Annotated in this window: 52 protein-coding genes and 2 pseudogenes; 29 read left to right on the forward strand and 25 right to left on the reverse strand. The window is 61.0% G+C overall.

Annotation, left to right across the window (positions count from 1 at the left end):
* From AC1D2N_RS29030 to AC1D2N_RS29045, 4 genes and pseudogenes are all read left to right on the forward strand, one after another.
* Window positions 1–324 (forward strand): annotated as a pseudogene (locus AC1D2N_RS29030) (hypothetical protein); the annotation flags it as partial.
* Window positions 325–543: 219 nt separating this feature from the next.
* Window positions 544–1155: a L,D-transpeptidase gene (locus AC1D2N_RS29035; RefSeq protein ID WP_026231054.1), complete on the forward strand. Its 612-nt coding sequence runs from the start codon at window positions 544–546 to the stop codon at window positions 1153–1155.
* Window positions 1156–1589: 434 nt separating this feature from the next.
* Entirely contained in the window at window positions 1590–2078 is a 489-nt protein-coding gene (locus tag AC1D2N_RS29040; RefSeq protein WP_080763959.1) for a cupin, read from the forward strand.
* Window positions 2079–2216: 138 nt separating this feature from the next.
* On the forward strand, window positions 2217–2558 hold the full coding sequence (locus AC1D2N_RS29045; protein WP_047618347.1) for an NIPSNAP family protein: 342 nt from the start codon (window positions 2217–2219) through the stop codon (window positions 2556–2558).
* 781 nt (window positions 2559–3339) lie between these two features.
* Here AC1D2N_RS29045 and melA (AC1D2N_RS29050) read toward each other — a convergent pair.
* The 6 genes from melA (AC1D2N_RS29050) to melA (AC1D2N_RS29075) form a co-directional block, all read right to left on the reverse strand.
* On the reverse strand, window positions 3340–4710 hold the full coding sequence (gene melA, locus AC1D2N_RS29050) for an alpha-glucosidase/alpha-galactosidase (protein WP_018246376.1): 1371 nt from the start codon (window positions 4708–4710) through the stop codon (window positions 3340–3342).
* A gap of 22 nt (window positions 4711–4732) precedes the next feature.
* Window positions 4733–6400, reverse strand: a complete 1668-nt coding sequence (locus AC1D2N_RS29055; RefSeq protein WP_130653690.1) for an ABC transporter ATP-binding protein — start codon at window positions 6398–6400, stop codon at window positions 4733–4735.
* A 10-nt stretch (window positions 6401–6410) separates the two neighbouring features.
* Window positions 6411–7547 carry an ABC transporter permease gene (locus AC1D2N_RS29060; protein WP_018246374.1) on the reverse strand — a complete coding sequence of 379 codons (1137 nt, stop codon included), beginning with the start codon at window positions 7545–7547 and terminating at the stop codon, window positions 6411–6413.
* Between the two features lies 1 nt (window position 7548).
* Window positions 7549–8556: an ABC transporter permease gene (locus AC1D2N_RS29065; protein WP_026188757.1), complete on the reverse strand. Its 1008-nt coding sequence runs from the start codon at window positions 8554–8556 to the stop codon at window positions 7549–7551.
* Between the two features lie 173 nt (window positions 8557–8729).
* A complete protein-coding gene (locus tag AC1D2N_RS29070) occupies window positions 8730–10817 on the reverse strand; it encodes an ABC transporter substrate-binding protein (protein WP_130653691.1) in 2088 nt (695 codons plus the stop codon).
* Between the two features lie 122 nt (window positions 10818–10939).
* Window positions 10940–12406: an alpha-glucosidase/alpha-galactosidase gene (gene melA / locus AC1D2N_RS29075; protein WP_130653692.1), complete on the reverse strand. Its 1467-nt coding sequence runs from the start codon at window positions 12404–12406 to the stop codon at window positions 10940–10942.
* Between the two features lie 60 nt (window positions 12407–12466).
* Here melA (AC1D2N_RS29075) and AC1D2N_RS29080 point away from each other — a divergent pair, with 60 nt between their 5' ends.
* Window positions 12467–13492, forward strand: a complete 1026-nt coding sequence (locus AC1D2N_RS29080; RefSeq protein ID WP_193443702.1) for an AraC family transcriptional regulator — start codon at window positions 12467–12469, stop codon at window positions 13490–13492.
* 25 nt (window positions 13493–13517) lie between these two features.
* On the opposite strand, the gene AC1D2N_RS29085 is transcribed toward AC1D2N_RS29080, so the two are convergent.
* Window positions 13518–14579, reverse strand: a complete 1062-nt coding sequence (locus AC1D2N_RS29085) for a class I SAM-dependent methyltransferase (protein WP_130653693.1) — start codon at window positions 14577–14579, stop codon at window positions 13518–13520.
* 281 nt (window positions 14580–14860) lie between these two features.
* Between AC1D2N_RS29085 and AC1D2N_RS29090 the strand changes: the two genes are divergently transcribed.
* The 8 genes from AC1D2N_RS29090 to AC1D2N_RS29125 all read left to right on the forward strand — a co-directional run bounded on the left by AC1D2N_RS29090 (window position 14861) and on the right by AC1D2N_RS29125 (window position 22468).
* Entirely contained in the window at window positions 14861–15181 is a 321-nt protein-coding gene (locus tag AC1D2N_RS29090) for a helix-turn-helix domain-containing protein (protein WP_018246368.1), read from the forward strand.
* A 3-nt stretch (window positions 15182–15184) separates the two neighbouring features.
* Window positions 15185–15445 carry a hypothetical protein gene (locus tag AC1D2N_RS29095; protein ID WP_025397793.1) on the forward strand — a complete coding sequence of 87 codons (261 nt, stop codon included), beginning with the start codon at window positions 15185–15187 and terminating at the stop codon, window positions 15443–15445.
* Window positions 15446–15454: 9 nt separating this feature from the next.
* The gene (locus tag AC1D2N_RS29100) at window positions 15455–15694 is read left to right on the forward strand and encodes a hypothetical protein (RefSeq protein ID WP_018246367.1); all 240 of its coding nucleotides are present in this window, start codon (window positions 15455–15457) and stop codon (window positions 15692–15694) included.
* A gap of 100 nt (window positions 15695–15794) precedes the next feature.
* Window positions 15795–15962, forward strand: coding sequence for a hypothetical protein (locus AC1D2N_RS29105; protein WP_342636715.1), 168 nt, complete (start codon window positions 15795–15797; stop codon window positions 15960–15962).
* Between the two features lie 103 nt (window positions 15963–16065).
* Window positions 16066–18627, forward strand: a complete 2562-nt coding sequence (locus AC1D2N_RS29110) for a GcvT family protein (RefSeq protein ID WP_130653694.1) — start codon at window positions 16066–16068, stop codon at window positions 18625–18627.
* Window positions 18628–19009: 382 nt separating this feature from the next.
* Window positions 19010–20530 carry a mechanosensitive ion channel family protein gene (locus AC1D2N_RS29115; protein WP_130653695.1) on the forward strand — a complete coding sequence of 507 codons (1521 nt, stop codon included), beginning with the start codon at window positions 19010–19012 and terminating at the stop codon, window positions 20528–20530.
* A 328-nt stretch (window positions 20531–20858) separates the two neighbouring features.
* Window positions 20859–21236 carry a helix-turn-helix domain-containing protein gene (locus AC1D2N_RS29120; RefSeq protein ID WP_130653696.1) on the forward strand — a complete coding sequence of 126 codons (378 nt, stop codon included), beginning with the start codon at window positions 20859–20861 and terminating at the stop codon, window positions 21234–21236.
* Window positions 21236–22468, forward strand: coding sequence for a type II toxin-antitoxin system HipA family toxin (locus tag AC1D2N_RS29125; RefSeq protein WP_130653697.1), 1233 nt, complete (start codon window positions 21236–21238; stop codon window positions 22466–22468). Before AC1D2N_RS29120 ends, AC1D2N_RS29125 begins: the two co-directional genes overlap by 1 nt.
* A 230-nt stretch (window positions 22469–22698) precedes the next feature.
* On the opposite strand, the gene AC1D2N_RS29130 is transcribed toward AC1D2N_RS29125, so the two are convergent.
* The 6 genes from AC1D2N_RS29130 to AC1D2N_RS29155 form a co-directional block, all read right to left on the reverse strand.
* Complete coding sequence (locus tag AC1D2N_RS29130; protein ID WP_130653698.1) at window positions 22699–22923, reverse strand: hypothetical protein; 225 nt, start codon at window positions 22921–22923, stop codon at window positions 22699–22701.
* Window positions 22920–23672 carry a COG4280 domain-containing protein gene (locus AC1D2N_RS29135; protein ID WP_018246363.1) on the reverse strand — a complete coding sequence of 251 codons (753 nt, stop codon included), beginning with the start codon at window positions 23670–23672 and terminating at the stop codon, window positions 22920–22922. The genes AC1D2N_RS29130 and AC1D2N_RS29135 overlap by 4 nt, the downstream gene beginning before the upstream one ends.
* A gap of 56 nt (window positions 23673–23728) precedes the next feature.
* A complete protein-coding gene (locus AC1D2N_RS29140) occupies window positions 23729–24457 on the reverse strand; it encodes a phosphatase PAP2 family protein (RefSeq protein ID WP_130653699.1) in 729 nt (242 codons plus the stop codon).
* A 278-nt stretch (window positions 24458–24735) separates the two neighbouring features.
* A complete protein-coding gene (locus AC1D2N_RS29145; protein WP_026188755.1) occupies window positions 24736–25107 on the reverse strand; it encodes a response regulator transcription factor in 372 nt (123 codons plus the stop codon).
* A 79-nt stretch (window positions 25108–25186) separates the two neighbouring features.
* A complete protein-coding gene (locus AC1D2N_RS29150) occupies window positions 25187–25819 on the reverse strand; it encodes a response regulator transcription factor (protein ID WP_477982494.1) in 633 nt (210 codons plus the stop codon).
* Window positions 25816–27711 carry a sensor histidine kinase gene (locus AC1D2N_RS29155; protein WP_130653701.1) on the reverse strand — a complete coding sequence of 632 codons (1896 nt, stop codon included), beginning with the start codon at window positions 27709–27711 and terminating at the stop codon, window positions 25816–25818. The genes AC1D2N_RS29150 and AC1D2N_RS29155 overlap by 4 nt, the downstream gene beginning before the upstream one ends.
* 295 nt (window positions 27712–28006) lie before the next feature.
* Between AC1D2N_RS29155 and AC1D2N_RS29160 the strand changes: the two genes are divergently transcribed.
* The 6 genes from AC1D2N_RS29160 (at window position 28007) to AC1D2N_RS29185 (ending at window position 35676) form a co-directional block, all read left to right on the forward strand.
* A complete protein-coding gene (locus tag AC1D2N_RS29160; RefSeq protein ID WP_130653702.1) occupies window positions 28007–29677 on the forward strand; it encodes an arylsulfatase in 1671 nt (556 codons plus the stop codon).
* 85 nt (window positions 29678–29762) lie between these two features.
* Window positions 29763–30773: an HAD family hydrolase gene (locus AC1D2N_RS29165; RefSeq protein ID WP_130653703.1), complete on the forward strand. Its 1011-nt coding sequence runs from the start codon at window positions 29763–29765 to the stop codon at window positions 30771–30773.
* Between the two features lie 73 nt (window positions 30774–30846).
* Window positions 30847–33123: a tetratricopeptide repeat protein gene (locus tag AC1D2N_RS29170; RefSeq protein ID WP_130653704.1), complete on the forward strand. Its 2277-nt coding sequence runs from the start codon at window positions 30847–30849 to the stop codon at window positions 33121–33123.
* An 88-nt stretch (window positions 33124–33211) separates the two neighbouring features.
* Window positions 33212–34000 carry a hypothetical protein gene (locus tag AC1D2N_RS29175; protein WP_028732654.1) on the forward strand — a complete coding sequence of 263 codons (789 nt, stop codon included), beginning with the start codon at window positions 33212–33214 and terminating at the stop codon, window positions 33998–34000.
* Between the two features lie 230 nt (window positions 34001–34230).
* Window positions 34231–35034, forward strand: coding sequence for a transporter (locus tag AC1D2N_RS29180; RefSeq protein ID WP_370091298.1), 804 nt, complete (start codon window positions 34231–34233; stop codon window positions 35032–35034).
* Window positions 35035–35130: 96 nt separating this feature from the next.
* The gene (locus AC1D2N_RS29185; protein WP_130653705.1) at window positions 35131–35676 is read left to right on the forward strand and encodes a hypothetical protein; all 546 of its coding nucleotides are present in this window, start codon (window positions 35131–35133) and stop codon (window positions 35674–35676) included.
* A gap of 7 nt (window positions 35677–35683) precedes the next feature.
* Here the strand turns inward: AC1D2N_RS29185 and AC1D2N_RS29190 are convergent, their stop codons facing one another.
* The 5 genes from AC1D2N_RS29190 to AC1D2N_RS29210 all read right to left on the reverse strand — a co-directional run bounded on the left by AC1D2N_RS29190 (window position 35684) and on the right by AC1D2N_RS29210 (window position 40468).
* Window positions 35684–37171, reverse strand: a complete 1488-nt coding sequence (locus AC1D2N_RS29190; RefSeq protein WP_130653706.1) for an HAL/PAL/TAL family ammonia-lyase — start codon at window positions 37169–37171, stop codon at window positions 35684–35686.
* Window positions 37168–37944: an ABC transporter ATP-binding protein gene (locus AC1D2N_RS29195; protein WP_018246352.1), complete on the reverse strand. Its 777-nt coding sequence runs from the start codon at window positions 37942–37944 to the stop codon at window positions 37168–37170. The genes AC1D2N_RS29190 and AC1D2N_RS29195 overlap by 4 nt, the downstream gene beginning before the upstream one ends.
* A gap of 138 nt (window positions 37945–38082) precedes the next feature.
* Window positions 38083–38787 carry an ABC transporter permease gene (locus tag AC1D2N_RS29200; RefSeq protein ID WP_112908542.1) on the reverse strand — a complete coding sequence of 235 codons (705 nt, stop codon included), beginning with the start codon at window positions 38785–38787 and terminating at the stop codon, window positions 38083–38085.
* A gap of 10 nt (window positions 38788–38797) precedes the next feature.
* Entirely contained in the window at window positions 38798–39523 is a 726-nt protein-coding gene (locus tag AC1D2N_RS29205; protein ID WP_018069855.1) for an ABC transporter permease, read from the reverse strand.
* Window positions 39524–39628: 105 nt separating this feature from the next.
* Window positions 39629–40468 (reverse strand): transporter substrate-binding domain-containing protein, encoded by an 840-nt coding sequence (locus tag AC1D2N_RS29210; protein WP_113544610.1) that lies wholly within the window; start codon window positions 40466–40468, stop codon window positions 39629–39631.
* A gap of 196 nt (window positions 40469–40664) precedes the next feature.
* Between AC1D2N_RS29210 and hutC (AC1D2N_RS29215) the strand changes: the two genes are divergently transcribed.
* From hutC (AC1D2N_RS29215) to AC1D2N_RS29225, 3 genes are all read left to right on the forward strand, one after another.
* Window positions 40665–41420: a histidine utilization repressor gene (gene hutC / locus AC1D2N_RS29215; protein WP_130653708.1), complete on the forward strand. Its 756-nt coding sequence runs from the start codon at window positions 40665–40667 to the stop codon at window positions 41418–41420.
* A gap of 450 nt (window positions 41421–41870) precedes the next feature.
* Window positions 41871–42938 (forward strand): cyclic nucleotide-binding domain-containing protein, encoded by a 1068-nt coding sequence (locus tag AC1D2N_RS29220; RefSeq protein WP_018246347.1) that lies wholly within the window; start codon window positions 41871–41873, stop codon window positions 42936–42938.
* A gap of 485 nt (window positions 42939–43423) precedes the next feature.
* Window positions 43424–43579: a hypothetical protein gene (locus AC1D2N_RS29225; protein WP_197728226.1), complete on the forward strand. Its 156-nt coding sequence runs from the start codon at window positions 43424–43426 to the stop codon at window positions 43577–43579.
* A gap of 91 nt (window positions 43580–43670) precedes the next feature.
* Here the strand turns inward: AC1D2N_RS29225 and AC1D2N_RS29230 are convergent, their stop codons facing one another.
* Both AC1D2N_RS29230 and AC1D2N_RS29235 read right to left on the reverse strand, forming a co-directional pair.
* A complete protein-coding gene (locus AC1D2N_RS29230) occupies window positions 43671–45368 on the reverse strand; it encodes an FAD-dependent oxidoreductase (RefSeq protein ID WP_130653709.1) in 1698 nt (565 codons plus the stop codon).
* Between the two features lie 10 nt (window positions 45369–45378).
* On the reverse strand, window positions 45379–45681 hold the full coding sequence (locus AC1D2N_RS29235) for a UBP-type zinc finger domain-containing protein (protein ID WP_130653710.1): 303 nt from the start codon (window positions 45679–45681) through the stop codon (window positions 45379–45381).
* Between the two features lie 137 nt (window positions 45682–45818).
* Here AC1D2N_RS29235 and AC1D2N_RS29240 point away from each other — a divergent pair.
* Window positions 45819–46183, forward strand: a pseudogene (locus tag AC1D2N_RS29240) (Tn3 family transposase); the annotation flags it as partial.
* A 135-nt stretch (window positions 46184–46318) separates the two neighbouring features.
* On the opposite strand, the gene hutC (AC1D2N_RS29245) reads toward AC1D2N_RS29240, so the two are convergent.
* Together hutC (AC1D2N_RS29245) and AC1D2N_RS29250 are read right to left on the reverse strand one after the other, a co-directional pair.
* Window positions 46319–47038 (reverse strand): histidine utilization repressor, encoded by a 720-nt coding sequence (gene hutC, locus AC1D2N_RS29245; protein ID WP_130653711.1) that lies wholly within the window; start codon window positions 47036–47038, stop codon window positions 46319–46321.
* 121 nt (window positions 47039–47159) lie between these two features.
* A complete protein-coding gene (locus AC1D2N_RS29250) occupies window positions 47160–48506 on the reverse strand; it encodes a formimidoylglutamate deiminase (RefSeq protein ID WP_112908537.1) in 1347 nt (448 codons plus the stop codon).
* 122 nt (window positions 48507–48628) lie between these two features.
* On the opposite strand from AC1D2N_RS29250, the gene hutI reads away from it, so the two are divergent.
* The 6 genes from hutI (at window position 48629) to AC1D2N_RS29280 (ending at window position 55330) form a co-directional block, all read left to right on the forward strand.
* The gene (hutI, locus tag AC1D2N_RS29255; RefSeq protein ID WP_130653712.1) at window positions 48629–49891 is read left to right on the forward strand and encodes an imidazolonepropionase; all 1263 of its coding nucleotides are present in this window, start codon (window positions 48629–48631) and stop codon (window positions 49889–49891) included.
* Window positions 49888–51423, forward strand: coding sequence for a histidine ammonia-lyase (hutH, locus tag AC1D2N_RS29260; RefSeq protein WP_130653713.1), 1536 nt, complete (start codon window positions 49888–49890; stop codon window positions 51421–51423). Before hutI ends, hutH begins: the two co-directional genes overlap by 4 nt.
* A 1-nt stretch (window position 51424) precedes the next feature.
* A complete protein-coding gene (gene hutG / locus AC1D2N_RS29265) occupies window positions 51425–52246 on the forward strand; it encodes an N-formylglutamate deformylase (RefSeq protein ID WP_130653714.1) in 822 nt (273 codons plus the stop codon).
* A gap of 24 nt (window positions 52247–52270) precedes the next feature.
* Window positions 52271–53944, forward strand: a complete 1674-nt coding sequence (gene hutU, locus AC1D2N_RS29270) for a urocanate hydratase (protein ID WP_018246339.1) — start codon at window positions 52271–52273, stop codon at window positions 53942–53944.
* A gap of 5 nt (window positions 53945–53949) precedes the next feature.
* A complete protein-coding gene (locus AC1D2N_RS29275; protein WP_130653715.1) occupies window positions 53950–54525 on the forward strand; it encodes a HutD/Ves family protein in 576 nt (191 codons plus the stop codon).
* Between the two features lie 175 nt (window positions 54526–54700).
* Complete coding sequence (locus AC1D2N_RS29280) at window positions 54701–55330, forward strand: J domain-containing protein (RefSeq protein WP_130653716.1); 630 nt, start codon at window positions 54701–54703, stop codon at window positions 55328–55330.
* A gap of 19 nt (window positions 55331–55349) precedes the next feature.
* Here the strand turns inward: AC1D2N_RS29280 and AC1D2N_RS29285 are convergent, their stop codons facing one another.
* The 3 genes from AC1D2N_RS29285 to AC1D2N_RS29295 form a co-directional block, all read right to left on the reverse strand.
* Window positions 55350–56051, reverse strand: a complete 702-nt coding sequence (locus AC1D2N_RS29285; protein WP_115156662.1) for a DUF899 family protein — start codon at window positions 56049–56051, stop codon at window positions 55350–55352.
* A 332-nt stretch (window positions 56052–56383) separates the two neighbouring features.
* The gene (locus tag AC1D2N_RS29290) at window positions 56384–56839 is read right to left on the reverse strand and encodes a hypothetical protein (protein WP_018483799.1); all 456 of its coding nucleotides are present in this window, start codon (window positions 56837–56839) and stop codon (window positions 56384–56386) included.
* Window positions 56840–56894: 55 nt separating this feature from the next.
* Window positions 56895–57251 carry a YidB family protein gene (locus AC1D2N_RS29295; RefSeq protein WP_130653717.1) on the reverse strand — a complete coding sequence of 119 codons (357 nt, stop codon included), beginning with the start codon at window positions 57249–57251 and terminating at the stop codon, window positions 56895–56897.
* Between the last annotated feature and the right edge of the window lie 420 nt (window positions 57252–57671).

Genomic DNA, 57671 nt, shown 5'->3' on the forward strand with positions numbered 1-57671 from the left:
CAGTGCCTGGAGACCGCCAGACGCCGCCTCGATGAGACTTCGCATGCGTCCGAAACCGAGAAAATCGAGACGCTTGTGGCTTCCGCCATCGAGGCGGGTTGGGAAGACGATGAAGTGCGCGACGCACTTAGCCCCGGTGACGAGCAAGAAACAAAATGCGGCAACAGGAACCACCTGTCCCGACTATCGGTGTGGTTCCCTCGTCATCTTTCTAATGACAGTCGTTGGTATGGAAGTCCGGTTTTGATCAGAGGACGAATGATAGCGCGCCATCGGGAGGAGGCTGACGACGTGCTGCATGTGACCATTGGGTTCCACCGGTGAACTTAGGCCGCGATGCATTTTGAAATTTGATAAAGGTCTACCTCCCCGCGAATCGCCTCCCCTAGATCGCTTCGTCACCATTCCGCTTTCTTGAAGCAGAGAGGAACTCAGCGGTTGATGGGAGCGACGAGAGATCACCGTGGAATCCAGACTGAACCCGCCATAGTACCGCCACACAATTCCGCCCAATCAGGCTGTATAACAGACGGATTGCGTAAAATGAGATTGATGGCTCTCCTTGTTGCGGCCCTTTTGCTGACGCCCATTCATGCCCAGGCCCAAGTTTATGACCCGCATGATGGATACGACGATTATGGGGGCTACGACTATGATGATCCCTACAGCCCGTATCCCCCTCCTCCCTACTACGAGCCAGAACCTGGCTATCGGGAACCTTTGCAAGAACGTGGGGAGCCATCGACGCGAATTAGAAGGGGAACCGTCGTCATCGCCACGCGTGAGCACACTCTGATTTACACGACCGCACAGGGCGAGCAGTTCGCCTACCCCATCGCAGTCGGCCGCGAAGGCAAGCAATGGTTCGGAACAACGCGGGTGGTGTCGAAGCGATTGCATCCCGAATGGCGACCCACAGCCAGTATGCGGCAGAAGAACCCACGGCTTCCGGCCGTCGTGAAACCCGGCCCGGCAAACCCGCTCGGAACTCGCGCGATCTACCTTGCCGACGGACTGCTGCGCATCCACGGCACCAACGACCCCTCCTCCATCGGCACCAATGCATCGAGCGGATGCTTTCGGATGTACCGCGAGGACGTCGAGGAGCTTTACGATATGGTTCAGCCGGGGACCCGGGTGATCGTCCAGCAGTGATCGAATATCGCTTGACCGAACTGTCTCGTCATTTCCACTTCGCTGACCACTGACGAAGTCCGCCTTCGCCTTTTCAGGCCATGTCTTCACGGGCGGGTTGACCTTGATTTTCTGGCCGGACGGTTTCCAGGCAAGATAGACCATCCTCGAAGAAAGGTCCGTAGCGACAACGGCTTCTTGATTGTGACTTATCAGATTGACAATCAGAGACCAATGAGGGCTCGGCATAGGGGGCCCTTGCGCATCAGTCGGAATGCGCCCTCTTCGAACCTGCGGCATGCCAAGGAACCGCTGGTGATTGCCAAAGTTTAGCTTTTGAGAACATCATCGCAGATGAGTTCAATGGAAAACGCTGCGTAAGAGTTGGGGGACAACGTCGACGGCCCGATGGTCGTCGGCTCGCGGCAATTGACAACTCGCTTGGGAATTTCAACATGAACATCGAGACGATATTTTTCAAGCCGAGCGACTGGGTCCCGAACAATCCGCATCTTCCTGTATTGCTTTACAGAGGGCTCTTTGCTGACGCTGAACCTACTGATTTCGACCGTCGTTTCGCTGCAAACGGTTGGACAGGCATCTGGATAAACGGTGTCTTCGATTATCAGCACTACCATTCCGGTGCCCATGAAGTCCTGGGAATTGCACGTGGCAGCGCCAAGCTGTTGATCGGCGGTCCCGACGGTCAAGAGCTTGATGTGGTTGCGGGAGACTGCCTGGTACTTCCAGCCGGAACAGGGCACCGAAATCTCGGCTGCACGTCGGACTTCCAGGTGGTAGGCGCTTATCCTAAGGGACAGCATGCCGACATTCAGACGTCCGCTCCCTCAAGCGAAATGCTGGCGAAAATCTCGTCAGTCCCCCTGCCCCATACCGACCCCGTCCAAGGATCGTCAGGATTTCTCACGGAGAAATGGCGGTAGTCATCGGGCACAGTGACCGATTTCGCAGTCTGCCGCAGGATTAAGGACAAGCGTCCGACAAGCGGAGAAGCGGCCCCTCGCTTTTTCCAGCGCTGAACGATATCCACGATCTAGCCTGACCAACATGAGGAGCATCCGATGATCCACGAATTGCGCATCTATACATGTCTGCCGGGGAGGCTGCCGGCACTGCAGCAGCGTTTCGAGACCGCGACGCTGGCGATCTGGGAGCGACTCGGCATCCGCTCACTCGGCTTCTGGACGACGATGATCGGTTCTTCCAGCAACGATCTGACCTACCTGCTCGAATGGCGGTCGCTGGCGGAGCGCGAGCAGAAGTGGGCCGAGTTCGTGGCCGATCGCGAGTGGCAGGAAGCGAGGGCAAAGAGCGAGGCGGATGGGCCGATCATCGCCAACATTGCCAGTTCGCTGCTGCAGCCGACGAGCTTTTACCGCGGCTTCTCCGAGCCGTCGGAATAACGGGCGGAAACGCAGCACGCAATTGATTGGGAAGTCTTTTCGGCGTGTTTCAGCGCCGAATATTGGTGGTTTTGATGCAGTTGTAACGATGCTGCTTTGCTGGTTTCCACCAAGGAGTCAGCCTGATGAGCACTAAGTTTCGCCTTTCTGATTTGGTACCGGCTGGATTCATCGCCGAACGCATTCCCCACATTGACGACGAGACCTGCATCTTGCTTTCCTCCGGCGCTACCGCGTCATGTTCGGCATGCGGACAAATGTCGCGAACGGTTCGAAGCTGCTATTGCCGCCAGGTCGCGGACCTCCCCCTATCGGGACGGCGCGGTCAGGCTTCTCGTGCGCACGCGGAGGTTCACCTGTGACGCGGTGCTCTGCGGCAGGCAGAGATTCGCCGAGCGGTTCGGCGATGTGCTACCTACGCCAGACGAACCGGACGTCTCGAGCATCTCGTCCACCATCTGGCCCTCGCGCTTAGAGGACGCCCGGCGGCGCGTTTTTGCTCAGCGGCTCATCCTTCTCGTCAGCAACGACACCTTGCTCCGCGTCATACGCAGGCAAGGATTGCCGCCGTCGATTCCGCCCTCGGTGATTGGCATCGACGACTGGGCCTCGCGGCGCAATCATCGCTATGGCAGTTGCGTTTAATGAAATGGCGATAGGCTGTCGACGCGACCGTCCGGGTCACTATGCCGATTGCAAGAGCCGTCGTTCCTGTCGCAAAAAAGCCCCGCGGTTGTTGCGACCGCGGGGCTTCTTGACGCCTCACCCGGGAGAGGGGGTGTCAGGCGGCCTGTACTTTGCGGGTCGTGCGTGCCCATTCGGGCAGCCAGTCGCCGTGGGTGGCGAGCAGATCGTCGACCAGCGACCAGATCTGGTCGAGATCGAGTTCGGCTGCCGTATGCGGGTCCATCATCGCGGCGTGATAGATGTGCTCGCGATTTTCCGTCATCAGTGCCTGCACCGTCAGTTCCTGCACGTTGATATTGGTGCGGATCAGAGCGGTCAGCTGCGGCGGCAGGTCGCCGATGAAGGTCGGCTGGATGCCGGAAGCGTCGACGAGGCAGGGCACTTCGGCGGCGCAATTGGTCGGCAGCGAGGTGATGCAGCCATTGTTGCGGACATTGCCGTAGATCACCGAGGGCTCGCCCGTCCAGACCGAGTTGATGATCGAGGAGGCATATTCCTTCGACGGCGCGACCTCGATTTTGTCGGCTGAACGATAGGCCTCCGCCTGCCCTTTCCAGCGCTCGATCTGCTCGATGCAGCGTTTCGGATATTCATCGAGCGGAATGCCGAATTTCTCGATCAAGTCGTCGCGGCCCTCCTTGATGAAATAGGGCGTGTATTCGGCGAAATGCTCCGAGCTTTCGGTGACGAAATAGCCGAGCCGCGTCAGCATCTCGTAGCGCACCTTGTTCGGGCAGCGCGGGTTCCAGCCGGGCTTCGGCGCCCTGCCCTCGCGATAGGCGCGCAGCAGGTCGGGATAGAGGTTGCGGTAGGAACCGTCCGGCTGGCGATGCTCGAATTTGAGATAGAAGGCCATGTGGTTGATGCCGGCCGCACGGTAGCGGATTTCCTCGTAGGGAATGTCGAGGTCATGGGCCAGTTCCATCGCCGTGCCCTGTACCGAGTGGCAGAGGCCGACCTGGCGAATGGTCGGATATTTCTCTGATATCGCCCAGGTGTTGATCGCCATCGGGTTGACATATTGCAGCATGATCGCCTCGGGGCAGACGGCGAGCATGTCCTCGCAGACCTTCCAGAGATGCGGCACGGTGCGCAAGCCGCGCATGATGCCGCCGACCCCGAGCGTATCGGCGATCGTCTGGCGCAGCCCGTATTTCTTCGGCACTTCGAAATCGGTGACCGTGCAGGGTTCGTAGCCGCCGATCTGGAAGGCGACGACGACGAAATCGGCGCCCGCAAGCGCCTTGCGCTGGTCGGAATAGGTTTCCGCCTTCGCCTTCACGCCGAGCGTCGAGATCAGCTTGTTGACGACGACGGCGCTTTCTTCCAGCCGCTGCGGATTAAGATCCATCAAGGCGATCGTCGCGCCCGACAGCGCGGGACGCTGCAGCACATCGCCAACGATGTTCTTCATGAAGACGGTGGAGCCAGCTCCGATGAAAGTGATTTTGGGATTTCTTGCCATTATAACCTCCGGCATTCGGCAATCATGCTACCTCGAAAGCGGCCTTGACGAGCCGTTCGGTGTAGGCGGTCTTGGGATGGGATAGAACTTCGTTGACGGGGCCCTCTTCGACAATCTTGCCATGCTGCATGACGATGACGCGATGGCAAAGCGCCCTGACGACCTTGAGATCGTGGGAGATGAACAGGTAACTCAGGCCGCGCTCGTCTTGCAGCTTGCGCAGGAGTTCGATGATCTGCGCCTGGACGGAAAGGTCGAGCGCCGATGTCGGCTCGTCGAGCAGGATGAATTCCGGCTCCACCGCGATGGCGCGGGCGATTGCGATGCGCTGGCGCTGGCCGCCGGAAAATTCGTGCGGGAAACGCGACAGGATATTGCCCGGCATGCCAGCGGCAATCAGCGCCTCTCGCACCCGGTCCTGCCGTTCGGCCTTGGTCGCGCCCAGCCTGTTGACGACGAGCCCTTCCTCGATGATCTGGCCGATCGTCATGCGCGGGTTGAGCGATGAGAACGGGTCCTGGAACACCACCTGCATGCGGGCGCGCAGTGGCCGCATCTCGGCCCGGGAAAGGCCATGGATCGGCTGATGGTCGAAATGGATCTCGCCGCTATCGGGCGTATTCAACCGCAGGATCGCCTGGCCGAATGTCGTCTTGCCGGAGCCGGATTCGCCAACGAGACCGAGCGTCTCGTGACGGCGCAGCGTCAGGTCGAGGCTGTCGACGGCGACAAGCTCACGCATCGCCGGCTTGAGAAAGGTACCGTGACGCAGCATGAAGGAGACACGCACGCCCTTGGCATCGAGGATGACATCCGATCCCTCCGGCAGCGGATTGGCCTGGCCACGCGGCTCGGAGGCAAGCAGATGCTTGGTATAGGTGTCCTGCGGATTGGCAAACAGCGCTTCGGTGATGTTGTGCTCGCGCACTTCACCGTACTGCATCACATAGACGTAATCCGAGAACTGCCGCACCACGGTCAGGTCGTGGGTGATGAGGATGACGGCCATCCCCAGTTCCTTCTGCAGGTTGCGGATCAGGTTCAGGATCTGCGCCTGCACGGTCACGTCGAGCGCCGTCGTCGGCTCGTCGGCAATCAGCACGTCAGGATCGTTGGCGAGCGCCATGGCGATCATCACGCGCTGGCGCTGGCCGCCGGAAAGTTGATGCGGATATTGCATGAGCCGCGCGGCGGGATCGGGGATCTGCACATGTTCGAGCAGTTCGAGCGCGCGTTTTTGCGCATCCCTCTTGCTGATCCGGCGATGCACGCGGATCGCTTCGACGATCTGGCTGCCGATCGTATAGATCGGGTTCAGCGAGCTCATCGGCTCCTGGAAGATCATCGAGATGCGGTCGCCGCGCAGCTTGCGGCGCGCCCGCTCGGAGAACTTCAGAATATTGCTGCCGTCATAGGCGACCGTCGATTTCTCGGAGACGACGGCGCGCTTCGACAACAATCCCATCACCGTTCGCGCCGTTACCGATTTGCCGGAACCGGATTCGCCGACGATCGCGATGGTCTCGCCGCGATAAAGCTGGAAGGAGACGTCCTTGACGGCTTCGACCATGCCGTCTTCGACCTTGAAATTCACCGCCACATTGCGGGCGTCGATAATGGGCGTGTCCGAACGGCCATCATGGTCGTGGCGGACGGGCGGGGCGAAGGAATTGACCAGTGCAAGAGCCATATCAATCACCTCAATAAGGATCGACCGCATCGCGCAATCCGTCGCCGAGCGCATTGAATGCGAAGACGGTGACGAGCACGAAGCCGACGGGGGAGAGAATCCAGGGATAAGAGCCGATCACCGAATAGGTCGCCGTATCCTGCAGCATCAGGCCCCAGGAAATCAGCGGCGGCTTGACGGCAAAGCCGAGGAAACCGAGGAAGGATTCCAGCAGCACGACGCTCGGTATATGCAGCGTCACCGCGACGATGACGTGGCTCATCACGTTCGGGAAGATGTGCTGCATGATGATGCGCGTGTCGGTGGCGCCGACGGCCATTGCCGCCCGGACATAATCGATGCGGGCAAGCGCTAAGGTCTTGCCGCGCACCTCGCGCGACATCTGCGCCCAGCCGAGCGCTGACATCACGGCGATGACGAAGGCAAGGAAGACATTGGTCGGCGCCGTCACCGGGATCAGCGAGGTCAGCGCCAGATAGAGCGGCAGTTGCGGGAAGGCGAGCACCAGTTCGACGAAGCGCTGCAACCAGATATCGAATGTGCCGCCGAAATAACCGGACACCATTCCGACGGTCGTGCCGATGATGGTGACGATGAAGACCACCGTCAGGGCAATCGTCAGCGAAATGCGCGAGCCGATGATGGCGCGTGACAGCACGTCGCGGCCGAACTTGTCGGTGCCGAGGAAATGCACCGGCTGGCCATCGGTCGAGCCGAAGAAGTGCCGGCTGGCCGGGATCAGGCCGAAAAGCCGGTATTCAGCGCCCTTGACGAAGAAGCCGAGCAGCCGCGGATTGTCGTAGTCGATGCCAACGATCGGCTGGAAGGTGACGGGGTCGAGCTCTTCGGAATCGGAGAGCGCATAGACACGCGGCTGGAAGACGAAATTGCCGTCCTTGTCGTGGAAGCTCATTACCTGCGGCGGCGCGAAGCCGACATCGGTCGCCTTCGGGTCCATCGGCGCAAAGAAATCGGCAAAGATCGCCATGACGATCAGGAGCACAACGAGCACGAGCCCTGCCATGCCGGTCCAGGAGCGCCTCAGCCGGCGCCAGACAAGGGCGATATAGCTTTCATGGCCACGCGATGGCTTGTTGATGGAAAGTTCTGTCGTCGGCGGAGGCGGCGCGGAGTCGAAAGCCAGCATCTCAGGCTCCTCCATATTGGCGGACACGGGGATCGAGCAGGGCGAGCAGCATGTCGGCGATGATGTTGCCGACGATCAGCGTCGCCGACAGCACCATCATGAAGGTGGCGGTGACATAGACGTCGCCGACCGCCATCGAGCCGACGATCGCCGGGCCGACGGTCGGTAATGCGAAGATGATCGCGGTTTCGATCTCGCCGGTCAGCATGTAGGGCAACACGACGCCCTGGTACATCACCAACGGGTGCAGCGCGTTCGGCACCGCATGGCGCATCACCACGGCTGCGCCGGAAAGCCCCTTGGCCTTGGCCGTCTCGACATATTGGGCATTCAGCGTATCGAGCAGATTGCCGCGCATGACGCGCATATTGTAGGCGAGCCCACCGAAGGTGGCGATCGCCACGACCGGCCAGACATGGTGAACCAGATCGACAAATTTCGCCCACGACCAGGGCGCCCCGCCATATTGCGGCGAGAAAAAGCTGCCGATTTCGGAGACGTTAAGCTGGAAAACCAGGAGATAGACGATGATCAGCGCCATCAGGAAGCGCGGCACCGTCATGCCGAGGAAGGAAATCCCCGAAAGCAGGCTGTCGATCCAGCTGTATTGGCGCGTCGCCGCCCAGATGCCGAAGCCGATGCCGAGAACCGAGGCGAAGAGGTGGCAGACGAGCGCCAGAAGCAATGTCCGCGGCAGGCGTTCACCGACGACATCGGCAACCGGCTTGTTGTAAAACATGCTGTAACCGAAATCACCGCGCGTCACGATCCCGCCGATCCAGTTGACGTATTGGACGACCAGCGGCTTATCGAGGCCGTGTTCGACCCGGTAGAGCTGCGCCTGCGCTTCGGCCTGGGCATAGGATGCGCCGCCCTGGTTGATCAGCTGGGATCTTATATAATCGGCGTAGTCGCCGGGTGGTGCCTGGATGATCGCGAAGGTCACCACACTCAGGATGAAGAGAATGGGGATCGCAGAGGCTATGCGCACGAGCAGGAATCGCAACATCGAACGGTTCGCTTCTCCTTGCCGCCAGTCGCTCCTTGTCAGCGCGGCCGGCTTGTTGGTCATATCAGGCCGCGCGCCACGCGCGGCCTGTATCTCACTTCAGCTGGGAGGGAACTCTCCAGCGTCGCATCACATGCGACGCGCTTTAGCTCTTTGTGTCCTGATGACAGGCATCAGTTAATCGGGCCCTTTTCGCCGGGCTTGCCGGGCAGCTGTTCGGGGAACAGCTCGTATTTGCCCTGCTTGTCCGCAGCCACCCACAGGCGTTCGCGGATCACCGAATCTTCAGCCCAGTTGAACATCATGATCGGCGTACCCTGTGGCACGTTTGAGAACCGCTTGTTGACGATCAGCGCGCCGGGATATTCCGTCAGGCCAACGGTGTTGACATGTTCCGTCGAGATCTTCTGATACTGCTTCATCAGATCGACGCGCTCGTCGTTGTTCTGGCTCGTCCTGAACTTGTTGACGACGTCGACAAGCTCCTTTTCGAAGGGCATCAGATCGAGCTGGTCATCCTTGCCGGCGCGATGGTGCCAGCTAGTGCGCGGGCCGACGGGGGCAAGCTGTTCGGTGTTCTGCACCACCGACGACAGTTCCGTCGTGTTGCGCTGAATCAGCCAGTCGAAGCGGCCGGCATAGTGGGCGTCGTCACGCTTGGCCCCATCGAGCGCGTTGATGACGATCTTCAGCCCGAGTTTCTCCATCTGGCCGACGACACCTTCGGCAAGGCTCTTGTCGGTCGTGTACTGATTGTTGATCAGCATGACGATTTCGACATCCTTGCCACCGAGCGTCCCGGCCGGAAAGTTCACGATGCCGTTGCCATCGGTGTCCTTGAGACCGGCTTTGGCGAGTTCCGCCTTGGCACCCTCAAGATCATAGGGGTAGTAAACCGTCGAGTTGCGGTCGTAGAAGCTGGTGCCGGAGGAGAGCCCACCGGGATAGATCGCGGTGAACGGTCCCTTGACCAGCGAGTCGCCGATTGCCTTGCGGTCGAGCGCCATGGTGACGGCCTTGCGGAAGTCCTCGTTGCGGTTCAGCTCGCGGATCGCCTCACCGCGCTCGTCCGGGTTGCCCCAGCCGTTGGCGGAGAAGTTCAGGCGCAGATTGTAGCCGATGAGACGCGGGCCGAAGGCAAGGCGGGCGGGCGCCGTTTTTTCCGCGGCACGCTTCAGCGACGCGACGAAGTTTTCCGGCTGCTCGAGGTTCGAGAAGTCGGCGGATCCTGCCACGGCCTGGACGTCACGGTCGGCCCAGGTCGAGAGCTTGTAGTGCAGCTCATTCAGATAAGGCAGCTGATCACCCTTCTCGTCGACCTTCCAGTAATAGGGGTTGCGGCGCATGACGATGATGTCGTCCGGGCGATATTCAACCGGTACCCAGGCGCCCATGACCGGCATGTTCATGAACTCGGGCGGGAAGGCGTTCTTGAACTGGTCGTAGGTGTTCTTCGAATATTTCGGATGCTTCGACTTCAGGATGTGCGAGGGACCCGGGCAGAAATTCGGGTAGGACATCGTGTAGAGATATTGCTTCGGGAAGGCCTCCTTGAAGGTCCATTCGACGGTGTAATCGTCGACCTTCTTCAGCGTCGTCCCGGCGCCGAAGGCTTCCGGCGATGCGCCGCCGCCGAGCGGCGAGACGTTCGGGTCGATGACTTCGTCGTCCCAGTAGAACATGATGTCGTCGGCATTGAACGGCGCGCCGTCTGACCATTTGGCGCCTTCGATCAGGTGCATGGTCAGCTTATGGCCGTCTTCGGACCAGTCCCAGCTCTTGGCGAGGTTCGGCAGCGGCTCGGTGTCTGAGGCCTGCACCTGGAACAGCGGTGCGGTGCGTGTCAGGCATTCGGAAAGGCCGATATCGATGCCGCCCCAGCCCTGCGTCTGGCCGGCGCCGTAGTTCCAGCCTTCCGGCCGGCCGCCGATGACGTGGCGCATCGTATCGCCGTAGACGCCGATGCCGTCGGGCATATTGCCTGTCTTGAAGACCAGCGGCTCCTTCGGCAGCCGATCCTTGACCGGCGGCAGCTTGCCGGTGGCGACGAAATTCTTCGTGACCCAGTCGGGCTCATGATATTCGGGCAGCGCCTTGAACTCCAGGATGGAGTCGCGCGCGACATAGTTGATCTTGCCTTCGGCCGGAAAGTCCGCCGGCGCCGGTGGAACGGTTGGCTCGGAGGCATATGCATTCAGCGCCGCGGCTGAGACGCTGAGCGCCAGTCCGGCCAGAATGCTTGCGTTACGAAAATTCATCATCGTTTCTCCCTCTTGTTCCGGAGCGCGATCACGCGGCTCCCTTCTCCTCGAACACGTGAAACCGGGCCGGACGCCGCGGATTTCCCTCCCGGAAACCCCCGGCAACCCAAGCTTCACGAAAATCAGACGGCCTTTTTCAGCGCCGCCTTTTCCGCGCGCAGCTCCTCGATCGAGCGAACGTTGCGGCGTGCGGCCCCCGCCCAGTCGCGGGTCTGCACCTTCGATTTCGACAGCCGCTCCTTGGCGGCCGGCACGGCATGGGCATATTGCGGCAGCCAGGAGGCCTGGGCAACGACCATCTCGTCAACCATCTGCCAGACCTCTTCCGGCGTCGAGACGGCGCCGACCAGCGGATCGTGCAACACGGCAAGCTTCAGAAGGTCGATATCGCCCGATATGGCCGCATGTACCGACATGCGCTGGACGTTGATCGAGGAAATGCAGGTGGCGGCGCAGGCTTCCGGCAGGGTGACGCCCGAGACCATGTTGATGCCGAAGCGGTCGACGAAGCCTGGCGATTCGATGATCGCGTCGGACGGCAGATTGGTAATGACGCCGTTATTCTTGACGTTGAAATGGCCGCGATAGACCCGGTTTGTCTCCAGCGCCTCCAGGATATGGCTGGCATGCTCGTTCGAGCGCTTGGCAGGATCGATCGGTTGCGAGGCGGATTCGAGGAACTGCGGATATTCCGTCTCGAACCAGTTGCGCGTTTCCGTCGAATGACGAAGGTAGCCGCCGGTCTCGCCGTGGATCCAGTCGGACATGTCGATCCAGCGGGTGATCTCATCCGGCCGCTTGCGGTACCAGGGCAGGTATTCCGAGAGATGGCCGTTGCTTTCGGTGGAATAGACGCCGAAACGCTTCAGCACGTCGATGCGCAGTTTCTCCTGCTGCGAAAAAACGGGATGCGCCTCGAAGGCGGCGATCAGCTCGTCCTTGCCAATCTTCCGGCCGTTAAGGCGAAGATCGATGAACCAGGTCTGGTGGTTGATGCCGGAGCAGATGTAGTCGAGCTCGCTCACCGACTTCGCGCCGAGCACCTCGGCGATCTGTTCGGCGCCATGCTGGACGCCGTGGCAGAGACCGACGGTATCGACTTTGCCGTATTCGATCGCCGCCCAGGTGTTCATCGCCATCGGGTTGGCATAGTTCAGGAATTTCGCACCGGGCTCGGCGACCTCACGGATATCCTTGCAGAAGTCGAGAATGACCGGGATGTTGCGCTGGCCGTAGAGGATGCCGCCTGCGCAGATCGTATCGCCGACGCACTGGTCGATGCCGTATTTTAGCGGGATACGGATATCATCGGCATAGGCCTCGAGGCCGCCGACCCGGACGCAGCTGATGATGTAGCGCGCGCCTTCCAGCGCCTTGCGCCGGTCGGTCGTCGCCGTCACTTTCGTTGGCAGCCCGTTCGCCTCGACGACGCGGTCGAGGATCGCCTTGATCATCTCGAGATTATGTTCGCTGAGATCCGTCAGCGCGAATTCGATGTCACGAAACTCCGGAACGCACAATATATCGGTGAACAGCTTCTTGGTGAACCCGACGCTGCCCGCACCGATGATAGCGATTTTGAAACTCATGATCTTCACCTCGACCCAATCGAATGCTAAGGAAAAGAAGGCTATGGAGGATCGGGCCGCATGCTGACGCATGTGGCTGAAAACGCCGTAAAATCTGCCTTTTTCCTCCCGGCCGCTCTGTCGGCCGTGGTCTCTTCCTCTTGTCGAGCGGGATTATGCCCGAAATCCGCAGGGCGACCAGAGAAGGATTATGCTTTCAGGGGTAATTTTGTGCTGCAGGATTTGATCGCCAACGGACAGTCGATGAGGACGGTTTCGCTGCCCCGGGGCCGCCAGCGGCTGCACGCCATGCCGACCAGCGCCGGATACGAAGTGCGCGAGAACGAGACCTATGACTGGGATGGCCGCCGGCGCGGCCAGACCCCCTTCACCGTGCTGCAGCACACGATCAGCGGCAGCGGCAAGCTGCGCTATCAAAACCGCAACTATCGCCTTCAGGGCGGCGATACACTTCTTGTGCTCGTCCCGCACAATCATCGCTACTGGTTGGAGAAAGGCGACCGCTGGGAATATTTCTGGATCTCGATGAATGGCGAGGAAACGCTGCGCATCCACCAGATGGTGCTGTCCACTGCCGGCCCGGTGCTGAAACTGCAGCCCTCGACCATCGATCATCTCGCCGATTGCAGCCTGCGCCTCGTCAAGGGCGCAACGTCGCCGGGTGCTGCCTCGGCGATTGCCTATGAAGCGGCGATGGCGCTCTACGACGACGTCTTCGGCTCGCCGGCCTTTGCCGCCGAGCTCAGTGTCATGCAGCCGGTGATCGACCATATCAATGCCAATCTCGAAAAACCGCTACCGGTGAGCGAGCTTGCCGGCATTGTCGGCCTCAGCCGCGCGCATTTCTCGCGCAGCTTTGCCGAGAGCGAGGGCATGCCGCCGGCCGAATTCGTGCTGCAGCAACGCCTGCAGCGCGCCGTCAAGCTTCTGACCAAGGCAGACTTCCTGCCGGTCAAGGAAGTCGCCATCATGTGCGGCTTCGAGGACCCCAACTATTTCTCCAAGGTCTTCCGCCGCGTCTATGGCACCAATCCCACCGAATTCCGCACGACGGGCATGTATGCCAGCATCGGCAAGCTGAGATAGCTTGCCACCTGCCAACCCAGTTGCGTCAGGCCCGCACCTCGAACACCATGTTGAACGGGGTTTCCGTGGCGCGACGGAAATGCGTGAAACCGGCGTCGAGCGCGACCTTTCGAAGCTTCATTTCTCCCGCCTGTGCGCCGAGCCCGAGCCCGACCTCCTGGGAGAGCGATGCCGGCGTGCAGATCATCGTCGACGCTCCATAATAGACGCGGCCGACGGGGTTCAGATTGTCCTTGAGATGGTCATTGGCAAAGGGCTCGACGATCAGCCACGTCCCATTCGGCCCAAGCGTTTCCTTGACATGCCGGCCGGCGCCGACTGGATCGCCCATGTCGTGAAGGCAGTCGAACATGGCAACCATATCATAGCCGCGCCCTGGAAATTCCGCAGCCGACCCCTGTTGGAAGGTCACGCGGTCGGCGACGCCGGCATCCTGAGCGGCAGCCTTTGCCCTTTCGATCGACGGGCCGTGATAGTCGAAGCCGGTAAAACGGGAAGCGGGATAGGCCTGCGCCATCAGGATGGTCGATGCACCGTGACCGCAGCCGACGTCGGCGACACTGGCGCCGGCTTTGAGCTTTGCCTCGACCCCGGCAAGAGCCGGAATCCATTCGTTGACGAGATGGCTGTTGTAGCCGGGGCGAAAGAACCGTTCAGTGCCTCGGAAGAGGCAGGTGCTGTGCTCATGCCAGCCGAGACCCTTGCCGGTGCGGAAGGCATCGGCGATCTTGGGCTCGTCCATCCACATGGATTGAACGACCTCGAAGGCGCCGACGAAAAAGGCGGGGCTGTTTTCCTCGGCAAACACCATCGCCTGCTCCGGTGTCAGGCTGAAACGATCGGTCTTTTCATCGTAAGCCACATAGTCCGCAGCCGCCTGGGCGCTCAGCCATTCCCTGAGATAGCGCTCCTTTATTCCGGTTTTCGTGGCTAGATCCTGGACGCTCATCGGCGTTCCGTCGGCCATCGCCTTGAAGATTCCGACCTGGTCGCCAAGCACGACCAAGGCACCTGACATGGCGGCGCCGACGTCACCAACAAGACGACCGACGAGTGCATCGAGTTTTTGCATATCTGGCTCACGCATTGTGACCTCCCGGGTGCGTGATAAGGAAGATCTAAATTAGACTGTAATAATATTCAGTCAATCAATCTTCCCCTTCGCCAGATGAGCGTCGAGTATTAGTGGTCTAAGAATGGAATAGGCAGACTAATCCAGGGAGATCGGAATTCTCGGAAAGGCGAATGTAAAATGGTTCAAAACGCCCTATTCCGTCATGCGCTTTCTCGTCATCTCTTGTCTCGAGATTACATTTTTTATATAATCTATCCGAGGCAGAATCACACTTTTGATGCAAGGTTATTGTTTTGTGCCTATCTTCCGCTCAATGCCGCGCTGCTCGCGCCCTTTTGGCATGGTCTCAGGACGATCTCTCATCAGCGTCGAAAGTCGCCAAAGCGACGATTGCCAATTTCGAGGCTGGAAAGCGCTCTCCCTACGAACGAACCCTTCAGGATGTGAAGCACGCCCTGGAAGGCGGCGGGGTTGTGTTCATCCCTGAAAATGGTGGGGGTGCAGGCGTTCGCCTGGCAAAACGCGCGGATGCCTCGATCGACACGAATGAAACCGAGACGGTTCAATATGAAGAATATCTCAAAAACGACGCACCGCCCGGTGCAGGTGGCTGAATGATGGCAAAGAAAGAGAAGCTCGAACACTCCGAACTGGCGGGAGAATTCACCGACGACGGGATCACCGTGCTCGTCGATATCTTCCGCACATCCGGCAGCAATGAAGACTGGACGATGGAGGTGGTCACGCAGGCGGAGGATCTGATCCGCTGGGACGAGCCATTTGCGACGGACCGCGATGCCTTCGACGAATTCCTGGCCGTCGTTGCCCGCGACGGCATTCGATCGTTTCTCGAAGATGAAGAGCCATCCGTGCATTGAGGGTATCCCGTGAAAAGCATCAATGATCTAGTCGCGTCTGCGAAAACCGTCTGCGATCGATACCGGGCCGGGCGGATGGAGCGCGAAACCGTGCGGGAATGGGTCCTCGGGCTCGGCGCCTATCCGCCGCCCCATGGTGACCGCGTGCGGGAAGCGGCAGAATGGTTCCGCTTGCACAATCGCGAGCCTGTTTCCGAAGACATCGTGCTGGTGGACATCGATCGGCTTGCGGCGATTTCAGCGCCGTGATCCCCGGGCGTGCGAGCGGACAGGCCGGCTGCAAGGGCTCGCCCATATCCGATCTTAGCCACGCATTGCCTGACCGTTCGATGCGGGATGGATCGCAGCAGTGCCGGCGCTGTTTTGCGGTTGCCTCGCCGCCTCGATCCGGACTGGCGCAATTACGCCGGTACTAGGCGGCGTAGGACCAATGACGATCATGAGCCTTATGCATAATACCCCCATCGCAGCTTCCATGCGGAGCGGTCTGGGGGTTCCGCAGCTTCGGCAAATGTGACACTCCTTACGCTGTTGACATGGCTCCTGCATCGCGCGCGCGAAGCGTACGTCAAGCGCGGCTAGGTAATTTTTATTCGTGCGATAAGTAGAAGGAACAGCACGTGGCAGCATTTCCGGAAAAGGCAAAGGTCGTCATCATCGGGCTCGGCGGCATCGTCGGCGCCTCCATCGCGCATCATCTCGTCGAGCGGGGATGGGACGATATCGTCGGCATCGATAAGTCGGGCATACCGACCGATATCGGTTCGACAGCCCATGCCTCGGACTTCTGTTACACCACGAGCCATGACTATCTGTCGGTCTGGACCACGCAATATTCGATCGATTTCTACGAGAAGATGGGCCATTACGCCCGCATCGGCGGCCTCGAAGTGGCGCGCACCGGCGACGATACCTGGATGGAGGAAATCAAGCGCAAGCTTTCCTCGGCACGCGCTTTCGGCACGCGCGCTCATTATGTCAGCCCTTCCGAGATCAAGGAGAAGTTCCCGCTGATCGAGGAAGATCAGGTGATGGGCGGCCTTTACGATCCGGATGCCGGCCTGGTCATTCCGCGCTCGCAGACCGTTGCCGGCAAGCTGGTCGATGCCGCCGAAAAGGCTGGCAAGCTACAGGTGTTCGGCAATACCCCGGCGAAGTCGCTGATCGTCGAAGGCGGCCGCATCAAGGGCGTCGTCACCCATCGCGGCACCATCATGGCCGACCACGTCATCGTCTGTGCCGGCCTCTGGGGGCGCCTGATCGCGGAGATGGTCGGCGAAGACCTGCCGGTGATGCCGGTTGACCACCCGCTCACCTTCTTCGGTCCTTATAACGAGTTTGAAGGCACCGGCAAGGAAATTGGCTTCCCGCTGCTGCGCGACCAGGGCAACTCCGCCTATATGCGCGATACCGGCGACCCGGCGACGACGGAGGGCGGCCAGATCGAGTGGGGCTATTACGAAGCCACCAATCCACGCATGTGCCATCCGCGCGATCTTCTCGAAAAACACGAAGCGCGCCTGTCGCCCTCGCAGCGCGACCTCGAGATGGAACAGATCATCGAGCCGCTCGAGCGCGCCATGGAATTGACGCCGATCCTCGGCGAACTCGGCTACAACGAAGGTCACTCCTTCAATGGCCTTCTGCAGGTTTCCGCCGCCGGCGGCGCTTCCTGCGGCGAGAGCCAGAAGGTGCGCGGTCTGTGGTATTGCGTCGCCATCTGGGTCAAGGACGGCCCAGGCTATGGCAAGCTGATCGCCGACTGGATGACCGACGGCCGTACTGAAATCGATCACAACAGCATCGACTACGCCCGCTTCTATCCACATCAGTTGACGGAAGAGTTCATCGAGGGCCGCTGCTACGAAGCCGCCCAGAAGATTTATTTCCCGGCTGTTCACACCCGCGAACCCTATGCATCCGGCCGCAACGCCAAGCGCTCGCCCTTCTACGAGCGCGAAAAGGAGCTTGGTGGCTACTTCATGGAACTTGGCGGCTGGGAGCGTGCGCACGGCTACGCCGCCAACGAGCACCTTCTGGAGAAATACGCCGACCGCGTCCCGGTTCGCGAGAACGAATGGGACAACCGCCATTTCTGGCGCGTGTCGAATGCCGAGCATCTGGCGATGAGCGAGGATTGCGGCATCGTCAATCTCAGCCACTTCCACATGGTCGACATCGAGGGTCCCGACCATGTCGAACTGATGGAATGGCTGTGCGCTGCCAAGGTCGGCGGCGATGCCAACATCGGCAAGGGCATTTATACCCACTTCCTCGACGACGAAGGCATGGTGCGCGCTGACTTCACTGTCTTTCGCATGGCCGACCGCTGCCGTCTGGTCAACGGCGCCGATGCCGGCCCGCGTGATCTGCATTATATGAAGCGGGTAGCCCAAGACCGTGGCCTCGACGTGATCATCACCGACGTCTCGGAGAAATTCGTCACGATCGGCATCTGGGGTCCAAACGCGCGCGACACGCTGAAGAAGGTTGTCGCCGATCCGGCCGGGCTGGATCAGGAAAACTTCGCTTTTGCGGCGATCAAGCCGATCGAGGTCGCCGGCAAGCCTGTCACCGCCTTCCGCATCTCCTATGTCGGCGAGCAGGGCTGGGAACTGCACATGAAGTACGAAGACGGCCTCGCCGTCTGGGATGCGCTACGCTCGACCGGTGTGATGGCCTTCGGCGTCGAAACCTACGCGAACTCGCGCCGCATGGAAAAGAGCCTCCGCCTGCAGAACGCCGACCTCCTGACCCAGTACAACCTGATCGAAGCCGATCTCGCCCGTCCGAAGGTCAAGGAGGCCGATTTCCGCGGCAAGGCGAAACATCTGGAGTACAAGGCACGCGAGCACCAGCCGGCCATGCTTTGCACGCTGGTGATGACCGACAACACCGACAAGTCGGGCGTCAAGCGTTATCCCGTTGGAAACCTGCCTGTTGTCGATCCCGCCACGGGAGAGGTTCTGGTCGATGAGCTTGGCCGTCGGTCATACACGACCTCGGTGGCCTACGGACCGACGGTCGGAAAGAACATTGCCCTGGCCTACCTTCCCTGGTCGTATTGCCAGGTTGGACGCAGGTTGAATGTCGAGTATTTCGCCGAGAGTTATCCGGTCGAGGTTGTCGGCGTCGGGTACAAGCCGATCTACGACCCCGAAAATCTGAAGCCGCGCACCTAAGCGCAGCGGCGTCCCGCAAATCGGAATCGATTTTCGGAAAGCACGTGCGAGGATTGAAAGTGTTGCAGCGCCGCGTGTCTTAGAAGACGCGCGGCGCTGTAAGCGCTCCAGAACTTGTGACGCCGCAAGGATGGCGCGCCACAAACATGAGATTGATCGTCAGCGCCACGCGGAACGGCGGCTCGGATGGTCGCTGGTGACCCGGATCCGTCACCTGTCCGCTTCTGACGCTCTGGATGCTGGCGCTATTTTGCGGTTGCCTCGCAGTCGGATTGGAAGTCAGGATGCGGCGAAACGATCATTAGAATTCGAGAGTGAGGCATGATGTCGTCCGAAAACCGCTCACACTTTTCAGCATCATGCTCTGGCGAGTGGACAGTCGATGCTTGATAATCCCACATGGTCCGGAGTGCTCGCCGATCCTGTCGTCCAGGCCGGGACGTTGGCCGTGGTCGGTGCGATCATCACGCGCATAGCGCTTCGACCCTTCCCGAGCTGGAAGCTTGCGGGCCAGGTGTTTTTCTTCGCGGCGCTCACCGTCCTGCTGCTCTATCATGACATCGTGCCCTACGAAGTCGGGCCGGCGACTACTTCGACCTTCGAACGCGTCTTCATCGCCCTTGCCAAAGTAGTCTGGTGGATCAATGCCGCCTGGGCGCTGATCGCCTTCGTCCGCGTCTTCCTGATCTTCGAGCGCCAACCGCGTGAAGGTCGCCTCGTTCAGGATCTGGTCATCGGCCTGATCTATCTCGGCGCGATCCTCTCGGTGGTCGCCTATGTCTTCAGCTTTCCCGTCGGCACGCTGATCGCCACATCAGGCGTCTTTGCCATCATCCTCGGCCTTGCGATGCAAAGCACCTTGAGCGACGTCTTTTCGGGCATCGCGCTCAACCTCGGCCGTCCCTATGCGATCGGCGACTGGATCGTGCTGAATGACGGCGTCGAGGGTCGTGTCGTCGAAACCAACTGGCGCTCCACCCATCTGCTGAACGGCTCGAACGATCTCGTCGTCCTGCCCAACAGCTTTCTTGCCAAGGTCGGGCTGACCAATCTCAGCAGCCCCGACCGCAGTCACGGCGCCTCACTGACGGTCCGCGTCGTCCCGACGATCGGGCCGTCGGCGATCATCGAGGTCATGCGCGCCGTGCTTTTGAGCAGTGGCTCGATCCTGACCGAGCCGAAACCCGGGGTGCAGATCAAATCACTGACATCGGATGCAGTGGAGCTGGAACTCTCCTTCCGCGTCAGGGATATCGGCCAGACGGGGCCGGCGAAGAACGAGATCTTCGATCTCATCTACCGCCATATCAAGGCCGCAGGCCTCACCTTGGCGCGGCCGATCGACGCCGCAGGCCCACCGCCCGACCAGTTGCAGTCGGAAGAGGTGATGAAACCGCATCGGCCGACGCCGCTCAAGCTTCTCGACGCCATCCCATTGTTTTCTTCGCTAACCGAGGACGAGAAGGAAACGCTCGCAGCCTCGATGACCCGGAGGACCTACAAGAAGGATTCCATCCTCATCGAGCAGGGCGATACGGTTGCATCGCTGATGATCGTGCGCAGCGGCGCCCTTGTCGCCACGCGGCGGGAAGGCCATCAGGAAATCGAACTCGGCCGGCTGGCGCCGGGCGATTATTTCGGCGAAAGCGGGCTGCTGATCGGGGTCGGCGAGGCCGCCAGCCTGCGGGCGCTGACCTTCGTCGTCGTCTACGAGATTGCCCAGGCAAGCCTAACGCCGCTGCTGCACGACCGGCCCGGCATCGCCGAAGAGCTTGCCGCCACCTTGTCGCGCCGCATCGAGACCGGCCAGCATTCCTTCGCGCCCGAAGGCGCCACGCTGAACGGCGGCTCTATGATCTCACTGGTGACACGCATCCGCCACCTGTTCAAGGTGCCGCAGTAAAGCTCCAGGGCAATGGGCGCCGATGCCTGCACCGCTGCGGCCCTATCCCGCTTCAATGCCAACCCCGAGAATGAGGTAGGTCTCTCCGACGACAAACACGGCTGACGCCGGCGCAAATGGCTACTTTTCCGAGTTTCTCGCTGTTGCGCATCCTCCAGCGACCGCCAGTCGTCGCGATGCGCCTCTGCTGCTCCCTAGCCAGCCAGGGGTTCATTTATTGACAGGTAGTCGACACGACCTTTGTCGCACGACGCACTTGTCGAAGCTACCAATTCGTCATATATGATGTTATAAATAACCTTATCCACCGTATCTGGATAATTGCTATATGGGATCGCCGAAATCAAAACCTGCCCTCGAAAGGCTTGGACATGACATCCGTGGCGCTCGCTTGCGGCGCGGTATCGCCGTTGCCGATCTGGCGGTGCGCGCCGGCACGTCGCCGAGCACCGTCGCGCGCTTGGAAAAGGGAGATCCTGGTGTTGGGATCGGCACGCTCGCCGATGTTCTCGTTGTGCTTGGTCTTATCGACCGGTTGGCCGACCTGATCGACATCCGCAAAGACGATCTGGGTCTGGCGTTGGCCGCCGAACGCCAGCCACGTCGCGGACGGTCTTTTGCGACCGCCCTGCGCAGGCAGAAGGCCAAGGGGAAGACGGCACAGGAGGATACGGATGTCGTTGATCTGGACGGCGCGTCATTCTGATGCCCGATTTCAACGCCCATGTCGTTCTCGGCGAGAACCTGACACCCGTTGGCCAGTTGCGTTTCACGCAGGCGGGGCCTCGACAGTTCTCGACTTTTGCTTACGATCCGGCCTGGATCGAAAATCCTCGTGCCTTTGCCGTGCAGCCGACCTTTCCCCTTGAAGCTGGGCCATTTCACACATCTGGCCAGCCCGGAAACATGCGCGACGCATTGGCGGGCGTCTTCGCTGACGCTGCACCGGACAGTTGGGGCCGCAGGCTTCTCGAACGCACCTACGGCAATGGCCTTTCGGAGTTCGAGTATTTGACGCTATCCGATGATGCCTGCCGGCAGGGCGCGCTGCGATTTGTGGACGATAGGAGAGAAATCATCCGGGGCGGCGCCGCCGACGCCGTACCGCGTCTGGTCGATCTGGAGACCATCACCGCCATCGCACGGGCCTATGAGCAGGGCAAGGAGATATCCGCGGAGGACATGCAGGTGCTCGCGGGTGCGGGCGGTTCCGGCGGTGCGCGGCCTAAGGCCAATGTTCGGGACGGCGACACGCTCTGGCTCGCCAAGTTCACCTCGGTTCATGATCAGCAGCCGATCGAACGCCTAGAGGTCGCCACGCTCCGCCTCGCTCGGGCCTGCGGAATCCGTACGCCCGAGGTCAGGCTGGAACTGGCTGACACGCCATTCCCGGTCGCTCTGATCAAGCGGTTCGATAGGCGCGAGGCCGGCCGTGTACCCTATATTTCGGCCCGCACTGCCCTCGGCAAGACCGGGGCCGAACTCGGCTCCTATACGGAGATCGTCGACTTCATGCGGGCCAATGCCGCTGATCCGCAGGCCGATTTCCGTGAACTCTTTCTACGCCTGATCTTCACCATCCTCGTGTCGAACAAGGATGACCATCTAAAGAATCACGGTTTCCTTTATGTGGGGGCCGGTCGCTGGCGACTGTCTCCGGTGTTCGATGTTAACCCCGCACCTGACCGCAATCCGCATCTTGAAACGTCAATTCTTGAGGGCGGTGCGCATGACCGATCAATCCGTCTGGCCTTCGAAGCCTGCGAGTTCTTCGAAATCGCCGAAACGGATGCTCGCCAGATGATCCGCGAGACGGCGCAGCACATTTCCCTGCAATGGCGAGATATACTTCGACAAGTGGGCGTCTCCGGTACGTTGGCGCGCGAGTATGAAGCCGCCTTCGTAAATGATCAGACTGAGATAGCGCTCGCTCTATAAACCAGATATGCACGATATACTCGTATAACTCATCATATATGACGTAGTTCGTGCCTGCTCAACACTATGCTGTGGGATGGTTCTGATGATCGGGCATCACACATGCGCAAAAATTCTCCAGTCCGCCTGATTTTCTCAACGAGCGAAGGCGCCGCACTGAATGGCAGCTCGGTTGGCCCGCCGGTGACGCGTATCCGCCACCTGTTCTAGGTGCCGCAGTGTCGCCCGAGCTATTTCCGCTGAAACTTCTGCCGCGCCGCGCGCGCCACGCTCTCGGCGAGAATCAGCAGACAGCCGAGGAGAAGCAGAGTAGCGGCGAGCAGCGCGTCGACATGGGCGAATTTCACCAGAATGCCGACGATGGCAATCAGCAGCAGTGCCGCCAGCGCCAGCGCGCCGTCGTCGATGAACATGCCGAAGAATTCCTTCAAGGCGACCTTAAGAATATTCATCACGCGGCCACCTCGGCATGGGTGTTGAAATACTGACGCAGCATCCGGACTGCTGCGAAGGAAAAGACGGCGAGCACGGCAAGGATCGCCAGAAGCGAAAGATCGGCGCCCGGCCAGTCGGCGCCGACGCCCTCGCCAACCCAGAATATGCCGAAGGCGCTGAGCAGCAGCCCGACGACGAATTTGAGGCTATTCTCCGGAACCGCCGAGAGCGGTTTGTGCACGAAGATGCCGATGATCAGCACCAGCAGGCAGGCCGCGGCCGCTCCAAGGCTGGCATAGCCGATCATGCCGTGTCCGGCGCCGGTAGCGATGACGATGAACACCACTTCGATCCCCTCGAGCAGCACCGCCTTGAAGGCGGCGGTGCCCGCCAGGAAATTGGCACGGCGCTCGGCGGATTGACGCCGCAGGCTGTCGGTCTCGGCTGCGAAGGCCTTCTCCTCGTCGTGCAGCGCGATGAAGCCCGAGGCCCGCAGGATCGCCTTGCGCAGCCAGCGCAGGCCGAAGAGAACGAGCAGCGTCCCGATCACGAACTGCATCAGCTCGATCGGAATGAGCCCGAGCAGCGGACCAAGCGCCAGCACGAGAAGAGCGAGAAGGCCGAGCGCAAGACCGGTGCCGATGAAGGCCGGACGCCAGCTCTGCGTAACGCCGACGGCGAGAATGATGGTGAAGGCTTCAACGACCTCGACGAAGGAGCCGAGAAATGCGGCCGTGACCGTCGAAGTGATCGTTGTCAGAGTTGTCATGGTTCTTGTCCGTTATGCCGGCGGAGATCATGTACTGGGCTGAATTGTTATTTTTCTTACCGTTTTGCGGCTTCCGCAACATCATCTGGCGCGCGGCTCGGAATAAACCGCTTCGAGATCAGCCAGCAGCCAAGCGCCCAGAGCGCACCGGCGCACCATCCGGCGAAGACGTCCGTGGGATAATGGACGCCGAGATAGATTCGGCTCAAGCCGATGAGGACGGCGAGGAAGACGCCGATGCCCATGACGAAGATCCGCGTTGACCGGTAACGCTGTGTCCGGGCCAGCAGCGCCCCAAGCGTCAGATAGGTCACCGCCGAGACCATCGCGTGTCCGGAGGGAAAGCTGAGATCGCTCACTTCGACCAGATGCGGCACGATGTCGGGGCGCGGCCGCGCGACGAGGATCTTCAAGAGAGTGCTCGCCAGCCAGCCGCTCAGCACAGAGGAAAAGACGAAGATTGCGATCGGCCAGCGCCGGTCGAGCAGAAGATGGACGGTGACGAGAACCGTCATCAGCGAGAGAACGGTGATGCCGCCGAGGGCAGTGATATCGTCGACGGCATGCGTCAGCCAGCCGGGACCGATCGGCACGGCAAGTTCTCCCGGCCGTCGCAACGCCAGCAGGATTGCCTGGTCAAAGCGGAATGTCTCACCCTCCAGGACTTCGCTCGTCAGTCGCTGGAGCAGGAACAGTCCACCGGCGATCGATGCCACCATGATCAATGTCAGCGGCTCATATGCATTGAGCCTCGCCAAGAGTCCCCGTCGTTGAACCTCGCTCATGCCTGCCGTCGAACTCCCTTCACATCATGTCGGTCCCCGCCAGATTGGCAATCCAGATCCAGGATTCAAGACCTTGCGGCATTCAAGGGCGTTCCCGACAGAGGTTTTATGGCCGCTGAGGTCGCCTTCTAGGCGTTCATCAACGGCACCAGTGAGTGAACCGCTTTGATCTGGTCGCAGTACCACGATGGAATGTGATGACGACGAATCCATGCTCCCCGGGCGGTCTCGAATGCGCGTCGCGCGCTTCGAGAGCACATGCCTCCGCCCTTATCGGTTCACAATCCCAACGCCTTGTTGATGGCCGCAATCAATGTAGCTCCGGAAAATTGCTTCTGCAGATAAGCAACACACCCCGCCTTTTCCGCCTGCGCTTTTGCGGAGCCGGTTTCCAGTGCCGTGATGAAAATCACGGGAAGGGTTGTTCCCTCGGCTTTCAGCCTGCGTTGCAAATCGATGCCGGACATGCCACCGAGGTCAATATCAAGGACGAGGCAGTCGATCGTCGTTTTGGGATCGCGACTGAGAAAGGCCTCGGCCGATGCATACTCGTTGGCCTGAAAACCGTAAGCGTTAAGCAGCCGCCCGAGACTGCGCCTTAGGCTTGCGTCATCATCGACGACGGCGACCGTGCGGCGAGGGTTCTCCACCTCATACACCTCTTTTGACGATATGAGAGATAATGGTTCCCGATCAAATTAGGCCGGCGGGACGTCGATTGATATTGTCCTAAGGGGAAGGCGCCGCTGTATCCTGGTCGATGAGACCAATATATGCAGCGATCGACACCACCTCGGCCAGCGAGCGTACGTCGAGCTTTTCCATGACCTGATGGCGATGCACCTTCACCGTCCGCTCCGAGATGCCGAGCGCATAAGCGATCTGCTTGTTGAGATGGCCACGTATAACGAGCCGGAACACTTCCGCTTCGCGCGGGCTGAGACTCGCGACTAATGCCCGCTGGGCTTGAAGACGATCGTGACGGGCCTGCTGTCGTTCGCATTGGATGAGGGCGCGATTGATCGCCTCCATCAATGCCGCCGCGGTCGAATTCTTCTCCAGAAAATCCTTGGCACCCGCCTTCATCGCCTCGACGCTTGCCTTTATGTCTCCCTCCCCCGTGAGGAACACGACCGGCAATAGCAGTGCCTGCTCGCACAATCGGCGTTGGATTTGCAGCCCGGACTGGCCGGGCATCTGGAGGTCGAGGAGAACGCATCCCGGTTCGCAAGTGGAAAGGCGGGCAAGAAATTGGTCCCCGGATTCATAGGTTTCGACCCTGAGACCATGTGCGGAAAGCAGCCTTGCGGTCGCCGTCCGGTAGGATTTGTCGTCATCGACGATATGGACAACCGGTTTCATCTCGATTGCTCTTCCCTGTGGGCGAGAGGCAGGGCCACGCGAAAGACCGCGCCTCCTTCGGGGCGGTTGTCGGCGCAGATTGTGCCGCCATAGGTCTCGAGAATGGCGCGGGCTATGGACAGACCCAGCCCCGTGCCCGCCTGCTTGGTGGTATAGAACGGTTCGAAGATGCGGATCAGCCTCTCCTCGGGAATGCCGTCTCCGGTGTCGGAGACCAGCAGCTCCGCCTTCTCGTTCGCCAGTCCCGTTGTAAACGTAAGCGTTCTCCCGGCCGGGACGGCGTCCAGCATGGCGTCCATAGCATTGGTTGCCAGATTGAGGATAACCTGCTGCACATGAACTTTGTCGGCACGTACCGGCAACTCGCCGGGCGGCTGTGTTGAGGTCAGCGTAATTCCGCGCCGCTCTGCCTCGCCGTGAATGATATGGATTGCGCTCGACGTGACATCGTTCAGATCGAACTCCTGCCAATCGATCTCGCTTCTCTTCTTGAGCAGCCCTCTCATCCGGCTGATGATATCGCCTGCGCGCTGATCGTCCTCCTGGATGTCGAGGAGAATCTGCTGAATCAGTTGGTGATCCGGGTTTACACTTCGGAGCAGCACCGCGGCTGCCTCGGCATTGTTTCGGATGGCCGAAAGGGGCTGGTTCAGTTCGTGAGCAATGGACGAGGACAATGCTCCGGCTGTCGCCGACTGATTAAGGTGGACGGCTTCGAGCAAGTGAAGGCGCGACCGGCTCTCGGCATCGCGGCGGCGCCTCCGCTCAAACAAGAGCACCGAGATGATGCTGGCCTGCGCCAGCACGAGGCCGCTCCCCGCCACCAGAATTGCCCAGTGTTCCTCCCAGAGGCTCCTCTTCTTGTGCATCTGGATTGTGCCCGGCGGCAGATCCTTTTCGGCGAGCCCCCAGCGCTGGAGTTGCCGGGCATCGGCGATATATGTCTGGGGCGCTTCGAGATCCGACACAGGCTTGCCAGCGATCGCATCGATGACAAGGTTGCCGACGGTCCGGCCCAGTGCTTCGAATGTGACGGTATTGCCGCCGACGACGCCATGATCGATGTAGGTCTGATAGGGCCCATAGACCGGCGCGCTGGCGGTCGCCGCAATCTGTCTGATCGCGTCGCGCGGAATGAAGTTGCGCCCTGCCCGATCCTTGAAGATCGTCAATGCCAGGATGATGCTGTCGGGCGGCACGCGGGATACGCGCTCGACAAATTCATCGATCGTCAGATCTTCCAGATAGGTGGTCGTATCATAGGATTTCGAGAACTGTTTCAAATCCGTGCGGGCCGTCGCCAGCCATCCGCGGTCGAAGTCGGACGAGCCTCCGACGATGTAGAGGTGGCGGGCATCGGGCTGAAGGCTGCGGGCCATCTCGGCTGTCTTCAGAATGTCGAATGTCGTGAAGGCTCCGATCACGTCATCCGGCAAATCGATCTTCTCGGCGGTGGCGGTGCCGAAACCAGCGGCGACGATCTTTGCGCCGGGCGCGATCGTGCCGTGGTTCGCGACTATGAAGCTGGCCGATTCGCTGCCGACGGCCACGACCACGTCGGGGCGGCGCACTGCGTATTTTTCGCCCAGATATCGGGCCATGCGCGCGACATGGTCGCCTTCCGGAAACCGCGAGAGATCCAGGAACTCGGAAAACAGATCGATCTTGCCGTTGGTCGCCTCCAGCAAACGGCTCCGCAACGCCTCTCCGGCAGCGGTCGTTGCCGCGATCCTCTCGTCATAGGGGTAGAGAACGAGGACGCGGGGAACCCGGTCGATGACGGCAATCGAGGTGTCGGAGGCTGCGGCCTGACGACTGGACATACTCGGGGCGAACACCGCCAACAAAAAGGCAGTGCAGCATAATCGACCTGACCATTCGCCCAAGCCCATCAGCTTCCCCCCAAACCGGCCAAGAATAACAGCTTCCCGCTTCGGCGTCATCTGCGCATCACTACTATCGATTGCCGCTGCATGAAGAGATTCCCCAAAGTACAATATCGAGCGAAGGCAGCATTCGCTAAAGTTCAGCGGGCCGGAGCAGAGATGCGGCCGGCCCTCGCATCCCTGCCGGAGGCAGCTCCGGCAGGATCTTCATTTTAAGCAGTCCAGTTGAATCGACGCATGCAATCGCAGCCTTGTCCGCGAGTGGCTCCGTCATTCAAGAACGTCAACGGAGGGATTTGAAATGAACAGCAGAATCCTTATCCGCTGTATCGGAGCACTGGCTACATCCACCGTTCTCTGGTGCGCAGCCTCGCCCGTGCAAGCGCAAGACTCCCAACGAAAACCCAACATCCTGTTCATCGTTTCGGATGATACCGGCTACGGCGATCTCGGGCCTTACGGCGGAGGTGAGGGCCGCGGGATGCCGACCCCGAGCATCGACAAGCTGGCCGACGAAGGCATGACCTTCTTTTCCTTCTACGCCCAACCGAGCTGCACGCCCGGCCGCGCCGCCATGCAGACGGGACGCATTCCGAACCGCAGCGGCATGACGACGGTGGCATTTCAAGGCCAAGGCGGCGGATTGCCCGCAGCGGAATGGACGCTCGCCTCCGTTCTGAAGCGCGGTGGCTATCACACCTATTTCACCGGCAAATGGCACCTCGGGGAGGCGGACTATGCGCTTCCGATCGCGCAGGGTTACGACGAAATGAAGTATGTCGGCCTCTACCACCTCAATGCCTACACCTATGCCGACCCGACCTGGTTCCCTGATATGGATGCGGAAACCCGCGCTCTGTTCCAGAAAGTGACAACGGGCTCGCTGTCCGGCAAGGCCGGAGGTGAGGTAAAGGAAGACTTCAAGATCAACGGTCAATATGTCGATACGCCCGTGATCGACGGCAAGGAAGGCGTTGTCGGCATTCCGTTCTTCGACGGCTACGTAGAGAAAGCGGCACTGGGCTTTCTTGATGAAGCTGCAAAGACGCCGGATCAGCCTTTCTTCATCAACGTCAATTTCATGAAAGTGCACCAGCCGAACATGCCGGCCCCGGACTTCCAGGGCAAATCGATCTCGAAGAGCAAGTATGCGGACTCCGTTGTGGAGCTGGATACACGCATCGGAAGGATTATGGACAAGCTGCGTGAAACTGGCATGGACAGAAATACGCTGGTTTTTTACACGACCGATAACGGCGCTTGGCAAGACGTCTATCCGGACGCGGGCTACACACCATTCCGCGGTACAAAAGGCACCGTGCGCGAAGGCGGCAACCGTGTTCCCGCGATCGCTGTCTGGCCCGGCAAGATCAAGCAGGACGTAAAAAATCACGACATCGTCGGTGGTCTCGATCTGATGGCGACCTTTGCCGCAGCCGGCGGCGTGCCGCTGCCCACCAAAGACCGCGAAGATAAACCGATTATCTTCGATAGCTACGATATGACCCCGATTCTGCTGGGTACGGGAAAATCTGCCCGCAAAAACTGGTTCTACTTTACTGAAAACGAATTGACGCCGGGTGCTGCCCGTGTCGGCAATTACAAGGCCGTGTTCAACCTGCGCGGCGACAATGGGCAGGCCACGGGCGGTCTGGCGGTTGATACCAACCTGGGCTGGAAGGGTGCTCAGTCCTACGTCGCCATCGTGCCACAGGTGTTCGATCTGCTGCAGGATCCGCAAGAACGCTACGACATCTTCATGAACAACTACACCGAACATACCTGGACATTGGTCTCCATCTCGGGAGCGATCAAGGACCTCATGAAAACCTACGTCGAGTACCCCCCGCGCAAGCTGCAGAGCATGGGTTACGACGGCCCGATCGAACTCTCCAAGTATCAGATGTTAGAGTCGGTGCGTGAACAACTCGGCAAGGAGGGGGTCAATATCACGGCTCCGACCGGGAACTAGGTCCTTGGCGGCCCCGGAGCGATCCGGGGCTGCCGCGTATCTCCAAGTTCAAGATTGCCGCAAGTTAATCGATGGAGGCATTGCGATGAATTCGGCACGTAGTTTCCTGTATTTTTCCCGCGGCGTCGCGCTCGCCGCTGCAGCATGCCTTTTTACTGCAGGGTCGGCAGTCGCTCAAACGGACGCACTGCCTTCGTGGAACGACACGGCACCGAAACAAGCGATCATCTCCTTCGTTGAGAAGGTGACAAAACCGAGTTCAGCCGACTTCGTTCCGGAAGCGGAGCGTATCGCCGTATTCGACAATGATGGAACCCTGTGGGTCGAACATCCGATATATACGCAGCTCGCGTTCGCCCTGGACCGGGTGAAGGCGCTTGCCCCGCAGCATCCGGAATGGAAGGAAACGCAGCCGTTCAAGGCGGTGCTCGAAGGCGACATGAAGGCACTCGCGGCGTCCGGCGAAAAGGGCCTCGTCGAACTCGTCATGACCACGCATGCGGGAATGACCAGCAGCGATTTCCAGAAGGTCGTGACCGATTGGCTTGCTTCGGCACGTGACCCGAAATTCAAGCGGCCATACACTGAACTCGTCTACCAGCCGATGGTCGAGCTTCTCGCCTATCTCCGCGCCAACGGCTTCAAAACCTTCATCGTCTCAGGCGGAGGCATCGAGTTCATGCGGCCATGGGCGGAAAAAGTCTATGGCGTCCCGCCCGAGCAGGTTATCGGCTCGTCGATCAAGACCGAATTCAGGATGCAGGACGACACACCGACCCTGTTTCGGCTCCCTGAAGTCAACTTCATCGACGACAAGGCCGGCAAACCCGTCGGGATCAACCAGCAGATCGGCCGGCGGCCGATTGCAGCCTTCGGCAATTCCGACGGAGATCTCCAAATGCTGCAATGGACGACCATGGCGGGCGCACCTGCCAGGCTCGGCGTGCTGATCCATCACACCGATTCGGACCGTGAATACGCCTACGACCGCGATACCGAATTCGGTCGCCTCGACAAGGCGCTCGATGCCGCCTCCATCGTTGGCTGGACCGTCGTTGACATGAAGGCCGACTGGAAGCAGGTGTTCAAGGACTAGGGGAATGTGCCGAGCGCCGGAGCCTTGGACGATGGCGCCGTGACCTTTTAAAACGTCGACAGGGAGCGATTGAGTGGCAGCGTGTGTTCGGTCAGCAGCGGTGAGAGGAGTGACCCTCCTGCTTTTCCTGTTGCTCGCCTTTGCCGGGCACAGCCTTGCGCGTGACCCCCTCTCGACGCCCGCCGCCGACCCCCGAATAGCGATCCACGAGGGTTTCGTGGACGAAAGGACGTGCTCGTCCTGCCACGCCGATCAGGCTGCGGCTTTTTCGAAATCCCACCATGCAAAGGCCATGGCCCTGGCCGACGAGGAAACGGTGCGCGGCGATTTCGACAATAGCAGGTTTGAGCATGACGGCGTCGTCACCACCTTCACCCGCCGCGATGACCGCTTCTTCGTGAACACCGAGGGGGCGGACGGCAACCAGGCCGAGTTCGAAGTCAAATATACCTTCGCCTACGAGCCCCTGCAGCAATACCTCATCGACATCGGGGGAGGACGGCTGCAGGCTCTCGACATCGCCTGGGATACGGTCAAACGGCAGTGGTTCTGGCTCGGCAACGGCACCCCGGCCAAACCCGGATCGACCTATCATTGGACAGGTCCCTTTTATCGCTGGAACCGCACCTGCATCGATTGTCATTCGACCGATCCCCAGGCGAAGTTTCAACCGCAGACGAACGAATACGAGTCGACCTACGTCGCCACCAGCATCGGCTGTCAGTCCTGTCATGGTCCGGGCGCCAAGCACGTCGCTTCCGCGCAATCGGACAACGCCTCATCCGCAGTCAAGCCGGATACAGGTCTGCCGAAAGTCGATGCGGGCATCTGCTTTGCCTGCCATGCCAGGCGCACCAAGCTGCTGGACGGCTACCAGCCGGGAAAGCCCTTTCTCGACTATTTCTCCCCTGCCCTGCTCCGGCAGGATCTCTATTTCCCCGACGGGCAGATCCTTGACGAGGTCTTCGAATATGGCTCGTTTCAGCAAAGCAAGATGGCAAGGGCGGGCGTGACCTGTCTCGACTGCCATCGGCCGCACGATGCCGGCCTCAAAGCCGAGGGCAATGCACTGTGCACGCAATGCCACACAGAGACGAAGCCGGAGCGCTTCGTCAACCAAGATCCGAGCGGGCTGTTCGACACTCCCGAGCACACCCGTCACCAGGCCGGCTCCACCGGAGCACAATGCGCCAACTGCCACATGCCGGAACGCACCTACATGAAGGTCGACCCGCGCCGCGACCACTCCTTCGTCATCCCCCGACCCGACCTGTCGGCAACCCTCGGAACGCCGAATGCGTGCACGACCTGTCATGTCGGCAGAACGAATGATTGGGCAGCCGAAACAATGGACAAATGGTACGGGACGCAATGGCGCAAACGCCCGTCGATCGCCCATGCCTTCGCCGGAGCTGCAAACGGCGATCAAGCCGCGGTGGAGGCTCTGCGCGCGCTTGTCAGTGACCATGACCAGGCAGGAATTGTCAGGGGTAGCGCCATCGCAGCAATGAGCCGAACTGGCGGCGTGGAGATCACCGCCGACATTCAAACGGCCGCGGCCGATGCAGATCCGCTCGTCAGGCTCGGTGCTGCGGAAGCGACAGGCAACATTCCGCCGGAGCAGAGGCTGGAGGCGATCGGCAACCTGCTGGGCGATGCAACGCGCGCGGTGCGCGTTGCTGCCGCCAACGCACTCGCCGGCACTCCTCCCCACCTCTTCGGCGATCAGCAAGGCAATTTCGAAGCCGCCGTCGCGGACCTGCGCGCCTATGTCGAAACCAATGGCGACGTCGCGGAAGCACAAAGCAATTATGGCTTCTTCCTGTTCGCCCGACAGCGTACGGCCGAGGCCGAAGCCGCCTTCCGGCGAGCGATTTCGCTCGACCCGACACTCGAGGCAATGCGCATCAATCTCGCGGAATTCTACCGCGCCACCGGCCGGAACGACCAATCGGAACAGACTTATGCCGAAGCGATCGGGATGGCGCCTGAAAGCGCGGATCTGCGGTACGGACACGCGTTGTCGCTGGTACGCAAACAGGCATTGACCGAGGCTATCACAGAACTCCAAGAAGCCGTGCGGCTGGATCCACAAAACTCCCGCTACAAGACGACCTTTGCCGTCGCTCTCGATTCCGCTGGCCGGACGGAAGAAGCACTGGACAAGCTCGATGGTTGGGCGGCGGGCGAAGACGCTGATATCATCGGCCTGGCGCTCCGATACAGTCTCAAGCTTCGACGCTTGCCGGAGGCGCTGAAATACGCCGAGGATCTGGCGCGACTGAGACCTGAGGACCAGCAGATTTCAGGCCTCATCGGGCAGTTGACGCAGGCGATCAACGAAAAATAGGTATTTGAGCTTGTCGAAATCTACCTCTCGCCGCACAGTGCCGACTCGGGACAGCAGTGCCGAGGCGAAACGAGATCGGGGGATTCTCATGAAAGCCATATACTTGCGTGCCATTCTATTGGTGACGGGCATTTGCGCGGCGTCGGCCGGCAACGCTGCCGATATCACGCCGCTCACGCCGGAAGCAAAAACAGTCGAGAGCCAGAGCGGCTGGGAATTCACCTTCGCGCCATATTTCTGGGCTGCCGGCATATCCGGCGATATTGGGCAGTTTGGACTTCCGGATGTTCATATCGACGCGGATTTCGGCGATATCCTCAATAACCTCGACTTCGCTTTCATGGCGGCAGGCGAAGCAAGATACGATCGCTTCAGCATCGTCGGTGACGTGATCTACACCAAGCTCGGTGCCGACGCCGACACACCTGCCGGCATCCTTGCCGACAGCGTCGATGTGACATCGAAGACCTTCGCGGGATTTCTTGGCGCCGGTTACGCCGTGCTCGAAGACCAAAATGGCCATCTCGATGTGGTCGGCGGCATGAGGGTCTGGTCGGCCAAAACCGAGATCTCCTTTAATGGCGGCATTCTGGCCGGAGTGGATGTCGAAGACAGCGCCACATGGATCGATGCCGTCGCCGGCGTCCGAGGAAACTACTTCTTCACGCCGGAAATCTATGTCACGGGGTGGGGCCTACTGGGCGCCGGCGGCGCCGATATCGACTGGGATGTGGCGTTGGGCCTCGGCTATAAGTTCAACGACACCATCTCAGCGGTCGCCGGATATCGTGCACTCGGCGTCAATTACGATAATGACGGGTTCGTCTTCGACGTCGTTCAGCAGGGGCCGATCTTCGGGGTGGCCATTCGGTTCTAAAGGCCGGACTGGCGAACTTCGTACTGTTAGCGATTATCCTTCCAGTATGCTCGCCATTTGAAGACCTGGTGTCCTCCGGGAGCCGGAAAAACGACGTCCCCCAGCAGCAGGGAGCCGCCGTGACAGCGGCTCAAAGTTCGGTATCCAACAGGATCGATCCGGGCGATATCGTTTCATTTCGGAGGAAGCCTGCCCTGCGGGCTGGGTTCAATCGGATCATGGAGGCATTGATGAAGAAAGTCGCTTCTTGGGTAGTACTGGTTGTCGCGCCGCTCGGTGTCTGGACAGGGACGGCAGCCGCCCAGTCGAGTGAAGACCTGGCGAAGAAGCTTTCCAATCCGATAGCCTCGCTCATCAGCGTCCCGTTCCAGTTCAACTACGATCACGGCTATGGTCCAGACGACGGCGACAAGGCAACGCTGAACATTCAGCCGGTCATTCCCTTCAAGATAAACGAGGACTGGAACGTCATCTCGCGCACCATCCTGCCAGTCACATGGCAGAACGACATTGCCGGACCGTCGGGAACGCAGTTCGGTCTGGGCGACATCACGCAAAGCTTCTTCTTCTCGCCGTCCAAGCCGACCGAGAGCGGCATCGTCTGGGGCGTCGGCCCGGTGTTCCTGCTGCCGACGGCGACGGACGAGCTCCTCGGAAGCGGCAAGTGGGGTGCGGGTCCGACAGCGGTCGTCCTTAAGCAGGACGGCCCCTGGACTTACGGCTTTCTCGGGAACCACATCTGGTCGTTCGCTGGTCAAAGCGACCGGGAGGATGTGAGTTCGACGTTCCTCCAGCCGTTCCTCTCCTACACGACCAAGGACGCCTGGACGTTCTCGCTGAATACGGAGTCGACATATAACTGGGAAACGAACGACTGGTCGGTGCCGATCAACTTCGCAGTCGCCAAGCTGATCACCATCGACAAGCAGCCAATCAGCCTGACGGCGGGCATACGATATTGGGCGGCGGCTCCAGACAATGGCCCGGAAGGACTGGGCTTCCGCGTCGCGGTCACGTTCCTCTTCCCGAAGTGAATCCGCAGTCGACGACGCGCGCGGCGGCTGTAGTAGCAAAAGCTCAACCTTCTTTTGCTATTGCTGGAGCCGATTGCGTTGGAGAAGATTTCGGCGATGAAAATTCCGACAGTGATGGTTCTGATTGCAGCCGCCCTGCAGCCGGTCTCAGCCTTCGGCGAGACCGATTGGATGGGCGGCGCGAGACAATGGTCAGTCGGCTTTGCGAATGAGAGCCCGCATCCCTATTGCCGCCTGCTGTGGGACAGCGAGATCGGCAAGACCATGGAATTCCGCCAGAGCGCAACCGAGACGTTCTGGCTGGTATCAAAGAACACATGGGACATCCCGGCCGATACCAAGACCGAGGTGACGCTGACCAACCGTACGACGACGAAAGTGGTCGCCGCCGAATTCTTCGACAAGAACACGCTTCGCCTCTGGGGTCCGGCCAGCAAGGGGAGCGGCGGACTGAAGAAGATCATCAAGAATTCCTTTGCCGGGACGCCTGACGTGCAGCTTACCTTTGCCGGCGACGAAGGCGACTGGACGCTTCCGCTCTCGCGGGTGGATCAGCTCTACCCGACTTATCGCCAGTGCCTCAAACGCCTCGAGGTTGGCGAAAGGCCGAAGCAGAATTCCGAAACAAGCAAACCGTTCTGACAGTCGATTATAGCGGCGGCGAAGTATCGCGGATCAGGCTGCGGACGGCTTCGATATCGCCGTTGAGCGGCCGTTCGTCACTATAGTGGGAAACATGCTCCCGCACGGCCTTGTAGACCACGTCTGTCCCTGCGGCCCGCGGCGCCGTCGCCGCCAGGAAATCATGCGCCTGGGCAGCGGCCATCAGCTCGATTGCCAGGATATATTCGGCGTTGTCGATGACGGCGAGCAGCTTGCCGGCGGCAGCCGTCGGATGCGCGAGGAAATCCTCCTGCAGGCCTGAGGTCAGCCCGCCGTCCATGGCCGCGGGTGCGGCAAGGCGGCGGTTCTCGTTGCTGAGCGCGGCAGCGGTATACTGAGCAATCATGAAGCCGGAATGGCTGCCGGCATCGCTCGCCAAAAAGGGCGGCAGACCACTTACCAGCGGATTGACGAGCCGATCCATGCGCCGTTCGCTGATTGCGCCGATCTGCGCCAGCGCAATGGCCAGGCTATCGGCCGCCTGCCCGAGCGCCGGGGCAACCGCATGGGCCTCGGAGGAGACGATCGGGTGTTCCGGCGTGCCTGAGACAGCCGGATTGTCCGTCACCGAAGCAAGTTCCTGATCGACGACGCGGGCGGAATTGTCGAAGACATCGCGGGCAGCGCCATGGGCATGCGGCACCGAACGAAGGCTGAGCGCATCCTGCGTGCGCCGGCCGAAGGCGGCGGCGACAAGACCGCTGCCCTGAAGCCGCGCGCGCAGGCTCGCTCCGACTTTCTCTATTCCCGCCGATGGGCGCAGCGCCAGCACCGCCCCGTCGAAGGCGGCGATCTGGCAGCCTGCCGCTTCCAGCGTCAGCGCGGCGATCGCATCGGCCCAGTCGAGCAGCCGCTCGGCGCGCGAAAGCGCCACTGCGGCCAGGCCGGTGGCGCAGGCCGTGCCGTTGACCAGGCTCAAGCCTTCCTTGGCGCCGAGCACCAGCGGTTCGAGGCCGATCGCAGCAAGCGCCTCGCGACCGCTCATGCGCCGGCCGTCCCGGTGAGCGCTGCCTTCGCCGATCAGAACAAGGGCAATATGGGCGTTATGGACGAGGTAACCGGCAGAACCCTTGGACGGCACGTCGGGAATGCAATCATGTTCCAGCAGGGCCGCAAGATGCTGGACGATCTCGCGCCGCACGCCGGAATGACCATGGGCGAAATTGGCGATCTCAGCCGCGATGATGGCGCGCACCTCGCGGGCGGCCAGCAACGGACCGACGCCGCAAGCATGGCTGAGCACGATGCTGCGCGACAACAGGCTCTGCGAGGCACGATCGACCACCGTATCGGCGAGTGCCCCGACGCCGGTATTGACGCCATAGGCACGCACGCCCGTCTCGACGATGCGCGCGACGATGCGGCTTGCCTGCTCGACGCGCGCCAGGGCGGTGGGCGACAGCGCCAGCGCTTCTCCGGTCCCGACGCGCGCGACATCGCGCCAGGTCAGCACGGACTCGATGGTGATTGTCATTGACCGCTTCCGAAATGGCCGATGAATTGGCGAAACGCGGGCGTTGCGCCGCCGGTAAACATGTCGTCCGGCTTGCCGCTGCTTTCGATCAGGCCTTCGCGCATGAAGACCACGCGGTTCGAGACGTTGCGGGCAAAGCTCATCTCATGGGTGACGACGAGCATGGTCATGCCTTCCTCGGCAAGCGCGCGCATGACGCGCAGCACTTCGCCGACGAGCTCGGGATCAAGCGCCGAGGTCGGTTCGTCAAAGAGCATCACCTTCGGCTTCATCGCCAGCGCACGGGCGATTGCGGCGCGCTGCTGCTGGCCACCGGAGAGATGGGCCGGATAGGCATGGCGCTTATCGGCAATGCCCACCTTTTCGAGCAGCGCTTCGGCCTCGGCGATGCAGTCGGCTCGCGGTCGCTTCAGCACATGGATCGGCCCTTCGATGACGTTCTGCAGGATCGTCATATGGGACCAGAGATTGAAGGACTGGAACACCATGCCGAGTTCGGAGCGGATATGGTCCACCTGCTTCTGGCTGGCCGGCTTGCTTCGCCCGCCCTTATGCACCATGCGGATCTCCTCACCGTCGACCCAGATCTCGCCGTCGCTGGCAGTTTCGAGCATGTTAATGCAACGCAGAAAGGTCGACTTGCCGGAGCCGGAGGCGCCGAGCAGCGAGATCACATCGCCGTCTTCCGCATCGAGGGAAATGCCGCGCAATACTTCGTGCGTACCGAAGCTCTTGCGGATATTGCGGACCGATAGTCGGGTTACGCCTGGCATGAGTGCTCCAATCGGGTCACGAGCATGATGCCGAAAAGTGTGAGCGGTTTTCGGACAACATCATGCTCTAACTATTAATTTAGAACAGGATTCAGATTTTAGGCCGACCCGGCCTAAAATCATCCTGTTCTAGGTCGCTTACGCCTTCAGCGCCTGCGGAATGGCACGGCGATGTCGGGACAGCGAATATTCGAGCAGAGCCATGCCCTGCAGGATGATGAAGTTGAGGACGAGATAGATGATCGCCGCACAGAGAAAGACTTCCATCGTGCGGTAGGTCTGCGAGATCAGCCGCTGCGCCACCCCGGTGACTTCCCAGACGGTGACGAGGCTTGCGAGCGCCGTCGACTTCATCATCAGCACGATCTCGGTGGAATAGGCCGGCAGCGCGTGGCGAAAGGCGATCGGCGCCAGGATACGGCGCACCAGCAGGAAGCCGGACATGCCGATCGAGCGTGCCGCTTCGATCTCCTTCGGCGAGACGGCGCGAATGCCGCCGCGGAAGATCTCCGCCGTGTAGCCGGCGGTGCAGAGCGCCAGCGACAGCACGGCGCAAACCATCGGCTCGCGCAGGAACGGCCAGAGGAAGGAATAGCGGATGACGCCGAACTGGCCGAGGCCGTAGAATACCAGGAACATCTGGATCAGCAGCGGCGAGCCCCGGAAGACGAAAATATAGCCCTTGGCGAAGCCCGAAAGCACTGAGTTGCCGCTGGTCCGCATCCAGACGATGACAAGCGCCAGCAGGCCGCCGGAGACGATCGACAGGGAAAACAGGATGAGCGTCGTCGGTACGGCCTTGAGCAGGGTGACCATGGTCGAGGCGATGAAGGTGAAATCCATGGTCGCCTCCTTACGCCTGGCCCATGGCGGATGCCGGCATGCTGCGATTGGCGCGGCGCTCCGCCCCGTTGAAGATGCGGTCCGAAAGGCTGGTCAGGAGCAGATAGAGGCAGCCGCCGGCAATGAAGAACAGGAAATATTGCCGGGTCGAGCCCGCCGCCACCTGGCTGGTGCGCATCAGCTCGGCAAGACCGGTGACGGAGATCAGCGCCGAATCCTTGAGACTGAGCTGCCAGACGTTACCGAGGCCGGGAATGGCGAGGCGAAACACCTGCGGCATGATGATGCGGCGAAGGCGCATGCCGCGATGCATGCCGATCGCCGAGGCGGCCTCAAGCTCACCTTTGGAGATGGCGAGGAAAGAGCCGCGGAAGACCTCCGCCTGGTAGGCGCCGGAGATGATGCCGACGGCAAGCGCGCCTGCGACAAAGGAGGGCAAGCCGAGGAACCCCTCGTAACCCATTGCCTGGCCGATAGAGGTGACGGCCGACGAACCGCCGAAATAGATGAGATAGATGATCAGCAGTTCGGGCACGCCGCGAAAGACGGTCGTATAGACGTTGCCGAGCGTGACGAGGACAAGATTGCCGGAGAGTTTCGCAGCTGCGACAATCGCGCCGAGCACTGCGCCGATCGCCAGTGCCGTCGCCGTGACAGCCAGCGTCATCAAGGCGGCGGCAATAAGCAACGCGCCCCATCCCGTCGAGCCGAAGCCGAGAAGTTCCAAGCTTGCCATATCGTCCGTTCCCCGTCCGTGGCAGTGTTTTGCGGATTGACAATAGCATGCGGTCTCCGGCGATAAAGCCGGAGACCGGTGTTTGCGGCCGAAAGGCCGAAACGCTTATTGCGGGCTGACGTCGACCTTGAACCACTTCATCGAGAGGTTCTTGACGGTGCCGTCGGCAAGTGCGGACTTGATCGCTTCGCTGAACTTGTCGCGCAGGTCCGTGTCGGCCTTGCGGACACCCAGGCCTTCGCCCTCGCCCCAGATCGAACCGGCGATCTCGGGGCCGGTGAAGTCGAGCGCGCCGTTGGCGGACGCAAAAGCATTGTTGAAATAGACGGCATCGTCGAAGCCGAGGTCGATGCGGCCGTTCTGCAGGTCGAGGTCGCGGTCGGCACCGGTCTTGTATTCGCGGATCTCGGCAATATCGCCGAAATTGTCATAGACGAACTTGGCGTAGACGGTCGCCGCCTGGATGCCGATCGTCTTGCCCTTGAAGGCGGCCTTCAGCGCGTCGATCTCTTTCACGCCGGTCTGGCCGGGCGTCATCTTGATCGTAGTGCCGGTGCCGGCGGCCTTTGCCAGCGGGCTGTCCTTGGCGGTAGCAAAGGCGGCAGGCGTGGCGGCATAGGGAACCGTAAAGTCGATGACCTGCTTGCGCTCATCGGTGATCGACAGTGCATCCATGATGACGTCGAACTTGCCGGCGTTGAGCGCCGGGATCATGCCGTCCCAGTCGGAGGCGACCAGCGTGCATTCGATCTTGGCGCGTTCGCACAGCACCTTGGCGAGTTCCGGTTCGAAGCCGCCGAGCGTGCCGTCGGCATTGGTGAGGTTCCAGGGCGCATAGGCGCCTTCGAGGGTAATGGTCGCCTTCGTCCAGTCTTTGGAAAAGGCAGGTGCGGCGAAGGCGGAAAGAGCCGCCACGCCACAAAGCAGGATTGCGCTGAATTTCATGTGTGAATTCTCCTCTGGAGTTGAAACAGACCTTGCGGCACCACGGCCGATCTTCGCCGGCTTGCCCTTTCCTGTCCTATTTCTGTTTCAAGGACCGAATGGGAGGTTGTATATGGTACCATATGAGATATTTTGTGATATGCAAGAGGAAAGTCGAATTATGTAGCGAATTCCATTCGTGCAAAAGGAATAGGCAATGAAGCGTCCCGGCGAGATGAAGCGCGAACTGGCGGAAAATGATAGCACCCCGCTCTATGCCGGCGTCAAGCAGGTGATCCTCGACCGCATCCACAGCGGCGAATGGCCGCCGAAATATCGCGTGCCCTCGGAAAACGAGCTGGTCGTCGAGCTCGGCGTCAGCAAGATGACCGCCAATCGGGCGCTGCGCGAACTTGCCAACGAAGGCGAACTCGTCCGTATCCAGGGCGTCGGCTCCTTCGTTGCCGAGCGCAAGGGTTATTCGGCACTGTTCGAGGTCCGCAACATCGCCGAGGAAATCGCCGAACGCGGTCATGTCCACGAGGCCTCCGTCGTTGTTCTCGCCCAGGAAACCGCCTCTCCAGAGGTTGCCGACGCGCTGGAACTTGCGATTGGCGCTGCGGTTTTCCATTCGCTGATCGTCCACAGCGAAAACGGCGTTCCCGTGCAGATCGAGGACCGCTTCGTCCACCCGGAGGCCGCGCCTGAATATCTCGACCAGGATTTTTCGACGCTGACGCCGAACGCTTATCTGACGGCTGCGGCCCCGCTGAGCGGCTCCGAACACGTCGTCGAGGCGGCGATGCCGCAGGCATGGGAATGCAAGCTACTGACCATCATGAAGACCGAACCGTGCCTGACAATCCGCCGCCGCACATGGTCGGCAAAGCAGGTGGTCTCGACCGCACGTCTCGTCTATCCAGGCCACCGCTATCGCTTGGAAGCCCGTAGTGGCAAGATGTTCGAGGAATGAAAACACCCGTGATGTTGTATATGGGACCATGTAGGCCGCGCCGTCGCCAGGAGCGGGTGTAAACGGCAGCGGCCGCACTGCTTGACCGAGGAAACAGCGTCCTTGGCGGAGACTTATCACGGCGTGTGAAAATAAGCGGAGGAGACTTTTTACAAGCTAGGCAATAACGCATGGACAAGGCGTGGGCCGAGTCAGTGCCGAGACAACCGCCGCACGCCAATGATTGTCCGTTTCGACGGAGGTCGGATCTTCTTCTCCTTGTTGCGTCGGGCCCCGGGCATGCCTAGTTGAAGCCCGACGGATAGTCTTGCTCGAGATCGGAATAGGGCTGGCGCCCTTGCCCTCGTGAGTCGCGGGATCTCGGGCGGCACCTGCATCAGTCCCCGGTTCCCTTGCGTGTGGCCGGAAGGTATCTATTGTCGACGAATGCCGGGTGGTTGGGAGTAGGTAATGTCGGCAGTGCCGTTCTCAAAGATTTCGACGCCGCTCAACGCGCTGTTCGCTGCAATCGGTCTCCTGGTCGTTGCCGCACTGACGACGCAGGGCCTTACTGGACAGGAGAGGCTTGTCTTTGAGCTGCTACTTGCGGCAATTTGGCTGGCCTATGTCCTCCAATTGAGCGGCACATTGCTTTCACGGCGAGACCGCTTGTCGGGCGGGATGCCGGCCCTCGTGATCGATTTTCTCGCGGTTCTAGTTCCGGCTGCTGCATTCTTGTTCGTCGGGTCCCGTGATCGAAACCTCTATTGCGCCATTTGGCTTCTCAAGCCGTTGCGCGACTCGACCTTCTTCAGGCTGCTGGCAAAGGTGGTTGCGAATGAATCGCGCAATCTGCTTGGCGTGACATCGGTGTTCGGCATCGTTCTTTTTGGTGCTGCGTTGGCCGGTTATATCATCGAGCGAGACGTCCAGCCCGATAGGTTCGGCAGCATTCCGCAGGCGATGTGGTGGGCGGTCGTGACGCTGTCGACGACCGGCTACGGCGACGAGATCCCGCAGACCCTCGCAGGTCGCGTTCTGGCCGGATTGGTGATGATGAGCGGGATCGGTATTTTTGCACTTTGGGCCGGCATCCTCGCCACCGGCTTCTACGAAGAGGTTCGCCGCCAAGACTTCGTTCGCAATTGGCAGTTGGTCGCTGCCGTACCCCTGTTCCAGAAGCTTGGTTCCGCTGCACTGATAGAGATCGTTCGGGCGCTGCGAACGCGCATTGTCCCCTCGGGTGCCGTGATCTGCCGCAAGGGCGATGTTGGCGATCAGATGTTCTTCATTGTCGAGGGGCGGGTCACCGTGGCGACACCCGACCATCCGGTGGAACTCGGTGCCGGAAACTTCTTTGGCGAGATGGCGCTAATCAGTGGCGAACCTCGCTCAGCGACGGTCAGCGCAGCAACCGAGGTATCGCTGCTGTCGCTCTACGCCGTGGATTTCCAGCTGTTGTCGAGCAGCAGTCCGGAGATCGCGGAGACCATCCGCAAGACGGCGCTGGAGCGGCGGGGCGGGCCGCCGAAGGAATAATCCAAGCCTGATGGCAGCGGCCTGGGGGTTACGCCTTGACCGGCTCATGCTCCCAGACGGTCGAAAAGCAGAGCGTCCGAGGCGTTGATTTCAACCCTGAACTTTTAACTTTGCTTTATGATCGGCGGCTCTCCTGTGGACTGGGGCCGGGGCCGTGTTTCAAAACTAGCGCCGCTTACCGACAAATGTCCCGCAAAGTTTCCAACCACGCGATGCGATATACGAAGCCCCCAGATCAAGCTGGGTTTCTATGATGGTAACCCACGCGCGGTATTCGATAGATCAGCAAAACCCTGTCGGCGGCATCGCGCAGGAGGCGACGAAAGGCGAGGAAATCCGCGTTTCTCCCGCCCTGATCCAGCCCATATGGTCCGGCGATGTCTCCGCAGCCGTCGCTGACGCGGCAGTCGCGGCACCCGTCAACGGCATTGTCGAAGTCGGCGGTCCGGAAGCCCTGCCGCTCGACGAACTGAATCCGCCGCTTCGTGCGCATCACCAAGGACCCGCGCAAGATCGTTCCTGACGTCCACACTCGCTATTTCGGCATCGCCCTCAACGACCAGTCACCGACGACAGGTAAATCCGCACGCCTCGGCTCCGTCAGCTACGAAGACTGGCTTGCCCGCCAGGTGAGCGCATAAGGCAAGACGGAAACCAGATATGCGAATTGGCGTAGCCCGCCCATGCGCTGCACCAATGAAAAGTCGCCCCACCCGCTTAAAGGAATGCAGCCTATTTCATGAGCGCGGACTGTCTCAGCGCGGCATGAATATCGCTGACGACGGCAGCACCCTCGCCCACCGCCGCCGCAACCCGCTTCGTCGACCCGGCGCGCACGTCGCCGATCGCAAAGACGTTCGGCAGACTGGTTTCAAGCGCGAGCGAGGGCCGCCGAAGCTCCATCTCGACATCGGGTGTAAATCCCGTGCCGGTCCTGATGAAGCCCTTGTCATCGGTCTTGATGCGGCACTTGATCCAGTCGGTATTGGGATCTGCGCCGATGAACATGAAGACCTTGCGAAGGTCGTAATTTGTCTCGCTCCGCTGCTGAAAATTCGTGACGGTGGCCGTCAGGCGGCCATTCTGCTCTTCGGAGAGCGCCGTCAGTTCGCATCCCACATGCATCTCCACATTCGGCAGCGCAGCTATGCGTTCGATCAGATAGGTGGACATGGTCTCCACCAGGCTTCGGCGGATCAGGAGATGCAGGCGCCGGACCCGCGGCGCCAGAAAGGCGACAGCCTGGCCGGCCGAATTGCCGCCGCCGACAAGCGCAATATCGTCGTTTTCACAGAGCTTTGCCTCGATTGCCGAGGCCCAATAGGAAATTCCCGCTCCTTCGAAACGGGCGATGTCGGGAATGGTAGGCCTGCGGTATCGGGCACCCGAGGCGATGACGACGGTTCGCGCCTTCACCGTCCTGTCTCCATCGAGGCGCAACGTCATCGGGTCGATTGCCCGCCGGCCTGCCGCCGCCGGGACCAGCTCGCTGACATCGAGCGGCAGGGCGATCTCCGCGCCGAACTTGAGCGCCTGGTTGAAGGCGCGGCCGGCGAGCGCTTGGCCCGAAATTCCGGTTGGAAAGCCAAGATAGTTTTCGATGCGCGAGGAACTGCCGGCCTGCCCGCCGATCGCCCGCGCATCGATGACGATGACGCGCAGCCCTTCGGACGCGGCATAGACGGCAGCCGCCAGTCCCGAAGGTCCGGCGCCTACGATCGCCACATCATAGAGGATGGCCGGATCGAGCTCCGGCATGATGCCGAGGCAGCAGGCGGCTTCCGCATCGGTTGGGTGTTTGAGGACGGTGCCATTCGGGCAGACCATCAGCGGCAGATCGACAGGCAGGATGCCGAGCCTCTCTACTAATGCCCGGCCCTCATGGTCGGAGGCGGCATCGAGCACGACATGCGGATAGCCGCTCCGGGACAGAAAGCCCTGCAGCCGCGTGAGATCGCGCTCGCCGGGATGGCCTATCAGGATCGAGCCGGCGCCGCCGAACTGAATCAGTTCCACGCGCCGCAGGATATAGGCGCGCATGATGATCTCGCCGATCTCGGCCGAACCAATGATCAGCGCCTTCAGATGGGCAGCATCGAAGGCCAGCGCCACACATCCTTCCGGCCCCGCACGCCCGCCGGCTAGCAGCGGCCTTCCGGAGAGCTGGCTGACCTCTCCTGAAAACTGCCCCTCGCCATGGCTGGTGATCAAGACTTCCGGCGTCGACAGTCCGTCATGCCGGAAAGCATCCAGGCGGCCGGAAAGGACCAGCCATGCCGGCGCATTCCGGTCACCGATCTGGTAGACAACCTCACCGGGAGCAAATGTATGCGGCACGCCGCTGGCAAAGCGCCTCGCCATCTGAACCTGCGCGGCGCTCAGCACCGGAAACATCTGATAGCGGCGGGATTCCAGATTATCGGCGGTCATGTCGAAGCCCTCAATAAAAGCTTGGGATCGGGCCGCGCTGCGGCGTCTGATCGGGAAGCTCCACCATGATCTGGTCGAGATAGCACCAGCCCCAGCCTTCGGGCGGGTCATAGCCCTCGATAATCGGATGTCCCGAGGCGTGAAAATGCGCCGTCGCATGCTTGCCTATGGATTGATCGCAGCATCCGACATGGCCGCATTCCCGGCACAGGCGAAGATGCACCCATTCCTGGCCAATCTCCAGGCATTCTTCGCAACCAAGCGTCCTTGGCGTCACGGATCGCACACCTGCGACATGCTTACATCCCGACATCTGCTTCTCCGGTGGTGATTGAAGGCTGTCCCTGCCGGAAGAACATAGATCACGAGGCGATTTTCTCCATCGATACGCAAGGATAGAAATGCACTTCCGCATCCACTGCCGCCGTGTTCCCACAACGTTCTTCAGCTTCGAAGTGGCACCGTCATTTGCAAGCCCAGGGCCAAGATGACAACCGCCTCTGGGAGGTAGCGGTTCTGTTCCACTTGCGCGATGCTTTCCGCTCCGGCGACGTCTGGCTCGACCCCTCTCGCCGCTACGGTGACCTGAAGCAGGTGTTGGTGCCGATGATTACGGCACAGGCTAATGCAAAACTGGCCGTGCCGCTCGATCCGAAGCATGTAACCGCAAGACGCGCCTCGCCGATGGACTGAAGCGGCTGGCGCAAGCGGCGCGCAACGGCACGATCCCGCATGGCAGCATCGAGGATGGAACCTTGCGGATCGACCGGCTGACGGCGGACGTTCCGGACGACAGCGCCGAGGAGCTGATACTCCGTGATGGCCAACACTACCGGATCGCCGGGGAAGGCGGACGGTGATGATGCTGGCCACCATGCCCGGCGGTTCCGCCCGCGGCATGGGCTGGGTTTCGACGGATGCAGCGGCAACGGCCGGTTAGATCGGGTTAATTAGGATGCCGGCGTGAAACGCGCCACCAGCGCGTGACGATCACCCGGATAGGTGAAGCGTACATGCGTTACCGGGCCGGCGCCACTCCAGGTCCGGCGTTCGACCACGAGGCAGGCGGTATTGCGCGCTATGTCTAAGACGGCGGCCACTTCGGCATTGGCCGAGACGGCGTGGATCCGGTGTTCTGCAGTGCTCCACGGCACCTGGTTGAGCAGCCAGGGACCCGGCGCCATCGTCTGGAAGTCGGCATCGGCGGCTTCAGGAACCGTAGCAAGGCTGATCAGCCGCTCCTCCAGGCAAAAGGGCCGCATGCCGGCATTGTGGATGCAGACGACCTCGACGACCGAGGACGCCATAGGCAGTTCCAGCCTTCGACTGTCTTCTGCCTTGGCCTTGCGGCTCGTCTTTTTCGATACCGCATAGGAATAGGGCAGGTTCAGCGACTGCACCTCGGCCTTGATGTCGTGGATTTCGAGAACAGCCGATTGCGCCTGCGGCTGGGTGACGAAGCTGCCGGATTTCTTGCGGCGCTCGATAAGGCCGGCCTTGGCGAGCTGGGTCAGCACCTTGTTCACCGTCATGCGCGAGCAGTCATACTGCGTGGCGAGATCGACCTCGAAGGGAATGCGGTGCCCCGGCGGCCAATCGCCCGAGACGATACGGCCCTCGATGTCGCTGAGGATGCGCTGATGCAAGGTGGGATCCCTGCTTTGGTTCATCGCCACGTTCCGATTGGTCTCCCGCTATCTCTTTGTTTTTACGCAATCCCGAACGCAAAACCGCTACACATTTTTGCTGGAACTGCTCTAATTCGAATGTCTGGACAGGAAAAGCTCTTTTTCAGGCAGCAAGCAGTTCGCCCATGACAGCGAGGAAACGCCGGTCGATGGCATCGCGCCTGAGATGGCGGCCGCCCTCCACCTGCTTGCGGCCATGCGCCCAGACGCAATCGACGGACATGCCGCCTGCAAACAGCCAGTGATCGAGGATCTGGTCGCCTGTGAGATAGGGAATGGCCGTCGTATCGAGCGAAACGATATCGGCGTGATGGCCCTCGACGAGCCCGGCCGGCGACTTCAGCGCGGCGCCACCGCCGGCAAGCGCATGTGTAAACAGCGAAAGCGCCGTCGAACCGCCGGGCGCTGCGACGACGTTGCGGGCGCGAAGCGCCAGGCGCTGCGAATATTCGAGCTGGCGCAGTTCCTCCGGCAGGGAGATCAGCACGTTGGAATCCGAGCCGATGCCGTAACGCCCGCCCTCTTCGAGGAAGAGCGGTGCGGCAAAGGCGCCATCGCCGAGATTGGCTTCGGTGATCGGGCAGAGGCCGGCGATCGCGCCGCTTTTTGCCATCCGCCGCGTTTCGTCCTCGGTCATGTGGGTCGCATGGATCAGGCACCAGCGCTCATCCACCGGCGCATGATCGAGCAGCCACTCCACGGGCCGCGCGCCGGACCAGGCGATGCAGTCCTCGACCTCCTTCACCTGCTCGGCGACATGGATATGGATGGGACCCTCGCCCGCCATCGGCACGAGCCTCATAAGCTCGTCCGGTGTCGCGGCGCGCAGGCTGTGCGGCGCCAGCCCGAGCTCGGCGCCGTCGAGCCGGCGGGTCACCGCCCGGCATCCCTCCATCAGCCTTTCGAAGCTTTCGAGCGAATTGATGAAACGCCGCTGACCGTCGATGGGGGCAGCACCGCCGAAGCCGGAATGGGCATAAAAGACCGGCAGCAGCGTCAGGCCAATACCGGTCTCTTCACTCGCCGCCCCGATGCGCTCGGCAAGCTCGGCGATATTGGCGTAAGTGCCGCCATCCCTGTCGTGGTGGAGATAGTGGAACTCGCCGACGCGGGAAAAACCGGCCTCCAGCATTTCCGCATAAAGCTTGGCCGCCACCGCCTCGACATGCGCCGGCGTCATCGCCAGGGCAAATTTGTACATGACAGTGCGCCAGCTCCAGAAGCTGTCATTGGCCGGGCCGCGCACTTCGGCAAGGCCGGCCATCGCCCGCTGGAAAGCATGGCTGTGCAGGTTCGCCATGGCAGGAACGAGCAGAGCGTGGCGTTCGTCGCCGGGCCCGGGAGAAGTTCCGATTTCGACCCGTGCGATGCGCCCGGCTTCGAGCGTCAGCCGCACATCCTTCTGCCAGCCTTGCGGGGTCAGCGCCGTATCTGCGTGAAGTGTGGCCATGGCCTTCCCTCTCCTTTTGCCGTGCCGCCGATCTTTCTTTTCCAGAAAAGCGCACAAAATTTCTCTTGTCACCTGTCGATTATGTATATACATGTTTTGACATAAGGAAAGGCGCAAAGCTGATGACCGGGAACAATTTTTCAGAGGAAACCTCGTCCGCCGACGCCCGTCCGGCGCTTTGGCGCAATGCGCGGCTGGCCACGCTTGCGCCCGATAAAGAAGGGCTCGGCATCGTCGAAAAGGGCGCCGTCATGATCGAAAACGGCCGCATCGCCTTTGCCGGCGCCGAAAGCGACCTGCCGGCATCGGCCATCGAACACTCCGAAATCGTCGATCTGGAAGGCCGCTGGGTAACGCCCGGCCTCGTCGACTGCCACACCCATATCGTTCACGGCGGCAACCGCGCCCGCGAGTTCGAAATGCGCCTTGCAGGCGCCACCTATGAGGAGGTCGCGCGTGCCGGTGGCGGCATCGTCTCCTCGGTGAAGGCGACCAATGCGCTGTCGGTCGAGGAACTCGTCGCCGCGGCTCTGCCGCGGCTCGACACGCTGCTTGCCGAAGGTGTCACGACGATCGAGGTCAAGTCCGGTTACGGGTTGAACCGAACCGGTGAAGTGAAGATGCTCCAGAGCGCCCGCCTGCTCGGCCATATCAGACCGGTCCGCGTCGCCACCAGCTATCTCGGCGCCCATGCGACGCCTGTGGAATATAAGGGGCGCAACGGCGATTATCTCGATGATGTCGTCCTGCCAGGTCTCGACGACATGCATAACCTCGGTCTTGCCGATGCCGTCGACGGCTTTTGCGAGGGCATCGCCTTTTCCACGACCGAGATCGCGCGCGTCTTCGACAAGGCCAAGGCGCTCGGCCTGCCTGTCAAGCTGCATGCCGAGCAGCTCTCCAATCTTGGCGGCGCCAAGCTCGCCGCGTCCTATGGCGCGCTTTCAGCCGATCACCTCGAATATCTCGATGAAGATGGCGTTGCGGCGATGGCCGCAGCCGGCACCGTCGCCGTGCTGCTGCCCGGCGCCTTCTATGCGATCCATGAAAAGCAGAAGCCGCCGGTTGAGGCGTTGCGGCGGGCAGGCGTGCCGATCGCGATCGCCACTGATTGCAATCCCGGCACCTCGCCGCTCACTTCGATGCTGCTCACCATGAATATGTCGGCCACACTTTTCGGCCTGACCGTCGAGGAATGCATCGCCGGCGCCACCCGCGAAGGTGCGCGCGCGCTCGGTCTGCTCGACAAGACAGGAACGCTCGAACCCGGCAAATCCGCCGATCTCGCCATCTGGAATATCGAAAGCCTTGCCGAGCTCGTCTACCGCATCGGCTTCAATCCGCTTCACACACGCGTCTTCAAGGGCGAAAGGAACGGTCGATGACCATCACGCTCCACCCGGGTTCCGTCTCACTCAAAGATCTGGAAATCATCTACTGGACGGGCGCACCGGCAAGGCTCGATCCCGCCTTCGATGCGGGGATCGCCAAGGCCGCTGCCCGTATCGCCGAGATCGCCGCCGGCAATGCGCCGGTCTACGGCATCAATACCGGCTTCGGCAAACTCGCCTCGATCAAGATCGACAGCGCCGATGTGACCACCTTGCAGCGCAATCTCATCCTGTCGCATTGCTGCGGTGTCGGCGCGCCGCTGCCTGAGAATATCGTGCGGCTGATCATGGCGCTGAAGCTGGTCTCGCTCGGGCGCGGCGCCTCCGGCGTGCGGCTGGAGCTGGTGCGGCTGATCGAAGGCATGCTGGAAAAGGGCGTCATCCCGCTGATCCCGGAAAAGGGCTCGGTCGGCGCCTCCGGCGATCTCGCCCCGCTCGCCCATATGGCGGCAGTGATGATGGGCGAGGCCGAAGCCTTCTTCGCCGGCGAACGCCTCTCGGGTGCGCAAGCCCTCGAAAGGGCTGGTCTCAGACCGGTCGTGCTCGCCGCCAAGGAGGGCCTGGCGCTGATCAACGGCACCCAGACCTCGACGGCGCTGGCGCTGGCCGGCCTGTTTCGCGCCCATCGTGCCGCACAGGCAGCTCTTATCACCGGCGCCATGTCCACCGATGCCGCCATGGGCTCTTCGGCGCCCTTCCATCCGGATATTCACACATTGCGTGGCCATGAGGGCCAGATCGACACGGCAGCCGCGCTTCGCGCGCTGCTGGAAAACTCCATCATTCGCCAGAGCCACATCGAGGGCGACGAGCGCGTGCAGGATCCCTATTGCATCCGCTGCCAGCCGCAGGTCGACGGCGCCTGCCTCGATCTGTTGCGCTCGGTTGCCCGCACCCTTGAAATCGAGGCCAATGCGGTCACCGACAATCCGCTGGTTCTCTCGGACAATTCCGTCGTCTCCGGCGGTAATTTCCACGCCGAACCCGTCGCCTTCGCCGCCGACCAGATCGCGCTCGCCGTCTGCGAGATCGGCGCGATTTCGCAGCGCCGCATCGCGCTGCTGGTCGATCCCACACTCTCCTACGGCCTGCCGGCCTTCCTCGCCAAGAAGCCGGGCTTGAATTCCGGCCTGATGATCGCCGAGGTGACGTCGGCGGCGCTGATGTCGGAAAACAAGCAGATGTCGCACCCGGCCTCGGTCGATTCGACACCTACGTCGGCCAACCAAGAAGACCATGTCTCGATGGCCTGCCATGGCGCCCGCCGCCTGCTTGCCATGACCGAGAACCTGTTCGGCATCATCGGCATCGAGGCGCTGACCGCCGCCCAAGGCGTTGAACTGCGCGCGCCGCTATCCACGAGCCCGGAGCTTGGCAAGGCGATCGCCGCTATCCGCAGCAAAGCGCCGAGCCTCGACGCCGATCGCTACATGGCAAACGACCTCGCCGCCGCCGCCGAACTGGTGGCAACGGGCGCACTGAACGCCTCGGTTTCATCTGGCATATTGCCGGTATTGGAGGGCTGAGATGATGGTGACGGAAAAAGTCTCCTCCCCATGCGAAATTCGCCAAGGCACCTCCCCCGTCATCCTCGGCTTCCCCCATACCGGCACCGACGTGCCGGCTGAGATTGCCGACCGGCTCAACGACAATGGCAGGATGCTGGCCGACACCGACTGGCATATCCACAGGCTCTATGACGGCCTGCTGGACAACGTCACGGTGGTGCGCGCCACCTTCCACCGCTATGTGATCGACGCCAACCGCGATCCCCAGGGCGTCAGCCTCTATCCCGGCCAGAACACCACCGGCCTCATTCCGCAGACGGATTTCGACGGAAAGGCGATTTGGAAGGATGGGCAGGCGCCTGACGAAGCCGACATCGCGGCGCGGCTGCGGGACTTCCATGCTCCCTATCATGCCGCACTCGCCGCCGAGATCGAGCGCGTGAGAGCCATCCATGGCGTCGCAATTCTCTACGACTGCCACTCGATCCGCTCCCACATCCCCTTCCTCTTCGAAGGCAAGTTGCCGGATTTCAATATCGGCACCGACATGAGCAAGACGTGCGACAGCGCCATCGAGCAGGCGACGCTCACCGTCGTCGAAGCCGCCGAAGGTTACGACAGTGTGCTCAACGGTCGCTTCAAGGGCGGCTGGACGACACGCCACTATGGTCGGCCCGACACTGGTGTGCACGCGATCCAGATGGAGCTCGCGCAATCGACGCATCTCCAAACCGAGGCGACGCCCTTCGCCTACGATGCCGCCAAGGCAGACAGACTTCGCGTCCATCTTAAAAACATTCTGGTGCGCATCGAACAGATTGCACCAGGCCTGAAACGATAACGATCACTCGACAGGGGAACCGCCATGAACAATCCACGCCACAATATCCGTGAAATCCGCGCGCCCCGCGGCAACGATCTCAATGCCAAGAGCTGGATGACCGAAGCGCCGCTGCGCATGCTGATGAACAATCTCGACCCTGACGTCGCCGAAAATCCGAACGAGCTCGTCGTTTATGGCGGCATCGGCCGCGCCGCCCGCACCTGGGAGGATTTCGACCGCATCGTCGCGACGCTGAAGACGCTGACGGAAGAAGAAACCCTGATCGTCCAATCCGGCAAGCCGGTGGCCGTATTCCGCACCCACAAGGATGCGCCGCGCGTGCTGATCGCCAATTCCAACCTCGTACCGCATTGGGCGACCTGGGATCATTTCAACGAGCTGGATAAGAAGGGCCTTGCGATGTACGGCCAGATGACGGCCGGCTCGTGGATCTATATCGGCACGCAGGGCATCGTGCAGGGCACCTACGAGACCTTCGTCGAGGCCGGCCGCCAGCACTACGGCGGCAATCTCAAGGGCAAATGGATCCTGACCGGCGGCCTCGGCGGCATGGGCGGCGCCCAGCCGCTCGCCGCCGTCATGGCCGGCGCCTGCTGCCTGGCCGTCGAATGCAATCCCGATTCGATCGATTTCCGCCTGCGCACCCGCTATGTCGACGCCAAGGCCGAGACGCTCGATGAAGCGCTTGAGATGATCGACCGCTGGACCAAGGCCGGCGAGGCGAAGTCCGTCGGCCTGCTTGGAAATGCTGCCGAAATCCTGCCGGAGATGGTCCGCCGCGGCATCCGCCCCGATATCGTCACCGACCAGACCTCGGCCCACGACCCGATCAACGGCTACCTGCCGAAGGGCTGGACGATGGGTGAGTGGAAGGCAAAGCGCGAAAGCGATCCGAAGGCAGTGGAAAAAGCAGCGCGCGCCTCGATGCGCGAGCATGTCGAAGCGATGATCGCCTTCTGGAATGCCGGCGTGCCGACACTCGATTATGGCAACAATATCCGCCAGGTCGCCAAGGACGAAGGCCTCGAAAACGCCTTCGCCTTCCCGGGCTTCGTGCCGGCCTATATCCGTCCGCTGTTTTGCCGCGGCATCGGCCCCTTCCGCTGGGCGGCCCTTTCCGGCGATCCGGAGGATATCTACAAGACCGATGCCAAGGTGAAGGAGCTGCTGCCCGACAACAAGCACCTGCACAACTGGCTCGACATGGCCAGGGAGCGCATCGCCTTCCAGGGCCTGCCGGCACGCATCTGCTGGGTAGGTCTAGGCGACCGCCACAAGCTCGGCCTCGCCTTCAACGAGATGGTGAGAACGGGCGAACTCTCCGCCCCGATCGTCATCGGCCGCGACCATCTGGACTCTGGTTCCGTCGCCTCGCCGAACCGCGAGACCGAAGCGATGAAGGACGGCTCCGACGCCGTTTCCGACTGGCCGCTTCTCAATGCCCTGCTCAACACGGCATCGGGTGCGACCTGGGTGTCGCTGCATCACGGCGGCGGAGTCGGCATGGGCTTCTCGCAGCACTCCGGCATGGTCATTTGCGCCGACGGCACGGACGATGCTGCAAGGCGTCTCGAGCGTGTGCTCTGGAACGATCCGGCGACCGGCGTCATGCGCCACGCCGATGCCGGCTACGAGATCGCCATCGACTGCGCGAAGGAAAAGGGCCTGCGCCTGCCCGGCATTCTCGGGAACTGAACCCAGTGAGGATCCTGCGCGCCGGCGATCATAAACGCATGCCCTGGAAAAACGGCAAGGGAGAGACGGTGGAGATCGCCGTCTTTCCAGCTGACGCTTCGATCGACGACTTCGACTGGCGCGTCAGCATGGCGACGGTCGCAGAGGACGGCCCGTTTTCGATCTTTCCCGGCATCGACCGCACGCTGGCGATCCTTGATGGCAACGGCATGGTGCTCGAAGTGGAAGGCAGAGCGGCAGTGCCGCTGACAACGGCAAGCGATCCGCTAGCCTTCCCGGCGGATGTCCCCGTCACGGCCAGGCTCCAGGATGGATCAATCACCGATCTCAACGTCATGACACGCCGTGTCTGGCTCGCCCACAGGTTGATCCGCATCGACGTCGATGGTGGCAAGACCGTGCCGCTACCGCCCTCGACATGCCTGTTCCTCTGTCATCAGGGCGCATTGTCATTCCGGCGGGACGGCGAGACCGGCGCGCTTGCGGCCGGCGATGCACTGCTGATCGAGGACGCGGCCGCAACCGTGCTGGAAATCGATGGCGAAGCCAGATGTTATCTCGCTTCGATCACCACAGGCTGATTGCCGAACAACGAATTGAAAATATTAAACAATCGAGGATTTGGCGAGGCATGTGCATAAACCATCGCCATCTCGGGCCATGGACGTCAATCCTCGTTTCGGTCTAAACTTCGCCCTTCTGATGCAGAAGAAGACCTAGACTGCCCGCAACGTGCCGGGGAGCAAGGGAGCAGGCGTGACGGATCCATACGATATTCTCGGCGTTGAACGCGAAGCGGACGAGGCGCAATTGAAGGCCGCCTATCGGCGCCTGGCAAAGGTTGCCCACCCCGATTCGGGTGGTGATTCGGAAGCCTTTGCCAATCTGCAGAAAGCCTATGGGCTGCTTCTCGATCCGGTCCGGCGCAAGGTCTACGACGATACCGGCTACGACGTTGAATTCGCCGATGCGGCCGAATTGCAGGCGCTCGTGATGATCGAGAAACTCGTCACCGATGCAGTGCTCGACGAGCGCGCACCGGGAAGTTTCGATCCTGTCGCCGTCATGCAGGACAGCCTTTCCGAAGAACTGCGCAAGGCGCGTTTCAGCAAGAGCGAGCTGGAGCGCCACGCCTCGCGCGTCGGACTGCATCTCGAACGGCTCGAAAAACAGTCCGGCCGCGATGTGCTCGCCCACATGTTTCGCGCCCGCATCGAAGCAATCTCCAAGGCGGTCGCGGAAACCGAGGCGAAGATAAAGGCAACGGAACGCGCCGCCGACATGCTCAGCGGCTATGTCTACGACATCGATCCGTCGCCGCTGCCGGATGCCGCGGTCACCAGCATCGAATGGGTCGAAGCCTCCAGAAACCGCTCCACCGGCTGACGACGGACGACGCCGGCTATTAATATGACAGCTTCGGATACCAGTCCGCCGGCCGGCCTTCGGGCGTCGAATCGATAATGGTCCAAAGCGGCATCAGGTCGGGCGCGCCGCGCGGATCCTCGCCCGGATCAGCCGTCACCTCGCCCATCTCCTGGCTCCAGAAATGGCGGATGGTGCCGTCACGTCGCGTGAAAACGTTGAAGGCGGCACCATCGCCACCATCCGTGCCGATTGCGTGATAGTCGCGACTATAGTCGTCCGTCATATCGGAATAGAGCGGCAGGTGATGCCAGCCGCGTTCTTTCTTGAAGGCGAGCAGCTTTTCGATCGGCGAGCGGGCGACGACGGCAAGCGCTGCGCGCTGCTGGATGTCAGGCACTTCGCCATCCCAGGCCGACAGAAGCGAGGTGCACATCGGGCATGGACGCTCGCGTTGCGGGCCGAACATGTAGCTGTAGACGATCAGCGTCTCCTTGTCGGCGAAGAGCTCGCTGAAGGATATTGGCCCATCGCTGCCCTCGAAGCGGTAGTCTTTCGTCACCTCGCCGCCCGGCGGCAGCGCCCGGCGCTGTCTTGCCACACGCTCGATGTGCCGGCGCAACTCGATCTCTTCGGCCAGCAGCGCGTCGCGGGCGCTGCGATACGCCTCGCTCTCGTTGGGAAACCGGACGCCGTTCTTGGCCGCAAGCACTGCGGCGGGTGCCAGATGCTGATTATCCATGACAATAGCTCCTTCTGTTGCCTGAGAACGTGCTGAAGCCACGACCGGGGTGCCAGCACATCATGACAAGGACGATCGGCTGATGCGAAAATCGACAGTGCCGACGGAAAATATTCGCCCCGCGGTTTGTCCGGCTCGGCGTCCGGTTCGCCATAACCCAGCACATCAAGATCGCGCGTGAGCAGCCGATCGGCGAAGCCGTAAAAGACGATGAGCGTGCACGCCAACATCGTCATCGGCTATGGCCCGCGGTGATCCCTCGCACCTCGGTTTGGCGAAAGAAAAAGGCCGCTAGGGATGCGGCCTTTCCTGTTGCTGGAGACTGGATTCGATCAGCCAGCGGCCTTGATGCTGGTGTTGCAGAGGCTCCAATAGCCGCCGCCCTTCTGGATCCACTTAAGGTCGCCGAGCGTGCCGGCATCCTTGGCGGCATGGTAGGAGTCGACGCAGGTGTGCAGGCGGGCCTTACCGGGCGTCTCACTCGAATATTTCTTGTCGATCGCCTTCGGGAACTTGACGCTCTTCGGCGCCGCAGTCGTCGGCTTTGCCGGTTCCTTCTCGCTCGTGGCGGTAACGTCCGCCTCATCAGCCTTGTCGGCAGCAGCAGCGTCCGCGCCGCAGAACTTTGCGCGGAAGTCGTTCCACTTCACGTCCTTGGCGGAACCGTCGGCCTTGGCAGCCTGATACTTTGTGCTGCACTCCTTCATCGTCAACGCATGCGCCGGCGACGACATGATAAAAGCAGCAACCAGCGAGCCGGCAGCAGATAGAAGCAGTTTGTGTGACATATGATTGGCCTCCGTCGATGATGTTAACGTTTCAGTCTTCGCTTCCGCCTCGGCGTTAGGACGCTGACGACGGGAGGGTTCCATTGGGGCTTGCCTGATCTACGGCCGTCGGAAGGTGCTCCGCGAGCAGCTCCGGTACCTTGCTGATATCGATGCCGAGTTTGGAGGCGAGGCCCTGTAGCTGCTCCGACGAGAGCGCTGCGCGAATTTGGTCCGCGGTGATCGGGATATTATCGCCCGAGCCTATCCAGGAGGCTACCTGATGGCCAAGCCCGCTTTGGTTGAGTTGCGTGAGAACGCCATCGAGTCCGCCGGCATTCTGGAAAACATCTTCGGCGACCGCCAGAAGATTGACTGGCCTACCGTTCAAGACGTCGCTGACGATACTGCCTAAACCATCGAAAAGCCCCATGACACTCCCCTTGGTTTATTCGCCGTACACCACAAACGCTTACACCTGCTGAATGAACCTCCGATGAACAAAGGCCACTCCGCTTCTGGCGCCCTTGCGCCCCCGTTTCACGGGTTTGAAGAATCCCAACAACGCCCCGATCTTCGGTCCATGGAGAGCCGTGCGAGGAAGTTGTAGCGTTTGCTTATTGAAAATTTCAGTGGAACGCGAACGCACTTGGTTCACAGAGAGAGATTAATGAGGATTCATAATGACAATTCAGTGGCCACCTTCGCTTCAGAGGCGGAACGGCAGGCGGCTGACAACCTGCCTCATCCTGCAAGGGCGGGCCAAATCATGTGTAAATCTGCTGCGATACTGAATCGGTAAGAGACGTCACGCGTAAAACGTACCCATAAGAACAGGCACCAAGGCGGAAGC

The organism is Rhizobium sp. P1_B8 (assembly GCF_056406515.1).

Bases quoted from the DNA above. Each gene is read 5' to 3' on its own strand.
- AC1D2N_RS29035 (WP_026231054.1), top strand. From the start codon at position 544: ATGAGATTGATGGCTCTCCTTGTTGCGGCCCTTTTGCTGACGCCCATT.
- AC1D2N_RS29040 (WP_080763959.1), top strand. From the start codon at position 1,590: ATGAACATCGAGACGATATTTTTCAAGCCGAGCGACTGGGTCCCGAAC.
- AC1D2N_RS29045 (WP_047618347.1), top strand. From the start codon at position 2,217: ATGATCCACGAATTGCGCATCTATACATGTCTGCCGGGGAGGCTGCCG.
- melA (WP_018246376.1), bottom strand. From the start codon at position 4,710: ATGGCAAGAAATCCCAAAATCACTTTCATCGGAGCTGGCTCCACCGTC.
- AC1D2N_RS29055 (WP_130653690.1), bottom strand. From the start codon at position 6,400: ATGGCTCTTGCACTGGTCAATTCCTTCGCCCCGCCCGTCCGCCACGAC.
- AC1D2N_RS29060 (WP_018246374.1), bottom strand. From the start codon at position 7,547: ATGCTGGCTTTCGACTCCGCGCCGCCTCCGCCGACGACAGAACTTTCC.
- AC1D2N_RS29065 (WP_026188757.1), bottom strand. From the start codon at position 8,556: ATGTTGCGATTCCTGCTCGTGCGCATAGCCTCTGCGATCCCCATTCTC.
- AC1D2N_RS29070 (WP_130653691.1), bottom strand. From the start codon at position 10,817: ATGATGAATTTTCGTAACGCAAGCATTCTGGCCGGACTGGCGCTCAGC.
- melA (WP_130653692.1), bottom strand. From the start codon at position 12,406: ATGAGTTTCAAAATCGCTATCATCGGTGCGGGCAGCGTCGGGTTCACC.
- AC1D2N_RS29080 (WP_193443702.1), top strand. From the start codon at position 12,467: ATGCTGACGCATGTGGCTGAAAACGCCGTAAAATCTGCCTTTTTCCTC.
- AC1D2N_RS29085 (WP_130653693.1), bottom strand. From the start codon at position 14,579: ATGCGTGAGCCAGATATGCAAAAACTCGATGCACTCGTCGGTCGTCTT.
- AC1D2N_RS29095 (WP_025397793.1), top strand. From the start codon at position 15,185: ATGGCAAAGAAAGAGAAGCTCGAACACTCCGAACTGGCGGGAGAATTC.
- AC1D2N_RS29115 (WP_130653695.1), top strand. From the start codon at position 19,010: ATGCTTGATAATCCCACATGGTCCGGAGTGCTCGCCGATCCTGTCGTC.
- AC1D2N_RS29120 (WP_130653696.1), top strand. From the start codon at position 20,859: ATGGGATCGCCGAAATCAAAACCTGCCCTCGAAAGGCTTGGACATGAC.
- AC1D2N_RS29125 (WP_130653697.1), top strand. From the start codon at position 21,236: ATGCCCGATTTCAACGCCCATGTCGTTCTCGGCGAGAACCTGACACCC.
- AC1D2N_RS29135 (WP_018246363.1), bottom strand. From the start codon at position 23,672: ATGACAACTCTGACAACGATCACTTCGACGGTCACGGCCGCATTTCTC.
- AC1D2N_RS29140 (WP_130653699.1), bottom strand. From the start codon at position 24,457: ATGAGCGAGGTTCAACGACGGGGACTCTTGGCGAGGCTCAATGCATAT.
- AC1D2N_RS29150 (WP_477982494.1), bottom strand. From the start codon at position 25,819: ATGAAACCGGTTGTCCATATCGTCGATGACGACAAATCCTACCGGACG.
- AC1D2N_RS29155 (WP_130653701.1), bottom strand. From the start codon at position 27,711: ATGGGCTTGGGCGAATGGTCAGGTCGATTATGCTGCACTGCCTTTTTG.
- AC1D2N_RS29160 (WP_130653702.1), top strand. From the start codon at position 28,007: ATGAACAGCAGAATCCTTATCCGCTGTATCGGAGCACTGGCTACATCC.
- AC1D2N_RS29165 (WP_130653703.1), top strand. From the start codon at position 29,763: ATGAATTCGGCACGTAGTTTCCTGTATTTTTCCCGCGGCGTCGCGCTC.
- AC1D2N_RS29175 (WP_028732654.1), top strand. From the start codon at position 33,212: ATGAAAGCCATATACTTGCGTGCCATTCTATTGGTGACGGGCATTTGC.
- AC1D2N_RS29180 (WP_370091298.1), top strand. From the start codon at position 34,231: ATGAAGAAAGTCGCTTCTTGGGTAGTACTGGTTGTCGCGCCGCTCGGT.
- AC1D2N_RS29185 (WP_130653705.1), top strand. From the start codon at position 35,131: ATGAAAATTCCGACAGTGATGGTTCTGATTGCAGCCGCCCTGCAGCCG.
- AC1D2N_RS29190 (WP_130653706.1), bottom strand. From the start codon at position 37,171: ATGACAATCACCATCGAGTCCGTGCTGACCTGGCGCGATGTCGCGCGC.
- AC1D2N_RS29195 (WP_018246352.1), bottom strand. From the start codon at position 37,944: ATGCCAGGCGTAACCCGACTATCGGTCCGCAATATCCGCAAGAGCTTC.
- AC1D2N_RS29200 (WP_112908542.1), bottom strand. From the start codon at position 38,787: ATGGATTTCACCTTCATCGCCTCGACCATGGTCACCCTGCTCAAGGCC.
- AC1D2N_RS29205 (WP_018069855.1), bottom strand. From the start codon at position 39,523: ATGGCAAGCTTGGAACTTCTCGGCTTCGGCTCGACGGGATGGGGCGCG.
- AC1D2N_RS29210 (WP_113544610.1), bottom strand. From the start codon at position 40,468: ATGAAATTCAGCGCAATCCTGCTTTGTGGCGTGGCGGCTCTTTCCGCC.
- hutC (WP_130653708.1), top strand. From the start codon at position 40,665: ATGAAGCGTCCCGGCGAGATGAAGCGCGAACTGGCGGAAAATGATAGC.
- AC1D2N_RS29220 (WP_018246347.1), top strand. From the start codon at position 41,871: ATGTCGGCAGTGCCGTTCTCAAAGATTTCGACGCCGCTCAACGCGCTG.
- AC1D2N_RS29230 (WP_130653709.1), bottom strand. From the start codon at position 45,368: ATGACCGCCGATAATCTGGAATCCCGCCGCTATCAGATGTTTCCGGTG.
- AC1D2N_RS29235 (WP_130653710.1), bottom strand. From the start codon at position 45,681: ATGTCGGGATGTAAGCATGTCGCAGGTGTGCGATCCGTGACGCCAAGG.
- hutC (WP_130653711.1), bottom strand. From the start codon at position 47,038: ATGAACCAAAGCAGGGATCCCACCTTGCATCAGCGCATCCTCAGCGAC.
- AC1D2N_RS29250 (WP_112908537.1), bottom strand. From the start codon at position 48,506: ATGGCCACACTTCACGCAGATACGGCGCTGACCCCGCAAGGCTGGCAG.
- hutI (WP_130653712.1), top strand. From the start codon at position 48,629: ATGACCGGGAACAATTTTTCAGAGGAAACCTCGTCCGCCGACGCCCGT.
- hutH (WP_130653713.1), top strand. From the start codon at position 49,888: ATGACCATCACGCTCCACCCGGGTTCCGTCTCACTCAAAGATCTGGAA.
- hutG (WP_130653714.1), top strand. From the start codon at position 51,425: ATGATGGTGACGGAAAAAGTCTCCTCCCCATGCGAAATTCGCCAAGGC.
- hutU (WP_018246339.1), top strand. From the start codon at position 52,271: ATGAACAATCCACGCCACAATATCCGTGAAATCCGCGCGCCCCGCGGC.
- AC1D2N_RS29285 (WP_115156662.1), bottom strand. From the start codon at position 56,051: ATGGATAATCAGCATCTGGCACCCGCCGCAGTGCTTGCGGCCAAGAAC.
- AC1D2N_RS29290 (WP_018483799.1), bottom strand. From the start codon at position 56,839: ATGTCACACAAACTGCTTCTATCTGCTGCCGGCTCGCTGGTTGCTGCT.
- AC1D2N_RS29295 (WP_130653717.1), bottom strand. From the start codon at position 57,251: ATGGGGCTTTTCGATGGTTTAGGCAGTATCGTCAGCGACGTCTTGAAC.